The organism is Paenibacillus kribbensis (genome assembly GCF_002240415.1).
GTDB lineage: Bacteria > Bacillota > Bacilli > Paenibacillales > Paenibacillaceae > Paenibacillus > Paenibacillus kribbensis.
In genome coordinates this window covers 3,749,704-3,807,374 of the sequence record NZ_CP020028.1, presented here as the reverse complement: position 1 = coordinate 3,807,374, position 57,671 = coordinate 3,749,704, and the positions used below count along the sequence as shown (strand labels likewise).

Here is a 57,671-nt window from a genome sequence, read left to right as displayed (position 1 = left end):
AGGATTCAAGGAGGTAGCCAATCTATTCAGGCTTTAGCAAGAATAATTGGGCCTATCATTGGAGGTCAAATCTATGTATCACTTGGTCATGCCGCACCCGCTTTTATGGGTATGATCCTTATAGCAGCGGCAATGCTCTTATTGCAGAATGCATTTCGTAAATGAAGAGTGGTTCAATGAAAAGATGTGAAAAACAATATTTTAGTGAATTGCGTCATAGGGCATCTATCGTATTCTAGTGTAATTTAGATAAATAAGAAAGATAAACAAATTCATCCTAAAATACTGCAAAAGACAAAATTGTTTTTAAAGTCTGGAGTGTTGAAAAGTGATTAGAAAAGCGAGTATTATGCATGTTTTTCCTGATTATTATGAGGAGTACAAGCGCCGCCATGACAAACTTTGGCCGGAAATGGCTGAAGTGCTAAAAAGGCACGGTGCGCACAACTATTCCATATTTCTTGATGAAGAAACGGGGAGCTTATTTGCTTTCTTGGAAATTGAAGATGAAGAAAAATGGGAACAAATTGCTCAAACCGATATTTGCCAAAAATGGTGGGCCTATATGGAGCCTTTAATGGAGACAAACCCTGATAACAGTCCTGTGTCAAGAAATTTAAAGGAAGTATTTTATTTGGAATAACAAATATGAAGAAGATATGGTTTTATTTTGCGAATATTTATATACATTCAAAGCTAAACGTAAAGCTTTTCTTAACGATTACATTGATTATGATGACAACGCTAGTATTTGTATTAGGGGGGCTTCAATATGCTTTTTCCCTCTATGATGAGCAAATCTATGCAAAATCCGCACAAGTGCTGATGATGTCGTCCAACAACGTAGAAGAGAAGCTTGAAAGAGTAGAAGAAGTCAGTTATAACATAGCAGTCGACCCGTATATTCAAAAAATTTTATTAGATCTTCAAGGAAATGTAAAAGGCTATGATTTCTATCGTCTTGAACAGAAAATTGGAGATGAATTGGAAAAATATATAGATCCGGCAAATTACGTTCATTCCATTTATCTGTACGATTCAGCAGGAAGGGAGTTTTTGGCCGGGGATAGCAGCAAACCAATAAAGAATAAAGATAAGGAGCTTGCACTTAGTCAGGCGGATAAGTATGAGGGTAAAAACCATTGGATGGAGCTGGAAGGGAGCAATGGGGATTTAATTTCTGTTCGCCTTATCCAGTCTTATGGGAACTTAAACTTTGAAACCATCGGCAAACTGCTTATTCGTGTTCATTTAGACAAGATTGTAAGCGGTTTACCAAAGCCTCACGGAGATATAGCAGGAAATATTGTGATTACAAAAGAGGATGAGATTTTTTATTCGGAAAAAGGAATAGATAATTTAAAAGAATATCATTTCAATGCAAAAGATGATCAGGGCTATAGTATCGAATACATTCATGGGGAAAGAAGCTTTGTCAGCCATATTACAACTGATTTTAAGGACTGGACATACTGGAGCATCATTCCATTTGACATGATGTTTTCCAAGATTACTGCTGCAAAATATACCTTGGTGCTGGTTTTTATGTTAATGTTCGTTTTTCTTATTTCCCTTGGTTTTAAATTTTTAAGAAAGTTTACAAATCCCATTCAAGAATTAGCATCTACCATGCAGGAAGTCCAAAAGGGGAACTTTCACGCCGTAAATCAATTAAATCCCTCTATGATTCATGAAGACGAGATAGGGATACTGTATCGGAATTTTATAACCATGATCCAAAGAATTGATGAGTTGATCCAGGAGAACTTTTCCAAGCAGCTGCTGATTAAGGAAACTGAATTTAAAGCATTGCAGGCTCAGATCAACCCGCACTTTCTATACAATACACTGGAGTCCGTTAATTGGTTGGCTAAAACAAATAAACAGAAGCAAATTTCAAGCATGGTGGAAGCCCTGGGTCATCTCATGAGATACTCCACCAATTTTAACCGGGATATTATTACACTTGAAGAGGAACTTGACATTTTGAATAGTTATTTAACCATCCAAAAATACCGGTTTGACGACCGGATTGATGTTCAAATAGACTTCCCCTGCCATGTTGCAAAATATAAGATTCCAAAATTAATATTGCAGCCCCTTCTGGAGAATTCGTTCAAGCATGCAGTTGAGCCTTCCGTCTATTTGTCAGTTATTAAATTGCATGTTTATCAGGAAGAGGACAAGCTATTTATTCGGATTGAAGATAACGGGCCTGGCATAGATCCCCTAATCCTTCAAAAAGTAAAAGAAGGAAAAGTAAATCCTAATGGTACTGGAATAGGATTGAACAATATCGATGATCGGATCAAGCTTTATGCTGGCGAACAGTATGGTTTAAGAATTGAAAATCTTTCGGGAAAAGGGACCGCAATTACGGTAGTTTTACCTGTTCAAACGGGGTGATAGAATGTCATATAAAGTGTTATTGGTAGATGACGAACGGATTATTGTTGAAGGTATTTCCAATGTGGTCGATTGGGCAGCATTGGATACGGAACTTGTAGCAACGGCGAGAAACGGGATCGATGCGTATGAGAAAATTGTTGAACTACAACCTGATATTGTGATCAGTGATATCAAAATGCCTGGTATGGACGGACTTAGTCTTGTTTCAAAGGCGCATCAGCAATATCCTTCTATAAAATTTATCCTGCTGTCCGGATACGGTGAGTTTGAATACGCGAGAACCGCCATGCACTATGATGTTAAAAATTATTTGTTAAAGCCATGCAATGAGGATAAAATCACAGCTGCGCTTAACGATACCGTTAATGAACTAAACGAAAAAAAGGTTCAGGAAACCTTTATTAGCGAGCTCCAGGAAAAATACCAAAACGCTCAGCCCTATACCAAAGCGCATCTGTTAACCGAATTCTTAACTAGTAAAAGCTACTTGGACAATGATTTATCATTCTATGAGCAGCTTTTTGATTTTGAAATAAATAATCAGCAGGTCAGAATCGTTCTTTTTATGATGGAAGGTTATTTTTCTTATGAGCATTTGTTTGCCATTAAAAATATTGGAGCTGAAATCCTTGACTCCGTCTTGGTAACAACCAATATTGGTGAATATGCACTGTTCCTGATCGAGGATGATCATGACTCGGAAAAACTACATCAAAAAATTATACAAATAAGAGAAACCATTCATCAATATTTCAAAAGAGATACCACGGTTGCTATAAGTGAAGGGAACTATTTCCGAAACGCCAGGAACTTGTACCGTGAGGCCATGGAGTGTTTGGAACATCGCTTTTATTTGGGGGAAGGAAGCATTATAACGAGAAAAGATATTTTACCGGCAAATACAGCCGTCCCCCATGATTTTATGATCGATGAGCAGCAACTTGTTCTAAAAATCAAATCCGGGCATATTCAGGATGTATGCAACGGAATTACCAGTATTTTCGAAAAAATGACGGATTTACGGCTGGGGATTGACTTGACAAAATCCTATTGTATACAGCTCTATATGGCAATTGTACAGACGGTAGATACAGACCGCATGCAGGATTACCTCATGGGAACATCTGCACTGTTAGAGATGGAAACGGTCCAGCAGATGAAAGATTATATCGAAGCAACAGCCAGAAAAATGACCCATGAGTACTATAATCGTTTCAAGTCAAAGCAGTCTTCCTTAATAAGCAGAGTAATAGAAATTTTAGTCGAGAATCTGGGCAATCCTGATCTATCGCTAAAAATGGTAGCTAACGACATGCTATATATGAATCCAGATTATCTGGGAAAACTGTTCAAACAGGAGACTGGCCAGAGATTCTCAACCTGTCTTACCAAATTAAGAATTGAAAAGGCAGTGGAGTACATTTCAACAATGGACGATGTGAAGGTGGGAACGTTGGCCAAAATCATCGGTTTTGGTGACAACCCCCAATACTTTAGTCAGGTTTTCAAAAAATATACTGGTTATACACCATCTGAATACCGGAAAGGTACATGAATCCATAAGCTCACTCGCAAAAGGGAGGTCAAAGCTTGAAAAAGTTTGGCTTGGTATTATTAGCTTTTATAATGCTCCTTTCAGTCGCTGCTTGCGATTTAAACGATAAAGGCAATCATGAAGAAGAAAGTGAAAAAGTGACCCTGCGCGTGGCCTGGTGGGGTGACCAATCCAGACATGACTATACCTTGAAAGTGATTCAAATGTATGAGAAAGAAAACCCAAATGTAAAAATTGTAGAGGAATATGCCAACTGGGATGATTATTGGAAGAGGCTTGCTCCCATGGCTGCCGCTAGCCAATTGCCAGATGTGATTCAAATGGATCGAGCCTACCTGTTTCAATATGGTGAAAAAGGCCGACTGGATGATTTAACTCCGTATCTAAAAAATGGGACGATTGACACTCGCTCCATTGATGAAAACGCCATTTCGGGTGGAAGGATTGCAGGTAAATTATATGGCTTCACCCTTGGATCGAATGTCCTTTCTGTGATTACAAATGATAATCTGTTAAAAGAAGCCGGTATTAAAATTGAAGATGAAAACTGGACTTGGAATGACTTCGAAAAAGCAGCCATCAAGGTCAAAAATGCTACAGACGTGTATGGTACAAATGGAATGTACCCTGCCGATGTATTTTTCCCTTACTATTTAAGAACACAAGGCTCGCGTCTTTATAATGAAAACGGTACAGGCCTTGGCTATACAGACGATCAATTATTTGTTGATTACTTTAAAAGGCAGCTGAGGCTAGTTGATGCAAAGGCATTCCCGACTCCAGACGTTCGAGCGCATATAGCAGGAATTAATGATGAACTTATTGTAGCAGGAAAGGCAGCAATGAGCTGGAACTGGTCCAATCAATATTTAGGATTTGCTGAATCGGCCAAAGCACCCTTATCCATCAAACTGCCTCCTGAGTACGCGAACGAAACGGCTTTATTTTTAAGGCCGAGTATGTTCTTTTCAATCCCTAAGAGTTCAAAACAAAAGGAACAAGCAGCCAAGTTCATTAATTTCTTTGTAAATAATATGGAAGCCAATAAGTTGATCAAAGGTGATCGAGGTGTCCCGGTATCTTCAAAGGTGATCAAAGGAATCAAGCCCGAATTAACCGAAGCTGAAACCAAAATCTTTGATTATGTTGAAAAAGCGTCTCAAAATGTACGCACCACAGATCCGATTGAACCACTAGGCAACGCGGAAATAATGAAAGCGCTTGATAATTTATCCGAACAGATTTTATTTAAGAAAATGACGCCGGAAGATGGAGCAAGGTCCTTTAGAAAACAAGCTGAAACGATTTTAGGCAAAAATAAGTAATCCAAACACCTTCAAGAGAATTTCTCCGTATCGTCAGCTATGGAGATAATCTTGGAGGTGTTTTTGCGTTGGCAACCAGCGTAAGTTATCCCGTGGATATAACAATGGATTGAAACAAGTATGTTTTTTAAACGTAATCCACTGTTTTTTTTATGGTTTCAAGAAAGCACTTTCAATACAATAACAGTATAAGTGTAAGCGGTGACAAATCAAGAGAAAGAGATCATTATTTGGAGGGATTGCTGTGTTGGAGGTAAAAGCTTTCGAAAAGAAAGAGGTCATGGATCGTATTCATTTATTAATGAATAATCTCACAGAAATCAAAGACCAAAGCGGTGAATTTTTACTCAATTTTGACGGGTTAATTGTGGATGATAAAAGCTGGAATGTTTGGAACTGGCCTCAGGGTGTGGGGTTGTATGGGATATATAAATATTGGAAATTGACTAATGACCAAAAAGCTTTGGATATTGTCAACGAATGGTTCAATGCAAGAATCCAAGAAGGCGCACCGCCGAAAAACGTCAATACGATGGCGCCGCTATTAACATTGGCATTTTTATATGAGGATACCGGAAACCAGACATACCTGCCCTATCTGGAGGATTGGGCTGAATGGGTAATGTATGATATGCCTCGTACCCAAGAAGATGGGTTACAGCATATGACCTATGGACCAGAGAATAAAAATCAGCTTTGGGACGATACCTTGATGATGACCGTGCTGCCTTTGGCGAAAATCGGTAAGCTGCTCAACAAACCTGAATACCTGGAAGAAGCCAAAAAGCAGTTTCTAATCCATATCAAATATTTAACGGACAAAAAGACAGGCTTATGGTTCCACGGCTGGATGTTCGAAGAAAACCATAATTATGCCGAAGCGCTTTGGGCAAGAGGTAATTGCTGGATTACGATTGCGATTCCCGAGATTATTGAAATATTGGAATTGGAAAAGGGAGATTTTCTCCGTGAATTCCTGATTGATACATTGAACAGACAAATTGAAGCTCTTGCTGACTATCAGGATGCAAGCGGATTATGGCATACACTCATTAATGATCAGACCTCTTATTTGGAAGCCTCGGCTTCAGCTGGTTTTGCATATGGAATTTTAAAATCTGTTCATAAGCGGTATATCAGTCAGGACTATAAAGAAGTCGCCCACCGGGCTATTTGCGGAATTATCAATGAAATTAATAAAGAAGGAGCATTGCAAAACGTATCTGTAGGAACAGGTATGGGAGATACTTTGGAATTTTACAAGGAAATCAGAAAGACTACCATGCCTTATGGACAATCGCTGGCTGTGCTTTGCCTATCCGAATATCTTCATACGTATATCTGAGGATTTTGCAAAATACTGATTTAAATCTCCGATTGCTAAATTCACAAAATGGAGGAGAATAAAGTGGTTAAACAACCCAAATTTATTAATTATTTGTCTTATGGGTTAGGTGATTTCTTAGGGGCAGGCGCGTTTGCATTGACAGCAGCATGGTTGCTTTTTTTCTTAACAACTTTTTGTGGCCTAACCGCCATTGAAGCAGGTTCTATTTTCGCCATTGCCCGGATTGTTGATGCGATTGCAGCGCCAACGATGGGATATATTACAGATAATTTTCATAAAACAAAACTTGGCCGACGCTTTGGAAGACGAAAATTCTTTATATTAGCCGCTATTCCACTTGTACTTGTCTATACAGCCATTTGGGTTTCCGGTTTTTCTTACTGGTATTACTTAATAACCTATATCTTGTTTGAAATTGTGTACTCCATGATTTTAATTCCTTATGACACACTTGCCGCTGAAATGAGCAACGATTATAAAGTACGTTCGAAGTTTACAGGTGCTAGAATGTTTGTTGCTCAGGCTTCGGCTGTATTCGCTGCATTTATTCCTGGCCGTCTTGTGGAAGCATTGGGTAAGGATGATCCTCTTACATTCCTGTACTCGGGTATTATTTTCACTGTCATATTTATAGTGGTATTGTCACTGCTGTACAAAAATACATGGGAACGTCCTCTCGAAGAAATACCAGAAGAGAAAGTGATTGATAATAGAACCTTTTTACAAAGTGTTCATAAGATCTATGCGGATTTATTCTCGACTTTACGAGTAAAAACATTTCGCCACCATCTGGGGATGTATTTGGGTGGATATTTAAGTCAGGATGTATTCAACGCTGTATTTACTTATTTTGTTGTGTTTGCTCTCCTGCAAAATGCCGTTGCCGCATCCAACTTATTAACCTTTATGTATGTCATGCAGCTTTTTGGCGTATGGATTGCTCTTACCTTAACGATTAAATTGAACCCTGCCCCGGCGTTTAGAACTGCCATTTCTCTCTTTATCGCAGGAGTTATTGGATTTATCGTATTAAAGGTCACTGGAACGCTAAATAACACCATTTTATTGTTTGCTATGATTGGAATTTGCGGGTTGGGACGCGGTGGTTTGAACTATATCCCCTGGAACAACTACGCATTTATTCCAGACGTAGATGAAGCTTTAACGGGTCAAAGACGTGAAGGTGTGTTCGCCGGTGTAATGAGTTTGATCAGAAAAGGGACACAGGCGTTAGCGGTCTTTTTAGTAGGTGTTGCATTGCAAGAAGCAGGCTTTGTATCCGGGCAAGCATCACAACCGGCTTCAGCTGTAACAGCTATTATTTCGATCTTGCTGTTTGGTACGCTCTTCTTTTTGGTGGGAGGTTTGATTATCTCTTATCGTTACAAATTAACTAAAGAAAATCATGTCGTTTTGTTGGATGAAATTAAACGCTTGAAAAATGGCGGCTCTAAACAAGAGGTTACACCGGAAGCCCGACAAGTTTTTGAACAATTAACAGGTTGGGAATATGAAAAAACATGGGGCAATAACACGGTCGGGTATGAAAATCTTGTAAAATATAAAGATAATCATAAAACCAAACATGAAGCTATTGTATAAGTGTGAACATGGGTGAATTGAAATGATCAAGTCAATAAAGCCGTATCATATGGATTTCATGTGATGCGGCTTTATATCAAATGGAGGACAGATATGAATGCAAATTTAGGAATTCGGGCACATGATATTGAAAATGTTACTTTACAAGAAGCAGTGAGTATCATATCAAGTAAAGGATTGACATCCGTTCAGCTAGCCGTAAGTAAATCGCTACATGATGTAAATACAACATTAGGAAGCTTTAGTCCTGGTATTGCTCACTATATAAGTCGTATTTTTCGGAAAAAAGATGTGCAAATAGCGGTATTAGGCTGCTACATCAACATGATCCATCCTGACCCAAGTCTTAGAAGAAAAGAATTGGATCGATTTAAGGAGCATATCCGGTTTGCTCGTGATTTTGGCTGCAGCATTGTTGGAACCGAGACGGGAAATGTAAACCCGGAGATTGTCTATACTGAAGAAAATTTTACTGAAAAGCCTTTTTTGGCTGTAGTGGAAAGTGTCAGAGAGCTTGTCGCAGAAGCAGAAAAATTCGGTGTAATCGTGGGAATTGAGGGAGGAATGAATCATCCTATTCATACACCGGAGCGGATGAGAAGATTGCTGGACAGTGTTCCGTCTAATAATCTTCAGGTCATTTTTGACCCGGCTAACTTTATTTCCCTGAATAACTATCAAAACCAGGAAGCTGTTTTCCAAGAAGCATTTGATCTTTTTGGCGACAGAATCGTGATTATGCATGCAAAGGATTTAATGATTGAGGATCATAGGATAAAGTTCGTGCCTGTTGGAAAAGGGATATTAAACTATCATTTTCTACTGAAATTGTTAAAAGATAAGAAACCTTATCTAAATATTCTATTAGAAGAAACAAAGGAACAGGATATCGACAAGAGCATTGCTTATATAAATGGGTTATATTAAGTTGAAAGCAGTTACATTAATATGTCCGCGGTCAGTGGCTATGTCGGTATCCCCTAGACTCCACCAAAATTTTGATTATGGACTTTTAGCCCATTTGGTCTATCTTTTTTGAAAAAACGGCAGAGATGCCGTTTTTTTGTTATGTCTTCATGCTATTGAGTAAATGAAGAGATAGAAAAAAATACCCAGTCTAGGTTTGATCATTTATAGTATAGATATCGTTTTTATGCTAAATCATTAGCTTTTTTGCTTAATAAGATGCAGAGGAACGAAAAACGAAAAACGTTTCTCACTTTTATGATAATGGGGGCTTGGGTTGTGAACAACGCTGTTTCGGAGTGGGCAGAGTCCCATTTTCCTTTATATACTGCTGACAGCATTTATTCGCTGTACTGCACCTCGAATTTTCCGATGTACACTATTCATGAGAATGTAACTTTATTGATTGCAATTGCCAGCGGCAAGGGCACTCTTCAGGTCGATGATCAAACTTACGAACTTGTAGAAGGTAGTGTCATGCTGCTCCCGGCGCATAGCCATGCCGTTTTAATTACGAATCTCCTGCAACCCCTTCATGCTTATAAGCTTTCAATCCGTACACGAGAGCAGAGGACTACTCTTCCCGAAAGTGCAATGATACGTAAAAGCGAAGTGGACTCCAATCCCAATATTCAGTTCTTTCCCTGTGAACCTGTAATAGTGACCCATGTGGAGGAACTGTATATCCATCGTTTTCCGGCTAGTGAAGCCCGCCATGTGCAGAACCAAATTATATTTCACCAAATCATTCTCCAACTGTTGGAGCGAATGGAAGCCAAGTATGCTGCTGATGAGCAGCCGTCCATGGAACGTAGCATTGCTTATTTGGAAAACCACTATAGCGAAAAAATAACGCGTGAGCAGTTAGCTGCGATTGCAGGCGTAAGCCGATCTCACTATTCGATCCAGTTTAAGCAGCTCACCGGCTTTTCTCCCAACGAATACTTGTCACGGCTGCGTGTTCACCGAGCCAAGGAGCTATTAATTAGCGGATCAGGCACGCTCAGGGAAATTGCCCTTAAGGTAGGGTACAAGGATGAATTTTATCTGAGCCGTCGCTTTAAGCAGCATACGGGAGCATCACCTTCAAGCTACAGCCGCAGACCATTTCAACGTGTGGCTGTATTGCTTACACCTTACGCCAGCCATCTCTTGTTGCTTGGTTTGGAGCCCGCTGTCACTATTTCGGAGAGCAGCGAATATGTGAAGACGAATGGTCTGGAGCCGCCGCAAACGATGATGTTTATCAATACGAACTGTTCTGCCGAACAGGTGAACTCGGTATTGCTTGATACCAACATCGAGTTGATCATTGCGGCTAAACAGCATTTGCACGAATATGGGCTGAATCCTGAGCATTTGCGAGTTATAGCACCTATCGTGGAAATTTCATGGATGGAACTGGGATGGAAGGAGCATCTGCGTCGTATCGCTCATGCTGTTCAGAGGAGCGAACAGGCGGAGCGGTGGTTGGCTGCTTTCGAAGAAGAGGAAAGGGTAGCCCGTTCACTGGTGCAGCCAAGCACAATGGTTAATGAAATCATAACGATTGTGGTGATGAAGCCGGAGGGACTGTTCGTTTATGGAGCGCGGAATGTCGGATATGTAATCTATCAATCTCTAGGCCTAAAGCCCCCTGAATTGATCGGGCAGGAGATAAAGAGGCTGGGGGATCAATTTCATTCCGTTTCGATTGAAATATCAGAACTCGCAGATTATGCGGGGTCCCGATTATTAGTTGTCATGTTTCCAGATGAAAAAGGTTCCACCGCACATACGGAAGTGATATTCAAGTCTCCTTATTGGAGCAGGCTTCCCGCCGTACAAAGAAACTGTGTTCATCTGCTGGATCGGGATGAATGGGTGCCTTACAACCCGGTTTCTATTCGTTTGCAACTTCAACGCGCAGTAGATTTATTTACAAGTAACCAATAATCCAAGTCATTTTCCAAACAAAAAGCCATGGTTGGGTATATATTTGACCCATATAATAGTTTATACCAATGAGAATGAATTTCATAATCAATCAAAGGATGCTAATAGCATCCTTTGCACGATACGATCATTCATTGAAACCTAGCGTTTGGAAAGGGAGAGAGTCATCTTATGAAAAAGCTTTTTATTCCGCTGGTACTTGTTCTTGTGATTGTATTAAGTGCATGCGGCGGTAATCAAGCGAACAATGCCGACAATGGTAAAAGTTCGTCCCCTGCATCTTCTTCGGAAGCGAAATCTTCCACATTTACCTATCAATCCGAGAATGGACCCGTAGAGGTTCCGGCTCATCCGCAGCGCGTTGTTGTGCTTACCCGATTTTTAACAGGTAATGTGATGGCACTTGGTGTCCCTCTGGTTGGCGTAGATGAAATGTCCAAAACGAATCCGAATTTTAAAGAAAAGCTAAAAGATGCCGAGGCGGTTACGGACGAAAGCCTGGAGAAGATCATCGAGCTGAATCCGGATCTTATTATTGGACTGTCAGATATTAAAAACATCGATAAGCTCAAGCAAATTGCGCCTACTGTCACTTATACATATGGCAAAGTGGATTTCTTGACACAGCAACGGGAAATTGGAAAATTGTTAAACAAAGAAAAAGAAGCGCAAGCCTGGATTGATGATTTTGATGCTCGGGCCAAAAAAGCCGGAAAAGAAATCAAGGCGAAGATCGGAGCCAATGCAACAGTTTCGGTCATCGAGACGTTCAATAAGCAGCTCTATGTATATGGTGATAACTTTGGCCGCGGCACCGAAATTCTCTATCAGGAGTTTGGACTTCCTATGCCGAAAAAAGTGAAGGAAGCGACACAGAAAGAAGGTTATTTTGCTTTATCGACAGAGGTGATGAAAGATTACCTGGGTGATTACGTCATTTTCAGTAAAAACGCGGATGAGGACAATTCGTTCCAGAACACCGAAACGTATAAGAACATTCCAGCAGTCAAGAATCAACGTGTCTTTGAGGCCGATGCAAAGGCGTTCTACTTTAACGATCCGCTCAGCATGGAGTACCAGCTGAAATTTTTCATTCAACACTTTCTCGGTCAGTAGGATGTGGAGGAACTGGTTATCCAACAGTTCCTTCACATATTTCATTAAAGAAAAGATGAGAGTCCATGAAGAATAAACAACGTGCTTTTCCTTTTTCGTATAAGCTCCTTGGCAGCGCGTTGGCGCTCGTTTTGTGTTTCGTCATTTCCATGATATTCGGTGCAGCAGAAACGACACTACACGATCTATGGCTTGCACTGGCCTCCAGTGCCAAGGATGATAAAATTCTCATCCTGCGCGAGATTCGACTGCCCCGCGAGCTGGCGGCTATTTTGGTTGGCGCCGCGTTTGCTGTGTCTGGGGCCATCATGCAGGGGGTCACTCGTAATCCACTGGCCGATCCGGGCTTGCTGGGTCTGACTTCAGGTGCTAATATGGCGCTTGCGCTGGCTTTTGTATTCATCCCGGGGATAAACTACTTTGGCATCATGGTAGCTTGCTTTCTTGGCGCCGCACTGGGAGCGAGTTTGGTCATCTTACTGGGCTCGATGCGCCGAGGCAATTTGTCCCCGATCCGAATCGTGCTGGCGGGAGCGGCTGTTTCTGCGTTTCTGTATGCCATCTCGGATGGTGTCAGCATCGCTTTCAAAATTTCCAAGGATGTATCTATGTGGACTGCCGGGGGCTTGATTGGAACGACGTGGGAACAACTACAAGCCATTGCACCGGTGATCTTACTCGGAATTATAATAGCTCTGATGCTATCCAATCAGCTGAGTATTCTCAGCTTGAGCGATGAGGTAGCGACCGGATTGGGGCAAAATCTGGTGTGGATCAAAGGCATTCTGTTCGTCCTTGTGATTGTGATTACGGGTGCATCGGTCGCGCTTGTCGGAAACATGGCATTCGTAGGGCTGATGATCCCTCATATCGTCCGCAAAATGGTTGGCATTGATTATCGATATATCCTGCCTTTCTCGGCTTTTGCGGGAGCTACATTCATGCTGCTCGCAGATACGCTGGGCCGCACGATAAATGCACCTTACGAGACGCCGGTGGCAGCTATTGTGGCCATGCTGGGCCTGCCCTTTTTTCTGCTCGTCGTGCGTAGAGGAGGTAAAGCTCGCTTATGATTCTGTCCGCGCTCGTTCGAAAACAGCGTCTGATTCTGCTGGTCAGTTTAGGGCTAATTGTTCTTACCGCTATAGCCAGCATGGCTTGGGGATACTCGTCTTTGTCGCTTGATAGACTGATTCCTGTTTTGTTCGGTCAAGGTACGTTCAAGGAAGAATTTGTCCTGTTCTCTGTCCGATTGCCACGGATTTTTATTACGTTGCTGTCGGGCATGGCGCTTGCTTTGTCAGGCTCCATTCTGCAAAGTATCACCCGCAACGACTTGGCCGACCCGGGTCTAATCGGCATTAATTCCGGTGCGGGCGTAGCGATCGCGTGCTTCTTCCTGTATTTCCCGATCGACGCAGGATCGTTCGTGTATGTTTTGCCGCTTGTCGCCTTTATTGGGGCATTGGTAACAGCAGCTTTGATCTATGTCTTCTCGTATAGCCGAACGAGCGGGCTTGATCCCATCCGAATGGTGTTGGTCGGGGTTGGTTTCTCCCTCGCGTTGTCGGGGATTATGATCGTCATTATCTCCTCGGCAGAACGCTCAAAGGTCGATTTTATCGCAAAATGGATTGCGGGCAATATTTGGGGGACGGACTGGCCATTCATTTGGGCTCTGCTTCCCTGGTTGATCCTGCTGATCCCGTTTACCCTGTACAAGTCTCAACGTCTCAATCTACTTGCTTTGAGCGAGGCGTCGGCGATTGGCGCCGGTGTGCAAATTGAACGTGAACGCCTCGTTCTCATTCTAACCGCAGTCGCCGCGGCTGCATCAGCGGTATCCGTCACAGGTGGTATTGCGTTTATCGGGTTAATGGCTCCGCACATTGCCAAGGCACTGGTCGGCCCGCGCAATCAGTTATTCATTCCCGTCGCCGTTCTGCTCGGCGGATGGCTGCTGTTAGCGGCGGATACCGTTGGCCGCAATCTCGTCGATCCCGACGGTATTCCCGCGGGCATCATGGTATCGTTAATTGGTGTGCCTTACTTCGCTTATTTGCTGCTTAGGAAGTAGCTCTGATGTGTAGCCAAGAATTCAAAGTGTTGCAATAACTGCGATTTCCGAGATAGGATACTTTATAACTATCAGGAGATTGCAGTTTTTTGTATTCTGTAAATTAAGCAAATAAGTATTGGGAGAGTTCAGTAATATTTTAAAAATTAGAGCGAGGTATTAATGTCTTTTTCAATGATGCTCTCTTCTCGAATGCAACTTCGTTCCCTTCCAACTCATCAGGTGCCATACCAGCTCCTTAAACCAAAAATGCTGCAAATAATTGTATTTGGATTGTTCTATTTCAAACGCTAGTTTGTGATACAGATGGATAGCCTCTTGGTTCTTGTTCGCTACATGAAGCGTTAACACATGAAAGCCGGAATCAACCGTAAATTGTTGTGCAAAAGCTAGAAAACGTCGTCCTATTCCTTGATTGCGATGACTTGAGCGAATCGCCAAATGATCAATGTAACACTCATCTGCGGCAGGTTTATAATCAGCGCATGCATACCCGTCAAAAATTTAAATACATTGAAGCAGCCAAACTGTTTTATGAGCGGAGTCCAGGAAATGGATTTTTTGGTTGCAGGGAGCGAAGAGGAATGTGCTTTCCATTTGAGGCAGAGGACACCGACCACTTCCGCATTCTCTTTAACTACAAATTGCTTCATCGTTGAAGGATTAGGGGCTTGAAGCCAGACCTTCATGAGTAACTGCTGTATATCCTGATCCTCCAGTGCAACAAGAGCTTGAAATTTTGCTTTAAATGATTCCACTAAGAGCTTACATACAGCTTCATAATCTTGCTTTTGATAAGGAACAATGTCAATTGATTCTGGATTCATGTAACGGCCTCCCGGACTCCAAGAAGTTTATTTTACTTTGACTTGAATCTCATATTGCAGCTTGTTGTTGTCAAACATGGAAAGGTAGGATTTTTCTACTAAAATGATTTTGCTTAGGCATTCATATTGTTGCTCAGCCGCATAACGCTCCAGTTGTTGGATTTCATGCTCAATCACGTCGTCTTCAGTAACGGAAAAATGCTTATAAAGATAGCTGCCTTCTTCCAGAATATAGTCAGCCGTATCCGTCATTACTGTCGTTTCATAACATAGCTTCACCTGTCCAGAATCAGATAGATAATGCAGATCATTTTCAAATAATTGAGGCGGGGCGAGTCGTTGTTCGAATAGATCCCTGGCAGTGAGCTCTTGATCATTTTCAAATGCAAACCACAGCTTTAAATGTCGAGTGCCTAACAGACCGATCTGATATTCATTGTCCTGCTGGGTGAGGTTATGATGTTCTTTTAGCACTTTGTGAATAAATTGTTCGAGCAGCTTCAAGCTAGCTATTTCATCCTGTACCCTCTGCAACGAATTCTCTAAAAGCTGGTGTAATCATCGGCAGCGTACGAAGTCAGGCATTCTTCAATCTGTCCGACAGGGATATTTAATTTACGCAGCAATAAAATATGGGATAGCTGATAAATTTCATGAAGTCCGTACATTCGATATTGATTTTTTTCTGTGTATGACGGATACAGAATACCCTTTTCTTCAAAATATCGCAGCTGGTGTACTGATACATTCATAAGCTGTGAAAGCTGGCTAATCGTAATGTGTTCTTTCAATGACAGGACTCCTTACTGTGTAGTTGAATAACTCCACTATAAACCTTAGGTCAGACCTAAGGTCAACAGCAATTTGAGAACAGCAAAGTTACTGTTGAACGAGCAAATGATTTACCTGTTCGTGATAACCCGTTATAATCATAGGACTTGGATGAATGAGCATAACAAGATGTTCAGGATGAAGGCTAGAATGGGGAAATCATGTTGAAAAATTTTAAAAAGGTATACATTGAGATCACAAGCATCTGCAATCTCGCATGCAGCTTTTGCCCTCAGACACAGCGTGTCAAAAAATTTATTGATCCGGAAGTCTTTCGGAATGTGCTTGATCAGGTCAAGCCGCATACAGATTACATTTATCTGCATGTAAAAGGAGAGCCGCTGCTTCATCCGAAAATTGATCTTTTGTTGGAAAGCGCTCATGAGAAGGGCTTAAAGGTCAATATTACGACCAATGGTACGTTGTTGCCCAAGACCGGACATAAGCTGATTGGGCAACCGGCGCTGCGGCAGATGAACTTTTCTCTTCACAGCTTTGACGGGCATGAAGGCTCCGTGGATCGGGAAGGATATCTGGGCCATATTTTCACGTTTGTCAGAGAAGCTGTGAAGCATAATGTCATTATTTCGTTCCGTCTCTGGAACCTGACGCCGGATAATTTGACCAATGTGGAGCGTCAGCGCAACCGGGCGACACTTGAGCAGTTGGAGCAGGAGTTTGGGCTGGATTACCGGATTGAGGAAAAGGTGGTACCTGGGAGCGGGATTAAAATTGCCCCCAATATTTATTTGAATCAGGATCACGAATTTGAATGGCCCAGCCTGAGTGCCCCGGAGGATGATGGCAAAGGCTTTTGCCATGCGCTTCGCAGCCAGGCGGCGGTATTAGTGGATGGAACGGTTGTCCCATGCTGTCTTGATGGCGAAGGCGTTATTAATTTGGGTAATGTGCACGAGCAATCTTTTACCGATATTGTGGAAGGGGAGCGTGCAAACCGTTTGTATTACGGGTTTTCCAGGAGAGAAGCGGTGGAAGAGCTGTGCCGGAAGTGTGGATACCGTAAACGTTTTGGAACCTAATGGACATTTGGCGAGTGCAGATTTCGAATCTCTGACAAATCGCTATCCCCGTTTTGAGCTTAGACCCATAGGAAAAAGCCGTTAAATACCAAGGAGTGATTGGTGTTTAGCGGCTTTTTTTGAAAAGGCATTTGTTCAGGCATTAACCAGCGCTTTGGCGTGTTGTTTGCCTGCCGAGAGAAGGCTGTCGCTCAGTTCAGGATCATTGACAGAACGTGCAAGCACAAGAGAACCGACCATACTGCTGAACAATGCGCGACCCTTTGACAAATCTATTCCCGCCAAATTGGAGATAAACGTAATCATTCGTTCCAGCTCCTGCGTGAATATCTGCCGGATTTCTTCGGAAGAACGGGCTATTTCTACGGAAAGGGCAGGAATAATACAGCCAATTTCTGTTCGATCACGGTGATGGGTGCTTAAATAGTAGTCTATGACAAGATTGATTTTGGGAGCTTGCTTTTCTTGGTCAACGGCCTCCTGAAGCAGTGCGAGGGTATCACTGACGGCATAGCGACAGGCTTCGGCGACTAGCTGTTCCTTGTTGTCAAAGTGTGAATAAAACCCGCCGTGAGTTAGTCCGGCCCCTTTCATAATAAAGGGCACACTTACATCGTGAATACCGTTGGCGCGAAAAGCCTGGGCAGCACTTTCAACGATCTTACTCCGCACTTTTATCTTATGGCCTTTTGGATAAGGCATTGTAATCACTCCATGGATTTATAATGCTAACATCAAAATATTATAATCATCATAATAAAACGTGTCAATTTGTCTTCCTGCAACGACAACTTCAGCATGGCTGGTCACGACTATTGACGCATTTAAAATATGATGACTATAATATATTATAATCATCATATTTTAAATCAGGCTATTTTAACAGGAGGTATTAGGTTATGAGCAAGCTTGAATCTGTAGATACACTGGTCATTGGATCGGGTCCTGGAGGTTATGTGGCGGCATTGCGTTCTTCGCAGCTTGGAATGAAAACAGCGATTGTTGAACGCAGTCAGCTAGGTGGAGTCTGCACGAATGTTGGCTGCATTCCATCCAAAGCTTTGATTGCCGAAGCACATCGCTATGAGGTACTCAGGCAGTTAAATCAGGCAGATGCAGCAGCGTCCTTCGTGAATGCTCAGGCTTTGAAACAGGGGATTGTGAATAAGCAGGCAGGCGGAGTCGGCTATTTAATGAAAACGGCAGGTGTGAGTGTTCTGGAAGGGGAGGCAAGCTTGGTTGACGAACATACAGCTATCATCAAGCAAAATGGAGCGGAACAAACCATTTCCTTTAAGTATGCCATATTAGCAACCGGTTCCCGTCCAATCGAGCTAAAAGCATTTCCCTTCGGCGGGCGTATTTTGTCCTCTACAGAAGCGCTTTCACTCCCCGGGGTTCCGTCCAGTCTGATCGTGATAGGTGGTGGATATATTGGCATTGAACTTGGACAGATGTATGCTAAATTTGGAACAAAAATAACGATTTTGGAGGGAGGGGAGCGGGTGCTGCCGGGATTTGAGACGGACCTTGTGGCCCCTGTTGTCAAGCAGTTGAAAACAGATGGTGTAAATATCGTAACCGGGGCGACAGCCGAAAAAGTCGTGCAGAATGAGGATACTATTACGCTGCATTATTCAAAAGATCAGGAGCAGCATCATGTTACTGCAGAGTTTGTATTAGTTACTGTAGGCAGAAGACCCAATACAGATGGCAGGTTAGGACTGGAGCACATTGGCTTGCCAGTGACGAGCAGGGGGCTAATCGAGACAGACGAACAGTGTAGAACGGCTATTCCGCATATTTTTGCCATTGGAGATATTACGGCGGGTCCATCGCTTGCCCATAAGGCTTCCTATGAAGCGAAGATTGCGGCAGAAGTGATTGCAGGTCAAGCTGCTAAAGTGGATTATAAAGCCCTGCCGCTCGTTGTCTTTTCTGAACCAGAGCTGGCTAGTGTCGGCCTAAGTGAAACGGAAGCAAAGGAAAAGGCCCTGCCGATTGTCATTGGTAAAGCTTCTTTTACAATTAACGGCAGAGCATTGGCATTGAGGGCAGCAGAAGGATTTATCAAAATTGTAGCAGCCCAGGGCTCAGGAACCGTGTTGGGTGCGCAAATCGTTGGAGTCGAAGCATCAACGCTCATTTCAGAGCTTGCTCTGGCTATCGAGATGGGAGCAACCGTGGAGGACTTGGCTCTAACCATTCATCCCCATCCCACACTGGGAGAAGTAATCATGGAGGCTGCGGAGAACGCGGTCCGAAAAATGGATGGTACAAAGTAGAGGTTCCGTACGAAATCACTTCATTGCCTGTGAGAATAATTATCAACTATAGTTTAAATCAATTGCTATAAAACGGGACTATTATGGTTAGAAGCTGCCATAATAGTCCTTTTTTGTCCCCCAAAAAGTTGACCTGATTTATATCGTCTCCGGGTGACATGATTGGCATCTCCCCATATCGAATGTTTGAAAGGTGAGTAGTTTGTCAAAAATGGGTACTATATCCTATGTTTGTGATGAGAATAATCTCCAAAGGGGAGCTATACATGGTTAAAAAAATTCAGCTGCCATTGCAAACCTTAAGCCTGGTTGTCTCCTTTATGGCCTGGGTCTTGATCTCTTCCCTGATTTCTTACATAAGTCAGGATATTCCGCTGACGGCTGGACAAAGAGCATGGTCTACCGCGATCCCGGTAATCCTGGGCTCTTTGCTGCGAATTCCGGCGGGGATTCTGACCAACCGCTTCGGGGCAAGGCTGATGAATACGGTCAGCTTCTTTATTCTGCTTGCTCCCGTCTACTACTTGAGCCAGGCCAATACTTTTCTGGATTTGGCGGTCGGGGGCTTCTTTCTTGGGATAGGCGGAGCTACGTTCTCGGTCGGTGTGACCTCACTACCCAAATATTATCCCAAAGAAAAGCAGGGCACCATCAACGGGATATACGGGATCGGGAACCTGGGTACGGCCATCTCTACCTTCGGCGCACCGTGGGTGGCTGATGCGATCGGCTGGTCAAGAGCCCTTCAGCTTTTTTTGATTCTGCTGGTCCTTTTCGCTCTGCTGAATCTGTTTTTGGGCGATAAGCGCGAAGAACGCGTACGAAGGTCATGGAAGGATCAGCTCAAGCAGGTTTATCGCAACGAAAAGCTGTGGTTTTTCAGCATATTTTACTTCATCACCTTCGGCTCCTTCGTAGCTTTTACGATCTATCTCCCCGGTTTTCTGGTCAGCTATTTTGAATTAAGCAAGGTGGATGCCGGACTCAGGACGGCGGGTTTTATCGCCTTGGCGACCTTTCTCCGTCCGGTAGGCGGGATACTGTCGGACAAGTCTAATCCCTTTGTCGTTCTTATGTTTGTGTTTTCCGGGCTAACCTTGTCAGGAGTTTTGCTCTCTTTCGGATTGACCATGCCTCTTTTTACGTTGGGCTGTTTGATGGTAGCCGTGTGTGCCGGTATCGGGAATGGCGCGGTGTTCAAGCTGGTCCCGCTTTACTTTTCCAAGCAGGGGGGCATTGCCAGCGGGATCGTCTCTGCTGCGGGCGGTCTGGGCGGCTTTTTTCCTCCACTGCTGCTTACCCTGCTGTTTGGGTGGACAGGCCACTATGCAATCGGCTTTATGGCCTTGTCCGAGGCCTCGCTGGCCAGCCTGATACTTGTTCTGTGGGTGTTTTTTAGCAACAAGCTGGAGTTTGCGTCGGATATTATCAAGTCCACAGCCGATGCTGTGATGGTCACTGATGCCGAGGGCGTGATCCATACCGTAAACGCCGCCTTCACCGAGGTCACCGGATATCCGAAAGAAGCGGTGATCGGCAAAACTCCCAATATACTCAGCTCCGGCTTCCATGATCGCTCTTTCTATAATGCCTTTTGGGACACTTTGCTGACTACCGGAAAATGGCAGGGAAAGATCGTCAACCGCAAGGCAAACGGGGAGGTTTTTCGGGAGTGGCTCTCCGTAACGGCGATCACGAACGAGCAGAATGCCACCCATTATGTGGCTATATTCAGCGACCTTTCGCAGGCTGACTCCGTAATCGGGGAAGGTGAAGGCGACAGGCTGGCGGAGAATCAATTCTCAAAAAAAGCAACAAGAAAGGAGGCGGGGGAGTAATGTCAGGACCCGCACTAAGACATGTGGACAGCCATTCGATGATTCATGAGGCGGCCTTGGGCGAAGCAAGAGAACTTACAGAGCTGTTGGACAGAAGTATAAAAAAAGGCGAACTGGACAAGGCGGAGGAAATCGCTTACATCACGGTGGAGCATTGGGAGGGGCGTACGCTTCAGCACGCAGCCAGCGAAGAGGAAGGATTATATGTGGAGGCTGTCGACATCAAGCCGGAGTTGAAGAACGTCATTATTTCCCTGACTCGCGATCATCAATTAATGCGGGAAATTGTCGGTGAGATTAAGGAACTGCTGGCGCAAGGCAAGGTGGGATGCGAGCTTCTTGCCCGTTTTCAAGCCTTGATTGTCGTTGATGAACTGCATAACCGGGATGAAATGAACATGCTGGAAAAAGAAGTGGAGGGACTGCTTCATGAAAAATGAGACCCATACACTGTCGGCGATGCTTCCCGACAAACCGCTTCAATCCGTGGAGCCGAGGCTATATCGGCTACTTGTACAAGAGCTCGAGATGCTCCACCTTCATCCTTATGATGTGAAGGCGGGTGGCCGGACCGATGATCACGGCATCACCGTCTACCTCCGATTTGGCGAGGAATTGGGGCAGGTCACCAGCAGGAAATTTTCCTGGGCATCGATGGAAGACGGCGACGAGGAGATCTTGACCTTTTTTAAACAGGCGACGGAAAAGATTAAGAAATCGATGATTGCCGATTATTTTAAAATGATGAAATTCTGACAAAGGTCGGCGAAATGAGTTAAAAAAACGGCTACGAAAGAAGGCGAACCAGATGAATCAGGCGGAAACGGAACAGTTTGTCCGGGATGATCGGAATGATTTGCTTGCCTTGCTTGAGATGAGATTCGGCGGAGCGCCGCAGCCTGTGCAAGAACAAATCTGCCGGCTGCAGGATCTGAACGAGCTTCAGCGCCTGATGATCGCGGCTTGCAACGCAGCGGATTGGGAAGTGTTTATGGAAGAGCTTCAGTCGGGACAAGACAGCTTCAAACTGACAGGGGAAAGGTTTAACCCGATAAACCAGCAGGGAAAGGAGCATCTGTACAATGGCTGAGCATAAAAACAAGCTGCTTGAAGCGTTGAAATACTTGCAGCGCGGAGAGGCCATTAACGAGGGATGGACCGAGGAAAGCCCCAGATCCCGGGATTGGGAGAGCCTATACCGCGGCCGCTGGCAGCATGACAAGGTCGTTCGGTCGACACATGGCGTCAACTGTACCGGCTCCTGCAGTTGGAATGTTTACGTCAAGGATGGCATTATCACCTGGGAAACACAAAAAACGGACTACCCGACCACGGGAGATGACTTCCCCGAGTATGAGCCCCGAGGCTGCCCGCGTGGGGCAAGCTTTTCCTGGTATACCTATAGCCCGATCCGGGTGAAGTATCCCTATATCCGCGGCGATTTGTACGACATGTGGCGTGAGGAGCTGGCCGTTGTGGAGGACCCGGTCATGGCCTGGAAAAACATCGTCAGTGATCCGAAAAAGCGCGACAGATATGTCAAGGCCAGAGGGAAAGGTGGCTTCGTCCGGGCGGATTGGGATGATGCCTGTCAGATGATCGCCAGCTCTATTATCCATACCATTCAGCAATACGGTCCGGATCGTGTCGTCGGCTTTAGCCCGATCCCCGCCATGTCCATGGTGAGTTATTCGGCAGGGACGCGCTTCCTGTCGCTGATTGGCGGGACTATCCTCAGTTTTTATGATTGGTATGCAGACCTTCCTCCTGCCTCGCCGCAGGTTTGGGGAGAACAAACAGATGTGCCGGAAAGCGGCGACTGGTATAACACCAAGTATTTCATTATCTGGGGGACCAACATTCCGCAAACCCGGTCTCCTGATGCGCATTTCATGGTGGAAGCCCGTTATAACGGCACCAAGGTGGTCGGGGTCAGCCCCGATTATTCCGAATATGAAAAGTTCGCGGACATTTGGCTGCCAGCTAAAGCCGGGACCGATGCCGCGCTTGCCATGGCCATGACCCACGTCATTCTCAAAGAATTTTACGTGGATCAGCAGGTCCCTTATTTTATGGATTATGTTAAAAAATTTACAGACCTGCCTTTCCTCGTGATTCTGGAGGAACATGCCGATGCGCTTCGTTCAGGCCGCTTCCTTCGGGCCTCCGACTTGGGCGATGCCCAGGAGCTGGCCGAATGGAAAACGGTAGTCTGGGACGTCGCTTCAGGAGCGCCAACGGTTCCGGGCGGCAGCCAGGGCTTCCGTTGGGATCAGGACAGCAGGTGGAATCTGGATCTCGAAAACCCCGACGGGACAGCGCTGGACCCCCTGTTGTCATTTATTGATGAAGCGGATGAAGTGGCTCTCGTTGACTTTCCTTATTTTGCGGAAGCGGAAGGAGGGACGGTCCGGCGCGGGGTTCCGGTAAAACATTTGCCGAGTGCGGAAGGCAGGACGCTCAAAGTCGTGACGGTTTACGACCTTATGATGGCTCATGCAGGCGTACCCAGACAGCAACTGCCGGGCGATTATCCGCTCGATTATAACGATCTGAAGCCTTACACTCCGGCTTGGCAGGAGGCGATTACCGGCGTTAAGAAATCCCATTGCATTCAGGTAGCGAGGGAGTTTGCCGAAAATGCGGCCAAGACGGGCGGAAAATCGATGATCGCTATGGGCGGAGGAACGAATCACTGGTACCACAGCGATCAAATCTATCGGTCCATTCTGAATCTGGTGCTGCTCACGGGCTCCCAGGGGGTAAACGGCGGCGGATGGGCCCATTATGTGGGTCAGGAAAAGGTAAGGCCGGTGGAGGGGTGGCAGCAAATCGCCTTTGCCGGAGACTGGATCAAGCCTCCCCGGTTACAAAACGGAACCTCCTTCTTCTACTTCGCGACAGAGCAGTTCCGTTATGAGGCCAAGGCCAATGAGGAGCAGAAACCATCCTGGGGCGGGCGGTTTAACCATATGCATCCTGCGGATGTCAATGCGCTGGCCGTAAGGCTCGGGTGGCTGCCTTCATTCCCGCAATTCAACCAGAACTCCATCGATGTGGCCAGACAGGTTCGGGAAAAAGGGCTTTCGGACGACCAGGAGGCCGTACAGGAAATTGCCAGGATGGTTAAAGAGGGAGAACTGGATTTTGCGGTGGAGCACCCCAATGATCCAAATAATTTCCCGCGTGTCTTTTTCAACTGGCGGTCCAATCTGCTTGGCGATAGCGGTAAAGGGCATGAGTACTTTGCCAAGCATTTGATCGGGGCGGACAATCAGGTGTTGACGGACCCGAGCCATTCGTGGCGGCCGGAGACGGTGAAGACGGATGATGTTCCACCGGAAGGCAAAACCGATTTGTTCATCAGCATGGATTTCAGAATGACGAGTTCAGGGCTCTTTTCGGATATCGTGCTGCCAGCAGCGACCTGGTACGAAAAATACGATTTAAGCACGACCGATATGCATCCGTTTGTCCATCCGTTTAATCCGGCTGTTGAACCGCCTTGGCAAAGCAAAAGCGATTGGGACGCTTTTCGGGAAATCGCCAAAACGTTCTCCCAATTGGCGGAGAAACATTTGCCAGCCTGCGAGGATGTTCTCATGACACCGCTCGGCCATGACAGTCCGGATGAAATCGCCCAGGATCACGGAAAAATCCGCGATTGGCGCAAGGGGGAGACGGAGGCAGTGCCCGGCAAAACGATGCCCCATTTTTTATTGGTGAAGCGTGACTATCCGAACGTGTATGGAAAAATGATTACCATCGGACCGAACATTAAAAAGGGTTATGGAACAAAGGGGATTAAAATTCCCGGCGACAAGGTGTACGGCCAGCTCATGGAGCGGCTGGGGGCATCGAAACATGAGGGGATCGGCAAAGGCCAGCCGGATCTGTTCCGGGATAAACAGGTGATCGAAGCGATTTTGCTGATGTCCGGCGCCACGAACGGGGAACGGGCCGTGGAAGGCTGGCGTTCGCTAGAGGCTAAAACCGGTAAAAAGCTGGAGGACATCTCCAAACCGCGGGAAGAAGAGGCCTTCACGCTTTTGGATATTACTGCGCAGCCCCGGCATACGATCTCAACTCCGGTCTGGAGCGGCTTGGAGAAGGACAATCGGAGATATTCGCCTTTTACCTTAAATACGGAGTACAGCATTCCGTGGCGTACTTTAACGGGCCGGCAGAGCTTCTATCTGGACCATGAGATGATTTTGGATTTTGGTGAAGGGCTGCCGCTTTATTTGCCGCCGCTGGAGCACATTCCTTTTTTTAAGGGTGAAAAAGAAGTTCCGGTGAAAGGGAAAACGATGACCATCCGTTATTTGACCCCGCACCAAAAATGGGGAATTCATACGATGTTTACCGACACCAATCAAATGTCGACGCTGTTCCGTGGGTGGCAGGTCGTCTGGCTGAACGAAAAAGACGGGGCCTCGATCGGGATCAAGGACAACGACTGGATTGAGGTATACAACCGGAATGGAGTCATCGCTGCAAGAGCGGTGCTGACTTACCGGATTCCAGAGGGAATCGCTTATATGTACCATGCCCAGGATCGCACGCTTGGCGTGCCGGGCACCTCCATCACCAAGCAGCGCGGCGGTACCCATAACAGTGTGACCCGGATTACGATGAAGCCGACACATATGATCGGCGGCTATGCCCAATTGAGCTACGGGTTCAATTATTACGGGCCGACGGGAAGTCAGAGAGATACGATGACAATCATCCGACCGCTGAAGGAGGTTGACTGGCTTGAGGATTAAAGCACAAGTCGCCATGGTCATGAACCTGGACAAATGCATCGGCTGCCATACCTGTTCGGTGACCTGCAAGAACACGTGGACCAATCGGCCCGGAACGGAATACATGTGGTACAACAATGTCGAAACCCGTCCGGGTCCCGGGTACCCTCGGGAATGGGAAGACCTGAGGAAATTTAAAGGCGGGTGGGTGCTGCGAAACGGAAAGCTGTCACTCCGGGCGGGGGGCCCGATCACCAAGCTGGCGAATATTTTTTACAATCCGAATATGGCTAGTCTGGACAACTTCTATGAGCCGTGGACCTATGATTACGATAGCTTGATTCATAGCCCCAAGCGGAAGCATCTTCCGGTCGCGCGGCCCGTATCCCTGATTACCGGCGAATATATGGACAAGCCGAACTGGGGCCCGAACTGGGATGACGACCTGGCTGGCGGAAGCGAGATCGTACCGCTGGACCCGAATGTCAAGCAGCTTCAGGAACACATCGCCATGGAGTATGAGAAGACGTTCATGATGTACCTGCCCCGCATTTGCGAGCATTGCCTGAACCCTTCCTGCGTGGCTTCCTGTCCATCCGGAGCTTTGTACAAGCGGGAGGAGGACGGTATCGTACTTGTGGATCAAGACGCCTGCCGGGGGTGGAGATTCTGTACCAATGGCTGCCCCTACCACAAGGTATACTACAACTGGAATACGCATAAGGCGGAAAAATGCAATTTTTGCTACCCGCGGACAGAAGCGGGCCTGGCCACGGTTTGCTCGGAAACCTGTGTAGGCCGGATCCGCTATATCGGTGTCGTCTTTTATGACGCGGATCGGGCCAAGGCGGCTGCTTCCGTAGAGAATCCGCAGGATCTGTATGAATCCCAGCTTTCGGTGTTCCTTGATCCCTTTGAGCCGGAAGTGATCAAGGAGGCGAGAAGAAGCGGGATCAACGATTCCTGGATCGATGCGGCACAACGCTCGCCGATCTATAAGCTTGCCATGAAGTGGAAGGTTGCTCTGCCACTTCATCCGGAATACCGCACGCTCCCTATGGTGTGGTACGTTCCGCCGCTTAGCCCGATTATGAACCATATCGAAGAAGACGAGCTGCAGACCGATCACTATATTCCCGCCGTCGATCAGATGCGGATTCCGATGGAGTATCTGGCATCTCTGCTTACGGCAGGAGACACCTCCGTCATCCGCAGGGTTTTGCTTAAAATGACCGCCATGCGTGTACACAGACGGCAGCGAGCCGTTGGCGGCATGGATGATCTCAGGCACAGTCAGCTTTTGGAGGAGGCGGGAATGACGGTGGAGGAAATTGAAGAGATGACCCGATTGTTCGCTGTTGCCAAATATAACGAAAGGTTTGTGATTCCAACTGCCCGAAGGGAAATGGATGGCGCGAAAGAGCTTCACTACAAGCAAGGGGCCTGCAGCATCGAATCCATTACCCCGTCAAGCGCGGTCATGTCACATCTTTTCCCAAGGGAGGATCACTGATGATGGAACATAAGCCCGTTTTACTCGCAGCCTGCGCCAGATTGCTTGGATATCCCTGTGAGGATTTTCAGGAAATGAAGGAGGAACTGCTTGCAGCTGTCCGAGAGGAAATGAAGGATCATGAGCTGGCGAGCAGGTTTGGCCAGGCGGCGGAGGCCATCTTCTCGGTTCCTCCCAAGGAGCTTCAGGAAGTTTATGTGTGGACGTTCGATTGGAAGGAAAAGACCGGACTCTATCTGACCGCTCATGAATTGGGTGACAGTCGGGAACGTGGGGCAGCTCTGATTCTGCTTCAGCATATTGTCCGGGATGCGGGCTTTATGATGCCGAGCGGGGAGCTGTGCGACTTTATTCCGCTGCTGTACGAGCTGCTGGCGGTAAGGTCCGACAATGTTCATGTGCGCGCGCTGGAACTCCGGCTGGCCGCAGCCACGGAGCGGATTCGGAAGCATCTGTCTGAAGACAGCCCCTATTCCGGGTTGTTGAACTTTCTGATGACCGATGTTTTCGAGGTCCCTACGGAAGAAGAGATTCGCATGCTGGAGAGCAAGCGGGAGAGCGCCGATCTGGATGAGCTGCCTTACCCTATCCTGTTTGGCATGGATGGCACGGCTCGTAGCGATTCGGATTTACCCGTCTACAAAACGTGCAATGGAATGGAGGTATAATGATGACTGGTATCTTTTGGTGGGTCGTGTTTCCCTATCTCACCTTGGCGGTGATGATCTTCGGCTTGCTCTATCGGTTTGCTTTTCGTCAGGTCAGCTGGACGGCTCCTTCCACGGAGATTTTTGAAAAAAAATGGCTCAGAATCGGTTCGACTGTGTTCCATTACGGGATCATTTTCGCGTTTGTTGGCCATATCATGGGTGTGTTGATCCCGCGCAGTGTTTATCATTTCTTCGGCATATCCGATGAGACCTATCATATATTTGCGATCGCGGGGGGCGGTTTTGCCGGTCTGATGGTCGTCGTCGGTCTGGTTCTTCTGCTCCTGCGCAAAATCCTGAACCGCCGGGTAAGAGCCCATGCGGGTTTTGGCGATTATTTTGCAGTAAGTTTAGTCCTGATCATCGCTGCCATCGGCACCTATATGACCATCGTGTATAATACGACGGTGGTGACTTATGAATACCGTACGACCATCGGGCCTTGGTTTCGCAGCCTATTCACCTTCAATCCGCAATACGGGTTGATGGCCACGGTTCCTTTCGTGTTTCAGCTTCACATCATCCTGGCGTTTCTTCTGTTCGCTTCCATTCCGTTTACCCATCTGGTCCATATGTTTTCTTTTCCCGCACGTTATCCGGCGAGAGCCCCGCAGCAGTACCGTTCCAGAAACAGCTACCGGAGACGGGAGAGAACCTAATTTCTATTTTGATATGGATAAAAAATCCGGATAATCACTTGGATCATAGAAAAAAACCGCCAAACACAGGGATATGCCCAAAACGTTTGGCGGTTTTTTTATGGTTATTTTATGGCTTATGTTTGAATTTTACAAAAAAAGAAGTGTACAATTGTTCAATCTAATAAATAACAAAAAGAGGTGATGGGTGTGCTTGAAAAAGTAAAAGTATTAATTTGTGATGATAATGTAGCTGTTCATGAAAGCATCTCTGCTTATTTGCTGGCAGAAAGCATGGAATTTGAATCGGTATACAACGGCGAGGATGCACTTATACAACTGAAACAGGAACGTTTCGATTTGGTAATTTTGGATATTATGCTTCCAGGACTTTTTGGTACGGAAGTTTGTCGGAATATTCGTAAGGAGAGTGATGTTCCTATCATTATGCTAAGTGCGAAAGATGAAGAGTTTGATCGCATACTCGGCTTGGAGCTAGGCGCAGATGACTATATTACAAAACCATTTTCACCCCGGGAAGTCATTGCTCACGTAAAAACCATATTGAAGCGGGTGAATTATGCATTAGCGAAACAAGGAGAGATTTTGACTATAGGTGAAATGAAGATTGACCAAAGCACCTTTGAGGTACAAATTCGGGGTAAGAAAATGGAATTTACGCCAAAAGAAATTGAATTATTAATTTTTTTTGCGATCAATAAAAATAAAGTATTATCAAGAGAACAAATTTTGAATAAAGTATGGTGCTATGACTATTTTGGCGATACAAGAGCCGTAGATCATCTGATAAAAAGAATGAGAAAAAAATTACCGCAGGAAAATATCGGATTCGAAATTAAGTCTGTTTATGGAATGGGTTATAGAATGGAGAATTTATCATGAAAAAGTTTGTCTCGAACAAAAAAGGGATTTATATTGCCATACTGCTTTGTTTTATTTTAGGGCATCTTGGGGGGACCTATGCAATTAAGCAAATTTTTTTAAATTATAAATTAAAGGACCTGTTTCCTTTGGCGTCTATAATAGCAGCTGATATGGCAGAAGGCGCAAGAAATACGATTTCAAGAAAGGCTGATCCATTTATTTTGAAAGCTTATGACCTTAATGGCAATGAAATTGAAACAGAAGAAGAAAAAGGGCCTGTTCTGTTCGACATTGATCCAGAAGTATTTAAAAATGCGCTTACGGAGTATATCCCACAAGTATTAATCGAAAAAAAATGGGCTGAATTCAAAAATATTAGCGGCTTGCCAAGTAAATCTGTAGTGGTTGGTACTTCGATTGTCCGTAACGGAAAAGCGACCGGCGTAGTATTTTTGTTGGAGCCAAGCAGTGAATTCCAAGCTGTACTAAACGGGTTTTATTTGGTGTTTACAGCCACTCTTTTATTGGGAACGATTGTGATCGGCTATTTTTTGTCATCGTATGTAAAAGAAATGAAGCTGTTGGAAAATGTACGCAGATATTATATTACGAATATCAGTCATGAGTTAAAATCACCCATCACTTCTATAAGGGCTACATGGGCAGAATAAAGACCCCTTCGGCCTTCGATGGATTGGACCTAAGCAATGGTGAGAACGATCTTTTTGGCACTGCAACCACCAAAGGACAACATTTTACTCAGTATGGCGTGACGAATAGCAAAGTAAACGGCACCCTTGCCGACGCGGACATCATAAAGATGATGAACCCTATGAACTACATCGGTAAAGAGGGGGCTACCAATGCTAGTAACTGGCGAATCCGCTTCGGCACTATGGACAGTGATACGTCCTTGGCCATTCCAACCATCTTGGCGGCGGATCTGGTGAACAGCCGCCTGAACGTTGACTTCGCGCTAGCTTGGGGCGTGCCACACAGAGGAGACTATGACTTGGATGAGCTCTTTAACTGGATGGACGGTATCAGTGCTGAGTAGTCCAAAGCTTCCGCACATGCACGGATCATTCCAAATAGGACGAGATTTAATCGGCTCTGGCCTGACGGCCAGGGTCTTTTACTATCCAAAAACACTCGTATGAATCCATTTTACATATAGACATAGGACCGTAGGGAGCAAAGGATAGGATGGTTTGGTCATTGGAATCCACAACAGCTTTTAAATCGTGGTAAAATGGGGCTGGTTCATTTTCAGAATGTTTCTGAACGTTTATGGCTGAATCCTTATGTAAAAAGAATGGATTTACATAAAAATGGCTATCCTTTCCTTACAATGTAAACGCAACCATGATGATAGGAGCAGGAATTCACCATTTTGTAAAAAAAAGAAGTTGAAATGAAGTTTTTTGAAGTTTTATGAATAAAAATGATTGTTTTTTGTAGAGTTTGTGGTACGATATGAACAGTTGGAGGAATGAAGATGCTGACGGAAGAAAGATACAAGTTGATAATACAGCGCTTACAAGAATGTGGTGTTGTAAAATTGCAGGAATTAGCTGATTTGTTGGGAGCTTCTGAGTCAACGATTCGGCGTGATTTGATAGATCTTGAAGGCCGTCAGTTGCTAAAGCGGATTCATGGTGGGGCAACCTTGCTGAATCAAAAAAGCCAGGAACCTGGCATGGATGAAAAAACATTCAAAAACGTTCAACAAAAAAATGTAGTCGCCCGTATGGCAGCCAAAGAAATTTTGGATGGCGAATGTATTTATCTGGATGCGGGAACAACAACGATGGCGATGATTCCTTACATTGAAGCTAAAGACGTGACGGTTGTGACGAATGGGCTATCCCACGTAGAGGCACTGGTAAGCAAGCGGATCAGAAGCTATCTACTGGGAGGGATGATGAAAACTCATACCAAAGCCGTAATCGGGAGTATTGCCCTGCAGAATTTGGACAATTTTCGATTCGACAAGTGCTTTCTCGGAACGAACGGGGTAGATGTAGAAATGGGGTATACCACCCCTGATCCTGAAGAGGCCCTGATTAAGCGGCGAGCCCACCAGCTGTCCGGCAAAACCTATGTGTTGGCGGATTCCAGTAAAATCGGAGAGGTTACCTTCGCCAAACTGTTTGAACTCAAGGAAGCTATCCTTATTACCGAATCGGTGCCTGAACGCTCACGCCGATCCATTGCTCAGAAAACTAAGATAATCGAGGGATAACAATGATATATACAGTAACACTGAACCCTTCTATTGATTATATCGTGGAAGTTGACGACTTGAAGCTTGGTGATTTGAACCGGATGAAACGAGATTTAAAATTGCCGGGTGGCAAGGGAATTAATGTATCCCGGATACTGAACCAATTGGGAGCAGACAGCACGGCGATTGGCTTTCTCGGCGGATTCACAGGCAGGTTTATCGATGATACATTGCGGGAAGAATCCATTAAAACTGATTTTGTAGTCATCGAAGACGATACGCGGATCAACATAAAGCTCAAGCATGGCGATGAAACGGAAATTAACGGCTTGGGACCTGCGATTCATGAGCATGAGGCGAATGCGTTGGTTCAGAAGCTGTCGGGTCTCCAGAAAAATGACATTGTCGTCTTGTCGGGAAGTATCCCGCCGTCACTTGGAGGAGACTTCTATAGTCGGTTGATTCGTGTATGCCAGCAAACCGGGGCTGAATTCGTCATCGACACCACAGGTGAGGCGCTGATGAAGGCACTGGTTCATAAGCCGCTGCTCGTCAAGCCGAATCACCATGAGCTGGCTGAGTTGTTTGGCGTAACTATTCATTCAAAGGAGGAGATCGTCACTTACGGCCGTAAGCTGCTGGAAGCAGGTGCAAAAAATGTACTGATTTCCATGGCAGGAGAAGGGGCATTGTTCATTACGGCAGATGAAGTGTATCACGCAAATGTACCAGCAGGAACGGTTAAAAATTCTGTAGGCGCAGGTGATTCAATGATTGCTGGATTCGTGGGTACGCTGGCTCTGTTTGGCGATCCGATCGAGGCATTCCGTACAGGAGTGGCATCCGGAAGCGCAACCGCGTTCTCCGATGATCTGGCTACTAGAGAGAAAATTGAACAATTACGGCCGCAAGTCACGATTTCAACTTGGTAATCCCGCTACACCATGAGCTTATTATGCGTGTGTCTACACGCTGACCGAACTTAGGAGAGTGTGAAAAATGAGAATAACAGACCTGATGATTAAAGAAACGATGATCATGGATTTGCAGGCTACGACAAAAGACGGGGCGATTGAGGAACTCATCGCCAGTCTCGAAGCAAGTGGCCGCATAAATGACCGGGCATTGTTCAAGGAAATGATTTACAAACGCGAAGCAGAATCGAGCACAGGCATTGGTGGCGGCATTGCGATGCCGCATGCCAAGACCAAAGCTGTGAATGAAGCGACCGTGGTTTTCGCCAAGAGCAGTAAAGGCGTAGATTTCGAATCGCTGGATGGAGAGTCTGCAAAAGTGTTTTTCATGATTGCAGCTCCAGAGGGTGCAGCTAATACACATCTTCGTACACTCGCAGCTCTTTCCCGGCTGCTAATTGATACCGATTTCATCGACAAGTTGATGAAAACGCAAACACCGGACGAAGTGTCGGAGCTGTTTGATGCCAAGCAAGCGGAAGAAGAAGCAGCTAAAGAAGCAAAAGAGGCGAAGAAAGAGGCTGCCAAAGCACAGAAAACGCCGGATGTTATCGTGGGTAACCCGAATTCAGACGAGTTTGTGGTTGCAGTGACCGCCTGCCCTACAGGTATTGCGCATACGTTTATGGCTGAAGACGCTCTCATTAAGAAAGCGACAGAGATGGGTGTAAACATCCGGGTAGAAACGAATGGCTCAGAAGGTGCGCAAAACGTACTGACAGCGGATGAAATTCGTCGTGCCAAAGGTGTAATCGTTGCTGCTGACAAAAAGGTTGAAATGGCCAGATTTGACGGTAAGCCTGTATTGCAAAGACCGGTAAGTGACGGTATTCGTAAACCTGAAGAGCTGATCCGCAAAGCGCTCAACGGCGATGCTCCAATCTACCGTAGTGAAGGCAAGGGGAACGCACAGGAAACGAAAGAAGAAAAGACCAGTGTCGGCAGTAAAATTTACAAGGATCTAATGAACGGTATCTCTCATATGCTGCCGTTTGTTGTAGGCGGCGGGATTTTGCTGGCGATTTCCTTCCTGTTCGAACAGGTATTGGGAGCAGAAAATCCGATCGTCAAGCTGCTGCAAACGATTGGTGGCGGAACAGGTGCGTTCCACTTCCTGATTCCGATACTGGCCGGGTTTATCGCGATGAGTATAGGGGATCGTCCGGCACTGATGCCAGGTATGGTTGGCGGTCTGATGGCCGTTAACTCGAATGCAGGCTTCCTTGGCGGTCTGGCAGCAGGTTTCCTGGCTGGTTATGTGGTTATCTTCCTGCGCAAGGCTTTGGCAGGTCTGCCAAAAGCGCTGGAAGGCTTAAAACCAATCTTGTTATACCCGGTATTTGGGCTCCTTATTGCTGGCGCGATTGTGTTCTATCTGTTCGATCCGATTTTTGGCGGAATTAATACATGGCTTGTCAATGTTCTGAACAATTTGGGTACAGGTAATGCAGTCATTCTGGGTCTCATTTTGGGTGGAATGATGGCGATTGACATGGGCGGACCTTTCAACAAAGCGGCTTACGCATTTTCGATCGGTGTCTTTACTTCCAGTGGCAACACAAACGGGGCTATGATGGCTGCTGTTATGGCGGGCGGTATGGTACCTCCGCTGGCAATCGCACTTGCTACGACGTTCTTCAAAAATAAATTTACCGAGCAAGAGCGCAAGTCCGGTTTAACGAATTATGTACTCGGTTTGTCCTTTATTACAGAAGGTGCCATTCCGTTCGCAGCTGCTGACCCGCTGCGCGTGCTAACCTCTTGTATCGTAGGTTCAGCGATTGCTGGTGGTCTGACGCAGTTCTGGCAAATCAATCTTCCAGCTCCGCATGGCGGTATCTTTGTAGCAGCTCTTGCCAATCATGCCCTGCTGTTCTTGCTTGCAGTGGCAATTGGCTCCGTGATATCCGCGTTCATTCTGGGACTGTGGAAAAAAACGCTCGCAGCGAAATAACCGGCATGACATCTTCATAATCATCTTAAACACAAAACCGCTAAACACTCGTAAATCGAGATGTTTAGCGGTTTTTTGGTATGATTGTATTGTTATTCTCGCATGAAAGCTGTATAATAAAGGTAATTGAGTGAAGAGCTAGTGTTCTTCGGGATTGTTACTGGTCGGCAGGCGATACCCAAATAATGACTAATTTATTTAGTCGTTATTTGGGTTTTTTTTGTTACTATGAACTTTTTCATTAATTAACGAGGTGAGCAGATAGATGATCATCCGGCAAATATTTAACAACAATGTCATTCGGGCCGAGAATCAGGTAGGCCATGAATTTGTTGTCATCGGAAATGGTCTGGGCTTTAAAAAGAAAAATGGTCAGAGAGTCGATGTGGAAAAAATAGAAAAAACCTTTGTGCTAAAATCAGATAAGATTCCGCAAAAATTAATTGATCTCATTGGAGAAACATCTGTAGCGTATTTGAAAGTAGCGGATGAAATTGTGGGAAACGCGAAACAAGAAATGGGAGATATCTTTAGTGATAACATTTATATCTCTCTGATTGACCATATTCAATTCGCCATATCCCGCTATAGAAAGTCAGTCGGTGTTAAAAATTCGCTTTTGTGGCAAATTAAAAAATTTTACAAAAAAGAATTTATGATTGGGATGGGCGCGCTGGATATCATTGATGCTCAATTTGGCATTCAAATGGATGAGCATGAAGCGAGCTTTATTGCCATGCATTTTGTAAATGCAAGACAAGACGGTCAAGGAATGAAACAAACGGTTGAAATTACAGAGATCATTGATGATATCTTTAATATCGTAACCGATTACTATGAGCTGGAGCTGGATGAAACTTCATGTAACTATTCCCGGTTTATTACTCATTTGCAATACTTTGCACAAAGATTGCTGAGTAATGAACAAGATCAACGGGCTTCGGGTGACAACTTTTTGTATGAGCAGGTTAAAGATAAGTATGCGCAGGCTTTTCAGTGTACTCATTTAATTAATCAGTATTTGGAATTGAAGCATGAAAGTGCAATGTCGATTGACGAAAAAGTGTATCTGACGATTCATATACAACGTGTAACCACTAGAAAAGATATGGCTAGTTCATAGAAAAAAACGCTTGCAAACGATTTCAGAGTGATTTATAGTAGGCTCACAACTTAAATATAAGGATTGTTACTGGTTAAGCAGGCGATACCTAAATGAATGGCAGTGATCATTTTCTTTGATCTTACTGGCCTTTCGTTTAGGTATTTTTTTGTTTTCAGGCAATCTGACCAAAAGGAGAATGAACATGGATTATAAGAAAATGAGCGATGATATCGTACGTCTTGTCGGAGGTGAAGAAAATATCAATGGGCTTGTCCATTGTGCTACACGTCTCAGATTTGACCTGAAAGATTCAAGAAAGGCCGAAAGAGAGGAACTGGAGAAGCATGAAGGCATTATTACCGTTGTCGAAAGCGGGGGACAATTTCAAGTGGTTATTGGGAGTCACGTTGCCTATGTATATACGGAGATCATGAAAAACAGGGATTTTGGATCGGATACCCAAGCAACTAGTGAATCAAGTGGGAAGAAGACGTCGGTTGTATCTACGATCTTTGAAGTTATTTCCGGCAGTTTCTCCCCGCTGATTTCGGCGATGGCAGGCTCGGGTATGCTGAAAGCACTCCTGACTGTTCTGACCTTGCTGGGGTGGATGTCTGCGACAAGTGATACCTACCTGATCCTGTCCGCTGCGGGGAATGCTGTATTTTACTTCTTGCCGATTTTGCTCGGGATCACGCTCGGTATAAAGCTGAAGGCGAACCCTTACGTAGCTGGTGTTATTGGTGCAGCCCTGATGGAACCCAATTTTACGGGGCTGATGGACAAAGGTTCTGATGTATCATTTCTGGGAATACCGGTCGTCATGATGAATTATTCGTCCAGCGTTTTTCCGATCTTCATATCTATTAGCATATATGCCTTTGTGGATAAGCTTTTGAAGAAGATTATTTTTAAGGATTTACAGCTGTTTTTAGTTCCGATGCTGGCTTTGATGATTATGGTTCCGCTATCTGCGATCGCATTCGGACCCTTCGGTACAACGGTGGGCGATTGGATTTCGTCAGGGGTGACATGGTTAATTGGTGTAAGCGGCATTTTGTCAGGGATAGTTCTTGGCGGTTTTATGATGTTTATGGTCGTCTTCGGACTTCACTGGGGTTTTGCACCGATCTCGATTCACAATATCGGCATTGGCGGTGATCCGATTGAGGCGATGGCCGCCGCCGCCGTATTTGCTCAAATTGGTGTCGCATTCGGTTTTTTCCTGAAGGCGAAAAAAGATAAAACGCTTAGAACCCTTGCGGGTTCGGCGAGTATTACAGGGTTGCTGGCTGGTGTGACAGAGCCAATCATCTATGGTCTGGTGCTTCGTTTTAAACGTGCTATACCGATTGTTATTATCGCAGGGGCTGCAGGCGGAGCAATTAATGGACATTTTGGAGTAAAAATGACAGCTTATGTTTTTCACAACATTTTTGCTATTCCAGTTTATACGCCAACCTTGGTTTACGTTATTGCAATTGCGTGCTCATTTACGGTGGCAACGGTACTGGCCCTTACTTTTGGGTATGAAAGCAAGGGGAGAAGAGAGAATTCGAAAACGGTTGACTCCACAAAAGTAGAAGAATCTGTGCCAGTTGTTACAGCAAGCAAGGCTGTTGACCTCAAGAAAGAAACCATATACAGCCCCATCACAGGCAAGATTGCACCGCTGAGACAAGTTAACGATTCTGCATTTTCTACAGGTGCTATGGGAAAAGGTTTAGCCATTGAACCGTCTGTCGGTGAGGTCGTAGCGCCGATAGACGGAGTTGTAACTTCACTGTTTCCCACAGGACACGCCATAGGCTTGACTACCCATGCGGGCACAGAGATATTGATTCATGTTGGAATTAATACTGTAGCCCTGAAAGGCAAGTATTTTAATCCGGTAGTTCAAGAGGGAGATATCGTAAAACAAGGGGACCTGCTGATCCAATTCGATATGGAGCAGATTATAGAAGCAGGATACGAAATCGTCACACCTGTCATCGTCACACTGACGAAAAATAAAGTGGATATTTTTGAGATAGATCAGGAGCAAATTCAGAAAAATGAAGTATTGTTAACATTAGTTGTGTAACGACAACTGGAGGGACTATATTATGAAACATCACCAATTGAAAGCATTTCCCGAAAACTTTTTCTGGGGAGGTTCGACTTCCGCTTATCAAGTGGAGGGCGCATGGAACGAAGATGGAAAAGGCCCATCGGTCATTGACATGGCCAATCACGTGGAAGGGGTCACTGATTTTAAGGTAACAAGTGATCATTACCATATGTTCAAAGAAGACGTAGCTTTGATGGCTGAAATGGGCTTTAAGGCGTATCGGTTCTCGATTGCATGGACACGAATTTATCCGCAAGGCGCAGGTGAAGTTAATCAAAAGGGAATTGCATTCTACAGATCCTTAATAGACGAACTGTTTAAATACGGTATTGAACCGATTGTTACCATGTATCATTTTGATCTTCCCTATGCTCTTGAAGAACGAGGCGGATGGTCGAACAGGGAGACCATTGATGCCTTCGAGCAGTATGCCAAAACGTTGTTTGAGAACTTTGGGGACAGGGTGAAATATTGGCTAACCATTAATGAGCAGAATATGTTGATCCTCCATCCCGGTTCTATTGGCACATTAGATACAAGTCTGGAAAATCCTCAGAAGGTACTGTACCAACAAAATCATCATATGCTGGTAGCGCAAGCTAGAGCCATGGTATTGTGCCATGACATGCTGCCTGACGCGAAAATTGGACCAGCGCCGAATATCGGGGTCATTTATCCGGCTAGTTCCAAACCGGAAGATACACTGGCGGCGGACAACTATGCTGCCATTCGTAACTGGCTTTACCTGGATATGGCCGTATTTGGCCGCTACAATCACATTGCGTGGAGTTATTTGATCGAGAAAGGATATGACCCTGTCATTGAGGAAGGGGATATGGAAATTTTGGCGAAGGGGAACCCGGACTTTATCGCATTTAATTACTATACCTCTCAAACCGTAGGAGAAAGTTTAGATGACGGAAATGATTTTTCACATACAGGAGATCAGCATGAAATTGTGGGTGAACCAGGGGCATACCGAGGTTCCGTGAACCCTAACCTGCAAAAGACGGAATTTGGATGGGAGATTGATCCGGTCGGTTTTAGATCCACGTTACGCCAAATCTATTCTCGCTACCATTTGCCTTTAATCGTGACAGAGAATGGCTTGGGGGCTTTTGACAAGCTTGAAGAAGGCGATGTAGTAAATGATCCTTATCGTATTGACTTTTTCAAGAAACATATCGAGCAGATTCAATTGGCTATTACAGATGGCGTAGAAGTATTTGGTTTCTGTCCGTGGTCTGCGATTGATCTTGTCAGTACTCATCAAGGCTCCAGTAAGCGTTACGGGTTTATCTATGTTGATCGGGAAGAGTTTGATCTCAAAGATTTGCGTCGTATTCGTAAACAAAGCTTCTATTGGTATCAAAAGCTGATTGCCACGAATGGCGAAATTCGTTAATTAAAGTTCATTCAAACATCCATTATTCCTTTTCCGAAAGTATGATTATGTATTATATAATAGAGAAAACACAAATCGAGAGGACATCAAGCATTGACCTTACAACAATTAAAATACGTGATCGAGGTTGCCAATCGTGGCTCCATGAATGAGGCGGCAAAACGGTTGTTTATTTCCCAGCCCAGCCTGTCGAACGCGATTCGGGATCTGGAGGAAGAAATTCATATCACCATTTTTGAGCGTACCAATAAAGGGATTTCTTTGTCCAAGGAAGGCGTGGAATTCCTCGGATATGCGCGCCAGGTGGTTGAGCAGGCGGAGCTGCTGGAAAACCGCTATCTGGATGCCAAGCCTTCACCACAGCATTTTGCCGTGTCCTCACAGCATTATGCTTTTGCCGTAAATGCATTCGTTAACCTGGTGAATCAGTATGGACAGGATGAATATGAGCTGGCTTTGCGGGAGACGAAGACTCATGAAATCATACAGGATGTCAAAAGCTTGCGCAGTGAGATCGGAATCTTATATCTGAACGAATTTAACGCCAAGGTCATTCACAAACTGCTAAAAGATGCGAACCTGCAATTTAACAGCCTGTTTACGGCGAAGCCGCATATTTTTATCAGCAGCAAAAATCCGTTATCCCGGCAATCCATGGTAACCATCGATCAGCTTCGACCCTATCCGTATTTGTCCTTTGAGCAAGGGGAGTATAATTCCTTTCACTTTTCCGAGGAAATTCTCAGCACGTTGTCGCACCCCAAAAGCATCCGTGTCAACGACCGGGCGACCCTCTTTAACCTGCTGATTGGCTTGAACGGCTATACCATTTCTACCGGGGTCATCAGTGCGGATTTGAATGGTAACGAGATTATTTCCGTGCCTTTGGAATGCGATGAGTCTATTAATGTGGGATGGATTTGTCATAAAAATGTTGCGCTCTCCAAGCTGGCTACCGTTTATGTAGAAGCCCTGCATGAGGCCATAGGGGAATAAAAGGTGGGGTATAGCTTTAGGCTATAACTAGCTATAGTTTATTGGAGTTACCTTATAGCTGAAAATGTATGTTATCTTTCTTGCAAGAACTTCACTACAGAAGTAAAAAGGAGATAACCCAAATGAGCAGCATCCTTGACAATGCATCCCAACGTAAAGTGACCCCTTTCAGACATGATATGGTCGGCAGTTTTCTGCGCCCGCAAGCGATTAAAGACGCCAGAATTCAATTTCAAAATAACGGAATTTCTGCGGATGAGCTGAGAAAGATTGAGGACAACGAAATTATCAAGCTGGTAGAAAAACAAAAATCGGTAGGGCTGAAAGCCGTGACAGACGGCGAATTCAGACGCTCCTGGTGGCATCTTGATTTTATGTGGGGCCTGGACGGCGTGGAAAAGGTACAGATCTCCAATGGCTACCAGTTTCAAGGCGTGGAAACCAGAGCGGAAACCGCACGCCTGTCCGGTAAAATTGGACATTCCTGTCACCCTTTTATTGCAGATTTCAAATTTCTGAAGCAAGTTGCAGGTGAGGATGCCATTGCCCGCCAAACGATCCCTGCACCGGCACAATTTCTGGCCGAGCTGCTGCGTGGAGAGAATAAAGAAACGACAGATACTTACTACAGCAATCTGGATGAGCTGGTAACGGATATCGCCAAAGCTTACAAGTCCGTGATCCAGGCGCTATATAATGAAGGCTGCCGCAGCCTGCAACTGGATGATTGCACATGGGGCATGCTCTGCGATAAAAACTATTGGGAAGCCAGACAGCACGCGGGTGAGAATATAGAAGAAACCAAAAAGCTGTTCGCCCGCGTGAATCAGGAAACCGTGAACGATCTCCCGGCTGACTTGGTCGTTACGACTCATGTGTGCCGTGGTAACTACCATTCCACCTGGGCTTCCTCAGGCGGCTACGAGCCTGTTGCCGAAACCCTGTTCGGCATCGACAACATTGATGGCTACTATCTCGAATTCGATACCGACCGTGCAGGCGATTTCACTCCGCTCAAGCATCTGAGAGATCAGCAGGTCGTACTGGGCCTCGTTTCCTCCAAAACGGGAGAGCTGGAAGACAAGCAGACCGTCATTAACCGCATCAAGGAAGCAACTCAATTTGTCGATATCAATCACATCTGCCTCAGCCCGCAATGCGGCTTTGCTTCCACAGAAGAGGGCAATATTTTGACGGAAGAACAGCAATGGAAAAAGCTTGCCTTCATTAAAGAGATTGCGGACGAGCTTTGGAAGTAAGGGTTTAGAGGGATTGGGTTGGAGAGACTCATCATTACAAAAACACGCCACTTGTGGGCGTGTTTTTTGTTTGAGAACCTACTAAAATTGATTTAAGTTCCCTATAAAGCACGGAATTACAGGAGACTTCTCTGTCCATATGAGTACAGTCTATGGCTGCATTTCATCTTTGATGGCTTCTATTACAATAGCTAGCGCTGTAATATCTTCTTCAGGAACGCCAGATATACAGAGTCTAAGTTCTACTCTACATCATCAGCAATATGAAACTGTGAAGAAGAGCTAATCCGAAGTACTCAGGCAAACTCTTTACTGCGATCGGCAGTAACTCAATGGACAAGGCTAACCACGGGCCATTTCTTTATTGATTTCCGGCATGTGTCGCACTTCATATGACAATCTGTCAATTACATGGACAGATACTCTTCCATGGACTTCAAGAAACGTTCAATATCTTGGTAAGTAATTGCCCCTATATTAGCCACCCTGAAAGAGGCAGTTTGACCGATTTTACCCGGATAAATCGTAAAACCGTTGTTGTACAAATAGTCGTGCATAGCACCGAATTCGTAGTTTCTAGATGTTGGCTCCTTGATGGAGGTAATAATTCTAGAATGATACTGTATTGGTACCAAATATTGAAGCTGAAGGTGATCCAGACCTTTAATCAGGGTCTGCCACGACTCCGTATAGCGTCGATACCGCTGCTCAATTCCCTCATTTTGCGTCTCTATGATGGCTTGTTCTAACGCATAAAACGTTTGAACTGGTGGCGTAAATCGCAGCTGATGGGTACGCTGGAAATACTCATATTGCTTGTACAAATCCAGATAATATGATTTTGGGCTATACTCCTTAATCTTCTGGAGTTTTTCTTTACATGCAACGATAAAGCTAATCCCCGCCATTCCCTGCAGGTTCTTATTTGAACTTGATATAAGAAAAGAAAGGTTACTAGCTTTCATATTAATTGGTATCGCCCCATATGAACTCATCGCGTCGACAATCAGGTCCACTTCATGCAGAGCGCACAGCTTTCCGATAGCATCAATGTCGTTTAAAATACCGCTAGTCGTTTCATTATGAACAACCGCTACATGAGTAAGCTTATTTTTATTCCTTATAATCGATGCTTCAACAGCATCCAGGGATAAAGGTAGCACAGATGAACTCTCCAAAACTTCGTAATCAATATGATAGACTTGTGCAATTTCAGCCATTCGCTCTCCATAAGCTCCATTACTGAGAATCAGCAATTTGCCTTCCCCGATCACTGAGCTAATTACTGACTCTACTGCAGCCGTGCCCGACCCTGAAAATAGAACAGTATCATACTCACTCTTTGGCGCAACGAATACAGTAAGCTGTTCAGCTATCCATTCCATTAGGTCTCCAAATTCCTGTTCTCTCGGACAAATATCCGGCACAATTTGCGCCAGCTTTACGGTATCGGTTGTTGTTGCTGGTCCAGGATTAAGAAGAATATTTCTTTTGATGGGTAATGATAAATGTGCTGCTGGCTGCTTCAATTTCGGATAGATCACTTCTTTGGCACGCTGTAAATGTTCTTCTGTATCAATTTCGCACCAAGTAAATTTTTCGATTTTTTTTACGGCAATGGGCTTTTTCTTGCCTACCTCCACCAACGCTTGTTCATAATCCCATTTCAAGTGATTATGAAATTCAGCCTCTACCAGTCGGCACATTCGCTGATATGTATCCAAGGACACCTTGGATATCCCTACAAGTTCAGCATCCACTCGGCCTAAAAGTTCGATCTGCTTGGACATCGCAATGAGGTGACCTTCTTCATCCATCTCTATATAAACTTCATCATTAGAGTGAGTAGCACCGCTCGATAGAATTACATCACTGCGCGTATCCGCCAGCAGATTTTTCAGACCCGCTATGTCGTAGAGTAGATCAGACTCTAATAGTAGAAAGTCCTCACGTACAGATTCCCGCATGTTATACAGAGTATACATGCTTCCACTGTCTCTATAGCGGTCATTATACACGCAATTCACTTGAGGGTACTTCTGTGCTAATCGTTCATACTCCTGTGATAGATAACCGGTTCCGATCCAGATATGCTCAATCTCACTCTTTCTCAATTGAAGGATCGATCGCTCTATAATGGGCAAATCGTCGATCACTAGGAAACCCTTTGGCTTATGTGCTGTATGTTCTTTCAACCGGCTACCCAGTCCAGCTGCCAGAATAACTGCCGTATTTACCATTTTTCAATCACCACATTATACCGGAATTTGTTGTTGCCATAATTATTGATTTGCTGATTTGAAATATTTATTGTAAACCTCTTACCTTTAAGTGCCTTCTCGGCAAAGTTCCGTTCATAAAAAAGATGTTCCAAACCAGCATATTTCTTCTCATATTCACCTAATGATAGCGATCCTTTCCGAATTCTTAACGCTTCATCTGCGAACTGGATATCATTCAAATCAAGTAGGACTAGCATTCTATTTGTTTTCTCCCACATAAGCCGAAGCACTTCTTCCGCATATTCTATAGATGGGAAATATTGAAAAACACTATTAGCCAATACAATGTCAAATCGACGTGTGGAGTCTACATGAGCAGCTTCCTGTACACTAAAGTCCATCTCCGGCATAACAAGGCTTGCAATTCCAATGAGGGAAGGAGAATAATCAACCCCACTTACTCGGTGTCCATCCTTATAGAATGGATACAAAAAGGCACCGCTACCGCAGCCTATTTCAAATAATGAGTCATCTGGCTGTATCTTCATAAGGCTAGCTGCATGCCTCACATAAGTAGACCAGGCTTCCTCATTGATCTTTCCCGCTCCAGAGTTAAAACCGTCAGCATCGATTAAAAACTGCAAGTCTGGATCAGTATTCGGAAGCTGCCGAGTGCGTGACCAAATTTTTCTCCAATTATCCATGGATGAACTTCACCAATCTCTCTTTGACTTCATGGGGTTTAACGTTGGGACGGCTCAAATCATCTTTAGCACCTTTTAAGATCGGCATATACAAAAATGTGAGTTCAGGTTTTGACTTCCATTCTTCTACAAATTCAACAAGCTGATCTGTATCCTTTACGCATTTTACATTTTTGTACCCACAACCCGCTGCTAAAGCTGGAAAATCGATAGTTGCCGAAACTGTCTCTTGTCCACCGGTCGAATCATGGCACTGGTTATCCAAAAGCAAATGGAGCAGATTACGTGGACCGTAACGCCCGTTGGTTGCTAGATTCCCCATTCTCATGATTAAAGCACCGTCACCATCAATAGCAATTACGTTCAACTCGGAACTACTCAAAGCAAGCCCAAGCCCCAATGAACTCACACAACCCATGGAACCGACCATATATAGATTTTGCTCGGAGTCCTCAACCTCGTACAGTTCTCTTCCAGTATATCCAGTGGTGGCCAGATACACCGTTTTGGGATCATTGCAGCGTTTCAAGGCTTCTAAGGCTTGATATCTGGATGCTCTCTTTTCAGGATGAATCTTAACGGTCCCCTGCATCTCTAAGTCATGGTGTCGGATCATTGGCACATCGGATACTTGAAGAACCTCTTTACTGAAGGTTCCCTTCCTAACTACGAAAAAGAACGGCTGATTCTTTGATATCCATCGATCAGCTTCATGCAGTTGTTTGCTAGCTTCTTCAATATCATTTGAAAGATAACTCCACTTCACCTGCATCAAATCCAAAAGCTGAGTTGTTATCTGTCCCATCAGCTCATGCTGAGGTTCATCGGCGACACCTGCTTCACCACGCAAACTGACAAACCCTAAAACAGGCAGCTTGAAAGTATAATTTAAGGAGGTTAGTGGAGAAACAGCATTAGTAAGACCCGAATTCTGCATCAAAACAACAGATTTACGCCCCCCCAGATAGGCTCCACTAGCTATTGCAACCGCATCTCCTTCATTGGCAGCCCCAACATAATCACACTCATTAATTGAATAGTTGATCAGATCCTTCAAAAAAGAGCAAGGTACTCCAGTAAAGAAGTCGTAACCCAATGATTTCATCTCTTTCCCGAACAACTTAGTATCTATCACAGCATTTCACCTGCTTTTTGAAGATCGACAATCGTGTCCACGTCTAGCCAATCTCCTTTAATAAACCTCACTGCAACAGAATGTATCTTCACTAGTTCATTAAACAGATCGGTCAGAGTAAGAGTATGAAAGTTTTTTTCTTTAGATAAGCGTTCCAACACTGTTTTTACTATATCTGCTCCTTGTGCGGATACCTTCCAAAGTCCGATAAACTCACCATTGAATTGTTGTTCAACACTGGATTTACTCACACTTACTAGCTTAACAGCGCTAGAGTACAGGTTTTTGGAATAAGGTTTTTCAGTCACTACAAGATCTTGACTGTTTTCAGAGACTTCAGCATCAGCATCGACTACTATTGTAATATCGTTTGTATCGTTAAGGAGATCATTAAGTATATAATTCTTATAAATGATATCTCCATAGCTGATCACCGTAGTATCATCACCAATTTTATCTTTGGCCAGATAAAGAGAGTACAGTTCTTGGGTCGAAGCAAATTGGTCATTGTCAATAGTCGAAATATTATTCAGCTTCACGTTCTCTTTTGCGAATCCGCGTACGACTGAGATATCTTTTATGCCAACCTTGTTCAGATCATCCACTTGCATGCTCAGGATCGGCTTCCCGCTAACTTTCAGCAGTGTTTTAGGAATCTCTCTGGTGAGTTCTCCCAAGTTTCCTTGACTGGCCGCAAGAATGAGTGCATTTACCTTTTTGCCGGATGTAGGCAGGTATTTTTTCTCCGCTTCTTTCAATTCATCCGCACCCTGTAACTTGAAAACTTCAGACACAGTTGTAATTTTACCTTCTACGTTAATCAAAGATTGATCTTTGTAGATCTGCTGCACTGTTTGTTGCATAGAATGAATAGATGATCGTAAAGTATGATTTGCCCAAATAACCATGTTAATTCCAAGCTCTCTAAACCGATCGGAAGGCGTAGAATAATATTTAGTAGGAACAATCACAACCGGATGACGATTACCCCACTCACGCATGAAAGCTTCGATATCAGAACTGTCAGCTTTTTTACTATGAACCAGAATGGCGTCCGCTCCCGCTAATCTATATGCTTCTGCTCGGCGTAACGCTTCATCCAGTCCCCATCCGGCAATAAAGGATTCCAAACGCGCAACTACGCAGAAATCATCGTCACTTTGTGTTTCTTTGGCTGCTTGTATCTTACCGCAAAATTCGTCCATATCCGCAAGCGGTTGTGTTTCTCCAGAGATGAAAGAATTTGTTTTGGGAAATAGTTTATCCTCAATGCATACACCAGCCACTCCACGCTGTTCAAGTTTTTTGACCAGTCTTCTCATGTTGTTGAAGTTACCGTAACCAGTATCTCCATCCAGCAAAATAGGTAGGTTCGTCGCGTCGTTCATAAATTCCATAACATCAAGGACTTGTGTCCAAGATGCTTCGTTATTATCACGAACTCCTAGAGAAGCTGAGATCGTAAGTCCACTACCCCAAATTCCTTGAAAACCCGCTTCCTCCACAATCTTCGCTGATATCCCATTATGGGCCTCCATAATAAAATCAAGCGTTGAACTTGTAATCATTTGTTTGAGCAACTGTGTCTTTTTCATTATTATCTTTCGTCCTTTTTCTTGTTGTAAGTTTGTATCTTAAAATCTATTAACTAATTATTATGTGTTTACGAATATGCTTCCATATGACTTCCTCATAATGATCAGCTTTGTCCGGGAACACATCAGTCTCACTGCTACCAGTTTCTTTGTTGATCAGTTGAACCTTATACTCACTTAAATCTACCAGTCCATCATTCTGAATGGGTGTTCCGTTTTCAAACCTGAAAATATGAATTTCATCCGTAATTGCAGCTTTATAAGTTTGATTGGGATGTATAGCCTCCGTAAAAGCAAACTTGCGGGATTCTTCACCTCCTAAACATGCGGGGAGGTGACCATCAATATCTTCAGGAGCAGACAGGTCACTGTAGTGAAGTAGCGTCGGCAGTATATCAATCAGCTCCATAAATTCGTCTGATTCTCCTACGGGAACATCCCCGCCTCTGATCATAAAAGGAACTTTGCGTCTACTTTCATGAAGGAGAAAAGGTTGATCTTCTAAGAAAGATTGACCATGATCGGAATGAAACAGAACCAGGATCTCTTCATTCTGAAAATGCTGATCAAAATACGTATAAAGAATGTTCAAGTAAAAATCGATTCGTTTAATTTCCAGAATATATTTTTCGTGTTTGTTAATATCATAGGGAGTTAGAACGGTAGTGCTCCCCTTTTCGTATATCCTGACACGCTTACTGATGTCAGTTTGTGCTTGTGTCATGAGATTACAATCTCTCTCATCTGGCACGTGATGTATATCTGCCAAAGATATCCACATGAAGTTATTTTTTTCCTTAAACGTCTCCAAATGCTCTATTGATTCTGTAATAACCTGTTTGCAATCCATCCCGCCCATAAAATTTTGATATAGAATACGATCAAAACCTTTATGATATCCGTGTGCAGGTGTTACCCTCCAGTCTCCTCCGATTTGTGCGGTAAGATATCCAGCCTCTTTAAAATGCTCTTGCATCATTTTATTATTTTCGGTAAATGCATGATTAAAGTCAGGGTGGAATAAGCCGTGACTGGTTGTATACTTACCAGTAAAAATGCTAGCTACACTCGGAAATGTCCATTCACTTGTTGCATAGCAATTTGTAGAAGTAAATCCTTTCTGAAAATAAGCATATGTATAAGGCATAATCGATTTAAAATCATGCTTTTGTATAAAATCGAACGAGAGTCCGTCAATAAAAATATTGAAGATTAATCGCTTTTTCTTCGATATTTCTTGTAGCGGGATAGGTGTTCCTATAAATACCGGTTTATTCATTGTTATATTTAATAAGCCACTCTCATTAAAACGCAAATAATGATATTGATTATACGGAAGATCCTCACTTGAAAAAGAGTAATTTTTCCCGTTCAAGTTAAAGTTAAGTATCGTCTCGCTTTCAAGCGTGGAAACTGGTAGTAATGTTTGACCTGCTAAAGATACTTGTTGTTCAGACTTGTATATACGTCCCTTTAAAGTTTCTGTCATATGATAGTGCCTACTAATTTCGTCAATATCAGCATTTTTATATGATCTATGTAAATTGGTCATATATTCATCTGAAGTCCCTACTGCCTGCGGCTGGCGAATGGTGCTTTGCCGATTATGGTCCATTGGAAATAAACGATAGTCTATTTCTCCTAAAAATCTATTGCCATCCTCAATAATTTGTAATAGTTCAGTCTGATCACTTTGATAAATTTCCCTCAATAAAAGAGTCATCCGATTAATATACGTTGTAGCTAATTCCTGTTTTTCTACGGTACTTGCATATTTTAATGCACTAACATATCTATGAAAACTGACAGTAAAAAGGCTCTTCATTTCATAAACAATACCAAGATTCAGGTTGATATCAAAATTAAATGGATATTGCTTAATTCCTTCTTCTAAAATTTTCGTAGCTTGCTCATAATCGCCTTTTTGGAAAAAGTAGTTACTCTTAATTGAGATTAGATTTGCATCCTCAGTAATTTCATTATATTTGTTAATGTCTTCCTCCAATGCTGAAAGATTATTATTATCAAAAGTAACTCTGATACTCTGGTTTAAATTTTTCAATTGCTCTATGCGTTGCTGAATTGGTTTACTTCTCATTTGAAAATCCCCCTATAGTTTTATCTGTGATGTAAAAAGTTCTAACGCTAATAAGCCAGTGAACCAGCGTCAGGATGAGGCACTGAATGCTTGTATCGGATTATTTTCGTTATGGATAATTCTATGTTTTAGGAAAAAAGGTATAAAATATACGAACTCAAATAGGCGATCACCGTCGCCTCGGCAACGATGCTCCTGAACGGCGTTCGGAGGTAGCAAAAAAACGGGCCAGGAACGCGAGAGAAAAACGCAACACCCGATTGATTTCGGACACGAAGTCGCTCCAAATCGGGCACAGATAAGAAGTAGCGATCGAGCAGGAGCAAGGCTTTTCTGAACGCCTGGGTGGCTATGAAAGCCTGATCCAACATTTGCATCACACGTGATGGTTGCACTTCCTCTGGCAGCTTCTCACAGCGGGACATCGTTTCCACGCCATCTTGCAGATTTATGAACAAGGGCAAAAGGAACCCTTTCGCCGGCTGGAGGTGATATTTAATAAACAGCCAGCAAATCTATTTATCGGTCAAAAGGGGAATTTAGTTTACAGAATGGCCCATTGGAAGTGGTATTTACAATTATATTTTGGGAAAGGAGGTGTGTGAAATAATACTCCGGTAGTTTTGAATAATAGTCTTATAAAGTGTATAGATAGGATTGGAAGGAGAGAGGCGTATTATTAATCAATGTATTCTTAATAAACATAATGGGACTTGTACCTTTAAATAGCGGGGATATTGAAGATTACTTACCAGACTTGTATGATTGGAGTCTTACTGGAACCGAAATATAAGCAGTGTTTTATGCGTTTATTCGCGAGATACAGAAGCACAGGTAAAGACGGAGGATTTCCCTTACGTTTTTATCCAACTATTTTCTGATTTAAACAAAGATCAAATGATTGGTTATGATGAACTATATCAAGAGTTTGCAAATTGGTTGAATGAAAGTAAATCAGAATATTGTTAGTGAAATTAGATAATTATCATCTAAGTTAATAGAAGAATATTAATATGCTAATAAAATTTAGTTAATATGAATTAACTGCTGATGTACTTGAGTGGATATAAAACCTGTTGGTGCATCCACTGTGCAAAAACATTGATACTGGCGATCTGACGAAATTTTATGATCGCAGTTTGTTGATTTGAGGGTTCTGCTAGATACTCATTTTTTATTATGATCCAATTTCGTTAAGTTAACGGTAGGAAAGCAAAACAAATTTTATCCATTTGCGTCTTAATATGGGGGGGTTACTGCGCAACGAATTTAACCAAAAAAGGAGCTATTATTTATGAAAAAAGCATTCTTTGGGGTTTTTCTTGCAATCTTTTTATTTATTTCATCGTCAACTACTTATGCAGCAGAAAATCAAATTAAAGTTGACGGCGTTGCTATTGAATCCGATGTGAAGCCCGAAATTAAGAACAAACGTACAATGGTACCTCTACGTGTTATTAGTGAAAATCTGGGGGCTAGCGTCGAATGGTCCAATTCCGGGGTTATTCTCGCTAAAAGCGATATGAAAGTCATATTAACACTGAACAGTAGTACAACTGAGAAGAACGGTAAAAAGATGCTGCTTGATGTAAAACCATACATGAAAAATAATCGCATATTTGTTCCACTTCGTTTTATTGCAGAGACGTTTGGATGCCATGTCAATTACAACAACTTTGCAGTGACAGTTGATACTGAACCATTGTTCATAGACGGTGTACAAGTAAAAGCATTGCAACATGAATACCATATGACTATGGGCGGCGTAGTTCAGAAAATTAATGGAAATGCATATAACAAAACAATTTATAATATTTTTGTGAAAAACAAAGGTGAAAAGGTCGAAGCACCTGCAGACTACTCTTGGAGATTCACTATTGACACACTTGGGTCTTATTATAAAAATGCACAATATGATTTTCTAGACCAAAAAGGGAACAGCTTAGTTCGCTTTGATGTTTATTCTTTAATTCGTTCTTTTCCATCTGAACTTTTAGCAGAGTACCCAGAAATTTTGATTCATGACGTATCTAAAGATGAGTGGTATTTGTTTAGCGATACCGCAAGCCGATCCATTAATCAGTTAATTGATACCGCCGCAAAGAACGGTTTTCTTACAATTATAAGTAATACAGTTGTATAAAGTTTTTTCTATTACATTAAAGGGCTACTAAACAGATGGAATATATTTGTGCCCATCTACGTTTTGATAATAAGACGAACTATACGATGCAAGAAAGCCGAAACAATCAAAAGCTTATCTTCAATTTCCCACGTAAGTTCGTAGATAACGAAGTCGGCTATCTGCTCGGTAAGCTAGTAAACTATGTGTCCAAGTCAGATCAGGATGAGGCTATACATAACATAGACGTATATATGAATCATTGGGACAAGGAGCATAATCTACAGCTTCGGAAACACTTTTGAAGTGGAGAGAAATATAGTCGAAAAATATTCTTAGTTGATAATTTCCCTTATCACATTCCTCGCCAAGCGTACTTTCTCTGGACTCGATTTTTGGAGCATTGTAATAATCTCAATAATATCTTCATCAAACTCTACAATTTTGGGGTCTTCGCTTACATATGAAAACAACTGAACTAAGTTGACGTCAAGGGCTTTTGCGATCTTAGCTATATTGATCAAAGAAACATTCTTTTCTCCTCGTTCGATCTGTCCAATGTATGTAAAATGAAATCCACCTTTTTCCCCAAGGGCTTCTTGTGAGAGACCTTTTTCTTTGCGCAACACTCTTATTCTAGCCCCAACCAGCTTTAACACTTCTTTGTCCTGCATTTATCTACACCCCTTCATATTAAAAAGTGTAGACAAGATTTTCTTGGGTAAACATGAGATTAAGAATCGTATATTTAGTATTAATTATATCTATAAGTATTATTTCGATGTATAATAAGACTTATCTTGAAATTCTCTGGAGGAATAGATATGACAAAAAATCCTTCTCACCTTAACCAAAGCCGCGCCCAGCCATCCAGATCCACAGAACACCTACATAATTCCATAACGGATTTTCACAGCCTGTCCCAATACCACATGAAACTAGCCCGAATCCTGCAAAAACATAACCAGCATCAATGCTGCATTATCCTGTGTGACTGGGCTTTGACCTCTATGCTGAAAGCTCTATATATGAAAGAAAACAACAGTCTTTTCCCTCCAAGATTCCTGTCCATGACTGACCTACTGCATATAATACATACAAAAACTAACCCGGGATTGGATGTTGTTGTGTTTATAGGCACCATCCAGTTTCTTTCATCCCAGCTAGAAACTCCGCTCCTACAAAATATGAAGCACAAGGATGTGAGCAGGCTGCTGCGTAGAACCGACGACATTCTCTGTCAGTTATCGCCACGAGTCATTATCGATCTTTCCGAAGCCTACCAGCCCCTTTTCTTCATATGATAACGTATGCCTTAACCGAGGAGGGATCCAGACATGGGTGAAGTAGGTTACGGTGGAGCATGGACATCCACAGCTGCGATTCTGGTCTTGTTCATTTTGCTGGTGATTATCACAAAAACTTTTCTGATCTAGTAGCAGATTGGGTTCGGTTACATCCACAACAAGGCCTTCTTTCACTACAGTGAGGGAAGGCCTTGTTGGTGCAGAATAGATGGTAGCCTAGACATGTTGTCTGGTCTAGCAAGCATTGCTATACTTTACATATAAGGAGAATTTCCCTTAATGATTTGGTATATAGGGATGGCGACATCAATGAAAAAATGGTAATTAAATGTCCAAAGCAGGAGGATACAGAATAAACGCAGCAAGCAGTCCATTTCAATTTACGACAGACACGGCAACTCTGTGCTTATTTGATATAGAGGCGCTTAAGCATCCTCTACAGCTTATGCTTCGGTAGAGACAGCCCTCATATCGTCTATTGATACTTTACAATAATGGCGTTGCTGATTTGGCGTCCGGGTGTGGTAAGGTATGAGCCGTTGTAGTACAGCCCGCTGGAAGCACCGCCGTCCAGATTCATGGCCTGATAAGCACCTGCTTGCTTCATCATTTGGGCGAGCTGTGGAATGGTGGCTCCGCCTGTGGTCAGGAGGATCAGCTTATGATCCCGGGTAATTCCGAGTGCGCTTCTGGCTCCGCCGCCTGTTAATATTTTGGGGTCCTTGAAGCCTTCGGCTTTGACATTGAGGGACACCTGTCCGTTCGTCACCAGACGAGGCCCGGCTTGAAGGGCACCTTCAACGTTGCCCAGGCTCAACCGCTGCTCAAAAGCAGAACCCGAAACCAGCTCAGCTAAATGATTGGCATCATAGGAGAAGACCGTTCGCTGGTCGCCAGAGCTTTTCATTAACATTTTTCTATGGCTGACCAGGTAGCCGTAAGGCGTTTTGTAGGAGCTTTTGGTATAGGCGTCAAAGAATGTACCATTGATGGCTACAATTGCTTGATTGCGTTTGGCGAGACTGCTTAAATCTTCTACTTTGCCGATAGTATTGCCTGCCAGCACCACATCCAGACTCACCTTGGGATGGAGCATGGAGATGGTGACCACCTTGGCGGAAAAGGTTCGTGATCCGACCTTAAAGCTTTTGTGAGCCGTCGTGATCGGTGAGGTGCTGCCAGGCAGCTTGCCAGTGAGCACCGGCAGCGTGACGGACGTTGTGCCCTGTTTAATGCGTACAGCTGAAGCTTCCTTTTGCCATGAGACCTGCAGGTTTAAATACTGGCTGATGAACTGGAGAGGAACATAGTTAGAACCGTTATCGCTAAAAGGAGCATTTTGCATACGGACCGTCTGCTCATTCACTTTGGCAGTAGCTTGTCCCATAAATAATGTAAGCCGGGTATTGCCTTGCGCAATCTCTATCTGTTTGTCCGCTGGTGTCATATTGAGCGTAACCCCTTCATAGCTGTTCAGGAGGCGAAGGGGGATAAAGGAATGGTTACTTTGATCCACATAGACCAGCATAGGCGCTGGTGCAGCAGCGTAGATCGGGGTTACAAGGATTAGCAAGGACAGGATAACAAGTGTGGTGATTCTTTTCATGGATAGATCAATCTCCTTATGTAGTTTTGATTCTTTACAAGGTGCTTGAACTTATATCGGGTTTTATGAGTTGTAAATGTATGCGAGACGGAGCGTTGGATCATCTGGCGTAACCATGAGCCATTGCGCTGGTAATACTAATATTCCGCAAATGATGAAAATAGCAAATTCTGATAAGCTGAACTTAAAAACACATGGTAGCACGTCATCATGCCAATTGAGAGAAAAGAGGTGCAATGACATGGACAAGAAAGCGGGTATGCGCGCATCCATGCAGGAGTTATTTGCACAGATGGATGAAGCGCTTTTTATGGAGATGGTAGAAAATGTCCCCTTCGAAATGCGCGACGGGGTCGTTGACAAGGAAGGGTGGATCAAGTGGAAGCCTCTTCCTTCGCAGATTACGGAAGAGGAGGTTCGTGAACTGGAGCAAACCTACCATTTTGAGCTGCCTCCTCTGCTGAGAAGCTTCCTTATGTCCTACCATTATGTAACTTTACAATTCGATAATGAATCCATACCGGGGGTATATTGGAGCGACTGTACCTTTGTAGAGTTTCCGCGCCTGCCTGTGGGCCAAGGACTTAAGGCATTTTATGATTTGATCAATCAATGGTCACCTCTACTATCAGCAGGCTATATTCCGTTTGCGATTGCAGAGGACGATCAGGGTCCTGTTTGTTTAAATGCAGGCAGCAGACATAAGGACGGCGATTATCCTATTGTTTGGTTCTATCATGAGGACTTGCAGCATCTGGATGAGGACGAACTGCGGATCAGAAGAAACCTGCTTCCTCATGTGCAAGGACTGTTCCCCTCTTCTGTTGAAATGTTTAACGTCATGTTTAAGCAAATCAGACACTAACAGTTCCCTGGAATGGAATTTTACTGTATACCCATCTATGATATTGACATAAAAAATAAGGAATGTTATAAAAAAAGGTAGGCTGGCACTCGAATGATGGGAGTGCTAACAAATTTGAATCGTTTGCATCGCTCATACACGCTGGCCCTACATAGGTTCATATCTGAAAGGAGATATCAGAATGGAGAAAAAACAGTTTCAGGCTGAGTCCAAGCGTCTGCTCGAAATGATGATTAACTCGATTTACACGCAAAAGGAAATTTTCCTAAGAGAGCTGATCTCCAATGCAAGTGATGCGATTGACAAAATTTATTACAAAGCGCTGACAGATGATCAGTTGGTCTTTGACAAGGAAAATTATTATATCAAAGTAGCTGCCGATAAGGAAAATAGAACGCTAACTCTGCGTGATACCGGGATTGGTATGACCCAGGAAGAACTGGAAAACAATCTGGGCGTCATTGCTAAAAGCGGCTCGCTGGCATTCAAAAATGAAAATGAATCCAAGGATGGACATGATATCATCGGTCAGTTTGGTGTTGGCTTCTATTCGGCCTTCATGGTCGCGGATGTTGTTACAGTGACCACAAAGGCCCTGGGTAGCGATACCGCCTACAAGTGGGAATCTACGGGTGCTGACGGGTATACCATTGAGCAGGCCGAGAAGGATGAGGTTGGAACCGAGATTGTTCTGAAAATCAAAGCCAACACCGAGGATGAGTCCTACGACGAATATTTGGACGAGTATCGTTTAAAGGCATTGATTAAGAAATACTCCGACTTTATCCGCTACCCGATCAAAATGGATGTTACAGGCAAACGTCCAAAAGAAGGCAGTGATAACGAGTTCGAGGATTATGAAGAAGAGCAGCGTATTAACAGCATGGTTCCCATCTGGAGAAAGAACAAAAGCGAGCTGACCGACGAGGATTATCAAAATTTCTACGCGGAAAAACGCTATGGCTACGACAAGCCGCTCCAGCATATCCATGTAAGTGCGGACGGCGCGGTGGTGTACCAGGCTATTCTGTTTATTCCCGAAAATATCCCGTTTGATTTCTACTCCAAGGAATATGAAAAAGGGCTGGAGCTGTATGCCAACGGCGTGCTGATTATGGAAAAATCTCCTGATCTGCTGCCGGATTATTTTAGCTTTGTTAAAGGTATGGTCGACTCTGAAAGCCTGTCGCTCAACATTTCCAGAGAAATGTTGCAGCATGACCGCCAACTGAAGCTGATTGCCAAAAATATCGAAAGCAAAATTAAAGGCCAGCTGCTGACCCTGCTCAAAAATGACCGGGAAAAATATGATCAATTCTATAAATCATTTGGCAGACAATTGAAATTTGGTGTCTACAACGATTATGGCCGTCATAAAGAGACTCTTCAGGACCTGCTCATGTTCTACTCTTCTACAGAGAAGAAGCAGGTTACACTGGATGAATATGTATCTCGGATGCCTGAGGATCAGAAGTATATTTATTATGCTTCCGGGGAGTCCAACGAGCGTATTGAAAAGCTGCCGCAGACCGAAATGGTAGCCGACAAAGGCTATGAAATTTTGTACTTCACCGACGACATTGATGAGTTCGCTATTAAAATGCTCTTGAGCTACAAAGAGAAAGAATTCAAATCCGTCTCAAGTGGCGATTTGGGCATTGAGACCGACGAAAATGAGAAAGCAACCGAAGCGGAGCAAAACGACAATAAAGAGCTGTTCGAGTACATGAAGGGCTTGCTGGAGGGCAAGGTATCCAGTGTCAAAGCCTCCAAGCGCTTGAAGACACATCCGGTATGTCTGTCCGCAGACGGCGAAGTGACGATTGAGATGGAGAAAATCTTGAACGCCATGCCGAATAACGCTGATGTCAAAGCAAATAAAGTGCTGGAAATCAACGTAAACCATGCGGTGTTTAACTCTTTGAAAGAGGCTTTTACCGAGGACAAGGAGAAGGTAAACCTCTATACGGCTTTGCTGTATAATCAAGCTTTGCTGATCGAAGGCTTGCCGCTGCAAGATCCGGTTGAATTCACGAACGATATTTGCAAAATCATGGTTTAACAAATTTTTATTCTGCACAAAGCCGTTCCCGCACCGGGGGCGGCTTTATTCATGATGAAAAAACTAAAACACGGATCGCTGTGTTCAGTACAAAGGAGGTCATTTACATGAGTCAGGATCGGGACAACCTGAAGTTCCAGAATGTTACTCGCGATGAGCTTTTTATTCCTGATTCTGGGGTTTGTAAAATTATTGTGACATGCTGATGTGAATTTTAACACAACAAATTATCGTTTTTCTTGATTATTTGGTAGGATGTCTTTATAATCATTTTGTT

51 protein-coding genes (1 of these 51 running past the window's edge) are annotated in these 57,671 nt (G+C 44.1%); 38 read left to right on the top strand and 13 right to left on the bottom strand.

The genetic code is table 11. The features are described from left to right. The 12 genes from B4V02_RS16900 to B4V02_RS16845 form a co-directional block, all read left to right on the top strand. Positions 1-165, top strand: the 3' portion of a protein-coding gene (locus B4V02_RS16900; RefSeq protein WP_094155683.1) for an MFS transporter. 1,065 nt of this gene lie to the left of the window's left edge; 165 of the gene's 1,230 nt are visible here — the last part of the coding sequence; the start codon falls outside the window, past its left edge; its stop codon occupies positions 163-165. Between the two features lie 163 nt (positions 166-328). Beyond that, a complete protein-coding gene (gene rhaM / locus B4V02_RS16895) occupies positions 329-643 on the top strand; it encodes an L-rhamnose mutarotase (protein ID WP_007429712.1) in 315 nt (104 codons plus the stop codon). Between the two features lie 5 nt (positions 644-648). Beyond that, positions 649-2,406, top strand: coding sequence for a cache domain-containing sensor histidine kinase (locus tag B4V02_RS16890; RefSeq protein ID WP_094155682.1), 1,758 nt, complete (start codon positions 649-651; stop codon positions 2,404-2,406). Positions 2,407-2,410: 4 nt separating this feature from the next. Beyond that, on the top strand, positions 2,411-3,964 hold the full coding sequence (locus B4V02_RS16885; RefSeq protein ID WP_094155681.1) for a response regulator: 1,554 nt from the start codon (positions 2,411-2,413) through the stop codon (positions 3,962-3,964). Positions 3,965-3,999: 35 nt separating this feature from the next. Beyond that, the gene (locus B4V02_RS16880; protein WP_094155680.1) at positions 4,000-5,289 is read left to right on the top strand and encodes an ABC transporter substrate-binding protein; all 1,290 of its coding nucleotides are present in this window, start codon (positions 4,000-4,002) and stop codon (positions 5,287-5,289) included. A 244-nt stretch (positions 5,290-5,533) separates the two neighbouring features. Then, positions 5,534-6,634 carry a beta-galactosidase BglB gene (gene bglB / locus B4V02_RS16875; protein ID WP_244188349.1) on the top strand — a complete coding sequence of 367 codons (1,101 nt, stop codon included), beginning with the start codon at positions 5,534-5,536 and terminating at the stop codon, positions 6,632-6,634. A gap of 63 nt (positions 6,635-6,697) precedes the next feature. Then, a complete protein-coding gene (locus B4V02_RS16870) occupies positions 6,698-8,239 on the top strand; it encodes an MFS transporter (RefSeq protein ID WP_094155679.1) in 1,542 nt (513 codons plus the stop codon). Between the two features lie 93 nt (positions 8,240-8,332). After that, positions 8,333-9,166, top strand: a complete 834-nt coding sequence (locus B4V02_RS16865; protein ID WP_094155678.1) for a sugar phosphate isomerase/epimerase family protein — start codon at positions 8,333-8,335, stop codon at positions 9,164-9,166. A 318-nt stretch (positions 9,167-9,484) separates the two neighbouring features. Further along, positions 9,485-11,140 carry a helix-turn-helix domain-containing protein gene (locus tag B4V02_RS16860; protein ID WP_094155677.1) on the top strand — a complete coding sequence of 552 codons (1,656 nt, stop codon included), beginning with the start codon at positions 9,485-9,487 and terminating at the stop codon, positions 11,138-11,140. A 171-nt stretch (positions 11,141-11,311) separates the two neighbouring features. Beyond that, positions 11,312-12,256 carry an iron-hydroxamate ABC transporter substrate-binding protein gene (locus B4V02_RS16855; RefSeq protein ID WP_094155676.1) on the top strand — a complete coding sequence of 315 codons (945 nt, stop codon included), beginning with the start codon at positions 11,312-11,314 and terminating at the stop codon, positions 12,254-12,256. A gap of 65 nt (positions 12,257-12,321) precedes the next feature. Further along, on the top strand, positions 12,322-13,329 hold the full coding sequence (locus B4V02_RS16850; RefSeq protein WP_094155675.1) for a FecCD family ABC transporter permease: 1,008 nt from the start codon (positions 12,322-12,324) through the stop codon (positions 13,327-13,329). Next, entirely contained in the window at positions 13,326-14,333 is a 1,008-nt protein-coding gene (locus B4V02_RS16845) for a FecCD family ABC transporter permease (protein ID WP_094155674.1), read from the top strand. The genes B4V02_RS16850 and B4V02_RS16845 overlap by 4 nt, the downstream gene beginning before the upstream one ends. A gap of 171 nt (positions 14,334-14,504) precedes the next feature. Here the strand turns inward: B4V02_RS16845 and B4V02_RS26725 are convergent, their stop codons facing one another. The 4 genes from B4V02_RS26725 to B4V02_RS26710 are packed head-to-tail and all read right to left on the bottom strand — an operon-like array spanning position 14,505 to position 15,951. Beyond that, positions 14,505-14,774 (bottom strand): GNAT family N-acetyltransferase, encoded by a 270-nt coding sequence (locus B4V02_RS26725; protein ID WP_244188348.1) that lies wholly within the window; start codon positions 14,772-14,774, stop codon positions 14,505-14,507. Next, the gene (locus B4V02_RS26720) at positions 14,738-15,160 is read right to left on the bottom strand and encodes a hypothetical protein (RefSeq protein ID WP_244188347.1); all 423 of its coding nucleotides are present in this window, start codon (positions 15,158-15,160) and stop codon (positions 14,738-14,740) included. The genes B4V02_RS26725 and B4V02_RS26720 overlap by 37 nt, the downstream gene beginning before the upstream one ends. A 27-nt stretch (positions 15,161-15,187) precedes the next feature. Then, complete coding sequence (locus B4V02_RS26715; protein WP_244188346.1) at positions 15,188-15,664, bottom strand: hypothetical protein; 477 nt, start codon at positions 15,662-15,664, stop codon at positions 15,188-15,190. Positions 15,665-15,702: 38 nt separating this feature from the next. Beyond that, entirely contained in the window at positions 15,703-15,951 is a 249-nt protein-coding gene (locus B4V02_RS26710) for a helix-turn-helix domain-containing protein (RefSeq protein WP_244188345.1), read from the bottom strand. Between the two features lie 201 nt (positions 15,952-16,152). Between B4V02_RS26710 and B4V02_RS16830 the strand changes: the two genes are divergently transcribed. Beyond that, positions 16,153-17,031: a radical SAM/SPASM domain-containing protein gene (locus tag B4V02_RS16830; protein ID WP_094155673.1), complete on the top strand. Its 879-nt coding sequence runs from the start codon at positions 16,153-16,155 to the stop codon at positions 17,029-17,031. A gap of 135 nt (positions 17,032-17,166) precedes the next feature. Here the strand turns inward: B4V02_RS16830 and B4V02_RS16825 are convergent, their stop codons facing one another. Next, complete coding sequence (locus tag B4V02_RS16825; protein WP_007429726.1) at positions 17,167-17,733, bottom strand: TetR/AcrR family transcriptional regulator; 567 nt, start codon at positions 17,731-17,733, stop codon at positions 17,167-17,169. A 197-nt stretch (positions 17,734-17,930) separates the two neighbouring features. On the opposite strand from B4V02_RS16825, the gene lpdA reads away from it, so the two are divergent. The 20 genes from lpdA (at position 17,931) to B4V02_RS16725 (ending at position 41,678) form a co-directional block, all read left to right on the top strand. Next, positions 17,931-19,316 carry a dihydrolipoyl dehydrogenase gene (lpdA, locus tag B4V02_RS16820; RefSeq protein ID WP_094155672.1) on the top strand — a complete coding sequence of 462 codons (1,386 nt, stop codon included), beginning with the start codon at positions 17,931-17,933 and terminating at the stop codon, positions 19,314-19,316. 266 nt (positions 19,317-19,582) lie between these two features. Continuing rightward, positions 19,583-21,154 (top strand): nitrate/nitrite transporter, encoded by a 1,572-nt coding sequence (locus tag B4V02_RS16815; protein WP_094155671.1) that lies wholly within the window; start codon positions 19,583-19,585, stop codon positions 21,152-21,154. Then, on the top strand, positions 21,154-21,594 hold the full coding sequence (locus B4V02_RS16810) for a hemerythrin domain-containing protein (RefSeq protein WP_094155670.1): 441 nt from the start codon (positions 21,154-21,156) through the stop codon (positions 21,592-21,594). The genes B4V02_RS16815 and B4V02_RS16810 overlap by 1 nt, the downstream gene beginning before the upstream one ends. After that, positions 21,584-21,910: a hypothetical protein gene (locus B4V02_RS16805; RefSeq protein WP_094155669.1), complete on the top strand. Its 327-nt coding sequence runs from the start codon at positions 21,584-21,586 to the stop codon at positions 21,908-21,910. The genes B4V02_RS16810 and B4V02_RS16805 overlap by 11 nt, the downstream gene beginning before the upstream one ends. Positions 21,911-21,962: 52 nt before the next feature. Continuing rightward, positions 21,963-22,244 carry a hypothetical protein gene (locus B4V02_RS16800; protein ID WP_094155668.1) on the top strand — a complete coding sequence of 94 codons (282 nt, stop codon included), beginning with the start codon at positions 21,963-21,965 and terminating at the stop codon, positions 22,242-22,244. Further along, positions 22,237-25,923 carry a nitrate reductase subunit alpha gene (locus tag B4V02_RS16795; RefSeq protein WP_094155667.1) on the top strand — a complete coding sequence of 1,229 codons (3,687 nt, stop codon included), beginning with the start codon at positions 22,237-22,239 and terminating at the stop codon, positions 25,921-25,923. Before B4V02_RS16800 ends, B4V02_RS16795 begins: the two co-directional genes overlap by 8 nt. Further along, entirely contained in the window at positions 25,913-27,415 is a 1,503-nt protein-coding gene (narH, locus tag B4V02_RS16790) for a nitrate reductase subunit beta (protein WP_094155666.1), read from the top strand. Before B4V02_RS16795 ends, narH begins: the two co-directional genes overlap by 11 nt. Then, positions 27,415-28,083: a nitrate reductase molybdenum cofactor assembly chaperone gene (gene narJ / locus B4V02_RS16785; RefSeq protein ID WP_007429735.1), complete on the top strand. Its 669-nt coding sequence runs from the start codon at positions 27,415-27,417 to the stop codon at positions 28,081-28,083. The genes narH and narJ overlap by 1 nt, the downstream gene beginning before the upstream one ends. A gap of 2 nt (positions 28,084-28,085) precedes the next feature. Next, positions 28,086-28,784: a respiratory nitrate reductase subunit gamma gene (narI, locus tag B4V02_RS16780; RefSeq protein ID WP_094155665.1), complete on the top strand. Its 699-nt coding sequence runs from the start codon at positions 28,086-28,088 to the stop codon at positions 28,782-28,784. A gap of 189 nt (positions 28,785-28,973) precedes the next feature. Further along, positions 28,974-29,666 carry a response regulator transcription factor gene (locus tag B4V02_RS16775; RefSeq protein ID WP_094155664.1) on the top strand — a complete coding sequence of 231 codons (693 nt, stop codon included), beginning with the start codon at positions 28,974-28,976 and terminating at the stop codon, positions 29,664-29,666. Continuing rightward, on the top strand, positions 29,663-30,319 hold the full coding sequence (locus B4V02_RS16770) for a sensor histidine kinase family protein (RefSeq protein ID WP_094155663.1): 657 nt from the start codon (positions 29,663-29,665) through the stop codon (positions 30,317-30,319). The genes B4V02_RS16775 and B4V02_RS16770 overlap by 4 nt, the downstream gene beginning before the upstream one ends. After that, on the top strand, positions 30,307-30,705 hold the full coding sequence (locus B4V02_RS16765; RefSeq protein WP_208618686.1) for a hypothetical protein: 399 nt from the start codon (positions 30,307-30,309) through the stop codon (positions 30,703-30,705). Before B4V02_RS16770 ends, B4V02_RS16765 begins: the two co-directional genes overlap by 13 nt. Positions 30,706-31,146: 441 nt before the next feature. Continuing rightward, positions 31,147-31,893, top strand: a complete 747-nt coding sequence (locus B4V02_RS16760) for a DeoR/GlpR family DNA-binding transcription regulator (RefSeq protein WP_007429740.1) — start codon at positions 31,147-31,149, stop codon at positions 31,891-31,893. 2 nt (positions 31,894-31,895) lie between these two features. After that, the gene (gene pfkB / locus B4V02_RS16755) at positions 31,896-32,807 is read left to right on the top strand and encodes a 1-phosphofructokinase (RefSeq protein ID WP_094155662.1); all 912 of its coding nucleotides are present in this window, start codon (positions 31,896-31,898) and stop codon (positions 32,805-32,807) included. Between the two features lie 67 nt (positions 32,808-32,874). Beyond that, positions 32,875-34,803, top strand: coding sequence for a PTS fructose transporter subunit IIABC (locus tag B4V02_RS16750; RefSeq protein ID WP_094155661.1), 1,929 nt, complete (start codon positions 32,875-32,877; stop codon positions 34,801-34,803). Positions 34,804-35,068: 265 nt separating this feature from the next. Further along, complete coding sequence (gene licT, locus B4V02_RS16745) at positions 35,069-35,926, top strand: BglG family transcription antiterminator LicT (RefSeq protein ID WP_094155660.1); 858 nt, start codon at positions 35,069-35,071, stop codon at positions 35,924-35,926. Positions 35,927-36,110: 184 nt separating this feature from the next. After that, positions 36,111-37,991, top strand: a complete 1,881-nt coding sequence (locus B4V02_RS16740; RefSeq protein WP_094155659.1) for a beta-glucoside-specific PTS transporter subunit IIABC — start codon at positions 36,111-36,113, stop codon at positions 37,989-37,991. 22 nt (positions 37,992-38,013) lie between these two features. Next, positions 38,014-39,423: a glycoside hydrolase family 1 protein gene (locus tag B4V02_RS16735; RefSeq protein WP_094155658.1), complete on the top strand. Its 1,410-nt coding sequence runs from the start codon at positions 38,014-38,016 to the stop codon at positions 39,421-39,423. A gap of 93 nt (positions 39,424-39,516) precedes the next feature. Beyond that, positions 39,517-40,419 carry a LysR family transcriptional regulator gene (locus B4V02_RS16730; RefSeq protein ID WP_007429750.1) on the top strand — a complete coding sequence of 301 codons (903 nt, stop codon included), beginning with the start codon at positions 39,517-39,519 and terminating at the stop codon, positions 40,417-40,419. A gap of 122 nt (positions 40,420-40,541) precedes the next feature. Then, positions 40,542-41,678, top strand: a complete 1,137-nt coding sequence (locus B4V02_RS16725; RefSeq protein WP_094155657.1) for a 5-methyltetrahydropteroyltriglutamate--homocysteine S-methyltransferase — start codon at positions 40,542-40,544, stop codon at positions 41,676-41,678. Between the two features lie 407 nt (positions 41,679-42,085). Here the strand turns inward: B4V02_RS16725 and B4V02_RS16720 are convergent, their stop codons facing one another. The 6 genes from B4V02_RS16720 to B4V02_RS16695 form a co-directional block, all read right to left on the bottom strand. Further along, on the bottom strand, positions 42,086-43,918 hold the full coding sequence (locus tag B4V02_RS16720) for a 2-aminoethylphosphonate aminotransferase (RefSeq protein ID WP_094155656.1): 1,833 nt from the start codon (positions 43,916-43,918) through the stop codon (positions 42,086-42,088). Next, positions 43,912-44,604 (bottom strand): class I SAM-dependent methyltransferase, encoded by a 693-nt coding sequence (locus B4V02_RS16715; protein ID WP_094155655.1) that lies wholly within the window; start codon positions 44,602-44,604, stop codon positions 43,912-43,914. The genes B4V02_RS16720 and B4V02_RS16715 overlap by 7 nt, the downstream gene beginning before the upstream one ends. Beyond that, a complete protein-coding gene (gene aepY / locus B4V02_RS16710) occupies positions 44,597-45,736 on the bottom strand; it encodes a phosphonopyruvate decarboxylase (protein ID WP_094157023.1) in 1,140 nt (379 codons plus the stop codon). Before aepY ends, B4V02_RS16715 begins: the two co-directional genes overlap by 8 nt. Beyond that, positions 45,736-47,334, bottom strand: coding sequence for a phosphoenolpyruvate mutase (gene aepX, locus B4V02_RS16705; RefSeq protein WP_094155654.1), 1,599 nt, complete (start codon positions 47,332-47,334; stop codon positions 45,736-45,738). The genes aepY and aepX overlap by 1 nt, the downstream gene beginning before the upstream one ends. Before the next feature lie 49 nt (positions 47,335-47,383). Continuing rightward, positions 47,384-49,432 (bottom strand): sulfatase-like hydrolase/transferase, encoded by a 2,049-nt coding sequence (locus B4V02_RS16700; RefSeq protein ID WP_094155653.1) that lies wholly within the window; start codon positions 49,430-49,432, stop codon positions 47,384-47,386. A gap of 128 nt (positions 49,433-49,560) precedes the next feature. After that, on the bottom strand, positions 49,561-49,890 hold the full coding sequence (locus tag B4V02_RS16695) for a hypothetical protein (protein WP_094155652.1): 330 nt from the start codon (positions 49,888-49,890) through the stop codon (positions 49,561-49,563). Between the two features lie 836 nt (positions 49,891-50,726). Here B4V02_RS16695 and B4V02_RS16690 point away from each other — a divergent pair. Together B4V02_RS16690 and B4V02_RS16685 are read left to right on the top strand one after the other, a co-directional pair. Further along, entirely contained in the window at positions 50,727-51,575 is an 849-nt protein-coding gene (locus tag B4V02_RS16690; RefSeq protein WP_094155651.1) for a copper amine oxidase N-terminal domain-containing protein, read from the top strand. Positions 51,576-51,610: 35 nt separating this feature from the next. Beyond that, the gene (locus tag B4V02_RS16685) at positions 51,611-51,859 is read left to right on the top strand and encodes a phage portal protein (RefSeq protein WP_094155650.1); all 249 of its coding nucleotides are present in this window, start codon (positions 51,611-51,613) and stop codon (positions 51,857-51,859) included. Between the two features lie 30 nt (positions 51,860-51,889). On the opposite strand, the gene B4V02_RS16680 is transcribed toward B4V02_RS16685, so the two are convergent. Next, positions 51,890-52,228: a helix-turn-helix domain-containing protein gene (locus tag B4V02_RS16680; protein WP_094155649.1), complete on the bottom strand. Its 339-nt coding sequence runs from the start codon at positions 52,226-52,228 to the stop codon at positions 51,890-51,892. A 663-nt stretch (positions 52,229-52,891) separates the two neighbouring features. Here B4V02_RS16680 and B4V02_RS26285 point away from each other — a divergent pair. Beyond that, on the top strand, positions 52,892-52,990 hold the full coding sequence (locus B4V02_RS26285; protein ID WP_208618685.1) for a YjcZ family sporulation protein: 99 nt from the start codon (positions 52,892-52,894) through the stop codon (positions 52,988-52,990). A gap of 346 nt (positions 52,991-53,336) precedes the next feature. On the opposite strand, the gene B4V02_RS16670 is transcribed toward B4V02_RS26285, so the two are convergent. Beyond that, positions 53,337-54,467: a phosphodiester glycosidase family protein gene (locus tag B4V02_RS16670; RefSeq protein ID WP_094155647.1), complete on the bottom strand. Its 1,131-nt coding sequence runs from the start codon at positions 54,465-54,467 to the stop codon at positions 53,337-53,339. Between the two features lie 241 nt (positions 54,468-54,708). Here B4V02_RS16670 and B4V02_RS16665 point away from each other — a divergent pair, with 241 nt between their 5' ends. Next, the gene (locus B4V02_RS16665) at positions 54,709-55,332 is read left to right on the top strand and encodes an SMI1/KNR4 family protein (RefSeq protein ID WP_094155646.1); all 624 of its coding nucleotides are present in this window, start codon (positions 54,709-54,711) and stop codon (positions 55,330-55,332) included. A 181-nt stretch (positions 55,333-55,513) separates the two neighbouring features. Beyond that, positions 55,514-57,394 carry a molecular chaperone HtpG gene (gene htpG / locus B4V02_RS16660; protein ID WP_094155645.1) on the top strand — a complete coding sequence of 627 codons (1,881 nt, stop codon included), beginning with the start codon at positions 55,514-55,516 and terminating at the stop codon, positions 57,392-57,394. The last annotated feature ends 277 nt before the right edge of the window (positions 57,395-57,671 follow it).

What these genes read in the sequence shown, in the direction of transcription:
- licT (WP_094155660.1), top strand. Translation starts at nt 35,069, where the DNA reads ATGATCATCCGGCAAATATTTAACAACAATGTCATTCGGGCCGAGAAT.
- B4V02_RS16890 (WP_094155682.1), top strand. Translation starts at nt 649, where the DNA reads ATGAAGAAGATATGGTTTTATTTTGCGAATATTTATATACATTCAAAG.
- B4V02_RS16805 (WP_094155669.1), top strand. Translation starts at nt 21,584, where the DNA reads ATGAAAAATGAGACCCATACACTGTCGGCGATGCTTCCCGACAAACCG.
- B4V02_RS26720 (WP_244188347.1), bottom strand. Translation starts at nt 15,160, where the DNA reads ATGAATCCAGAATCAATTGACATTGTTCCTTATCAAAAGCAAGATTAT.
- B4V02_RS16670 (WP_094155647.1), bottom strand. Translation starts at nt 54,467, where the DNA reads ATGAAAAGAATCACCACACTTGTTATCCTGTCCTTGCTAATCCTTGTA.
- B4V02_RS16700 (WP_094155653.1), bottom strand. Translation starts at nt 49,432, where the DNA reads ATGAGAAGTAAACCAATTCAGCAACGCATAGAGCAATTGAAAAATTTA.
- B4V02_RS16795 (WP_094155667.1), top strand. Translation starts at nt 22,237, where the DNA reads ATGGCTGAGCATAAAAACAAGCTGCTTGAAGCGTTGAAATACTTGCAG.
- lpdA (WP_094155672.1), top strand. Translation starts at nt 17,931, where the DNA reads ATGAGCAAGCTTGAATCTGTAGATACACTGGTCATTGGATCGGGTCCT.
- B4V02_RS16680 (WP_094155649.1), bottom strand. Translation starts at nt 52,228, where the DNA reads ATGCAGGACAAAGAAGTGTTAAAGCTGGTTGGGGCTAGAATAAGAGTG.
- B4V02_RS26285 (WP_208618685.1), top strand. Translation starts at nt 52,892, where the DNA reads ATGGGTGAAGTAGGTTACGGTGGAGCATGGACATCCACAGCTGCGATT.
- B4V02_RS16720 (WP_094155656.1), bottom strand. Translation starts at nt 43,918, where the DNA reads ATGGTAAATACGGCAGTTATTCTGGCAGCTGGACTGGGTAGCCGGTTG.
- B4V02_RS16685 (WP_094155650.1), top strand. Translation starts at nt 51,611, where the DNA reads ATGGAATATATTTGTGCCCATCTACGTTTTGATAATAAGACGAACTAT.
- B4V02_RS16665 (WP_094155646.1), top strand. Translation starts at nt 54,709, where the DNA reads ATGGACAAGAAAGCGGGTATGCGCGCATCCATGCAGGAGTTATTTGCA.
- B4V02_RS16750 (WP_094155661.1), top strand. Translation starts at nt 32,875, where the DNA reads ATGAGAATAACAGACCTGATGATTAAAGAAACGATGATCATGGATTTG.
- B4V02_RS16825 (WP_007429726.1), bottom strand. Translation starts at nt 17,733, where the DNA reads ATGCCTTATCCAAAAGGCCATAAGATAAAAGTGCGGAGTAAGATCGTT.
- narI (WP_094155665.1), top strand. Translation starts at nt 28,086, where the DNA reads ATGACTGGTATCTTTTGGTGGGTCGTGTTTCCCTATCTCACCTTGGCG.
- B4V02_RS16740 (WP_094155659.1), top strand. Translation starts at nt 36,111, where the DNA reads ATGGATTATAAGAAAATGAGCGATGATATCGTACGTCTTGTCGGAGGT.
- B4V02_RS16690 (WP_094155651.1), top strand. Translation starts at nt 50,727, where the DNA reads ATGAAAAAAGCATTCTTTGGGGTTTTTCTTGCAATCTTTTTATTTATT.
- B4V02_RS16810 (WP_094155670.1), top strand. Translation starts at nt 21,154, where the DNA reads ATGTCAGGACCCGCACTAAGACATGTGGACAGCCATTCGATGATTCAT.
- narJ (WP_007429735.1), top strand. Translation starts at nt 27,415, where the DNA reads ATGATGGAACATAAGCCCGTTTTACTCGCAGCCTGCGCCAGATTGCTT.
- B4V02_RS16715 (WP_094155655.1), bottom strand. Translation starts at nt 44,604, where the DNA reads ATGGATAATTGGAGAAAAATTTGGTCACGCACTCGGCAGCTTCCGAAT.
- htpG (WP_094155645.1), top strand. Translation starts at nt 55,514, where the DNA reads ATGGAGAAAAAACAGTTTCAGGCTGAGTCCAAGCGTCTGCTCGAAATG.
- aepX (WP_094155654.1), bottom strand. Translation starts at nt 47,334, where the DNA reads ATGAAAAAGACACAGTTGCTCAAACAAATGATTACAAGTTCAACGCTT.
- B4V02_RS16725 (WP_094155657.1), top strand. Translation starts at nt 40,542, where the DNA reads ATGAGCAGCATCCTTGACAATGCATCCCAACGTAAAGTGACCCCTTTC.
- B4V02_RS16850 (WP_094155675.1), top strand. Translation starts at nt 12,322, where the DNA reads ATGAAGAATAAACAACGTGCTTTTCCTTTTTCGTATAAGCTCCTTGGC.
- B4V02_RS16885 (WP_094155681.1), top strand. Translation starts at nt 2,411, where the DNA reads ATGTCATATAAAGTGTTATTGGTAGATGACGAACGGATTATTGTTGAA.
- B4V02_RS16735 (WP_094155658.1), top strand. Translation starts at nt 38,014, where the DNA reads ATGAAACATCACCAATTGAAAGCATTTCCCGAAAACTTTTTCTGGGGA.
- B4V02_RS16830 (WP_094155673.1), top strand. Translation starts at nt 16,153, where the DNA reads ATGTTGAAAAATTTTAAAAAGGTATACATTGAGATCACAAGCATCTGC.
- B4V02_RS16865 (WP_094155678.1), top strand. Translation starts at nt 8,333, where the DNA reads ATGAATGCAAATTTAGGAATTCGGGCACATGATATTGAAAATGTTACT.
- B4V02_RS16855 (WP_094155676.1), top strand. Translation starts at nt 11,312, where the DNA reads ATGAAAAAGCTTTTTATTCCGCTGGTACTTGTTCTTGTGATTGTATTA.
- B4V02_RS16770 (WP_094155663.1), top strand. Translation starts at nt 29,663, where the DNA reads ATGAAAAAGTTTGTCTCGAACAAAAAAGGGATTTATATTGCCATACTG.
- B4V02_RS16765 (WP_208618686.1), top strand. Translation starts at nt 30,307, where the DNA reads ATGGGCAGAATAAAGACCCCTTCGGCCTTCGATGGATTGGACCTAAGC.
- B4V02_RS16760 (WP_007429740.1), top strand. Translation starts at nt 31,147, where the DNA reads ATGCTGACGGAAGAAAGATACAAGTTGATAATACAGCGCTTACAAGAA.
- B4V02_RS16815 (WP_094155671.1), top strand. Translation starts at nt 19,583, where the DNA reads ATGGTTAAAAAAATTCAGCTGCCATTGCAAACCTTAAGCCTGGTTGTC.
- B4V02_RS16845 (WP_094155674.1), top strand. Translation starts at nt 13,326, where the DNA reads ATGATTCTGTCCGCGCTCGTTCGAAAACAGCGTCTGATTCTGCTGGTC.
- B4V02_RS16800 (WP_094155668.1), top strand. Translation starts at nt 21,963, where the DNA reads ATGAATCAGGCGGAAACGGAACAGTTTGTCCGGGATGATCGGAATGAT.
- pfkB (WP_094155662.1), top strand. Translation starts at nt 31,896, where the DNA reads ATGATATATACAGTAACACTGAACCCTTCTATTGATTATATCGTGGAA.